The 57,671-nt window shown below is 35.7% G+C and carries 48 protein-coding genes and 1 tRNA gene (2 of these 49 cut by a window edge); 22 read left to right on the top strand and 27 right to left on the bottom strand.

What is annotated here, in order from left to right; genetic code table 11:
* Positions 1-282 carry the 5' portion of a rhomboid family intramembrane serine protease gene (locus ABEB23_RS00395; protein WP_348810411.1) on the bottom strand. The gene continues 486 nt to the left of window position 1, outside the view, so the window shows 282 of its 768 coding nt (coding positions 1-282); its start codon is at positions 280-282; its stop codon lies beyond the left edge, outside the window.
* A 249-nt stretch (positions 283-531) separates the two neighbouring features.
* Between ABEB23_RS00395 and ABEB23_RS00390 the strand changes: the two genes are divergently transcribed.
* Positions 532-1,809: a replication-associated recombination protein A gene (locus ABEB23_RS00390; RefSeq protein WP_348810410.1), complete on the top strand. Its 1,278-nt coding sequence runs from the start codon at positions 532-534 to the stop codon at positions 1,807-1,809.
* A gap of 89 nt (positions 1,810-1,898) precedes the next feature.
* On the opposite strand, the gene ABEB23_RS00385 is transcribed toward ABEB23_RS00390, so the two are convergent.
* The 5 genes from ABEB23_RS00385 to ABEB23_RS00365 are packed head-to-tail and all read right to left on the bottom strand — an operon-like array spanning position 1,899 to position 6,168.
* Entirely contained in the window at positions 1,899-2,669 is a 771-nt protein-coding gene (locus tag ABEB23_RS00385) for a hypothetical protein (protein WP_348810409.1), read from the bottom strand.
* A 3-nt stretch (positions 2,670-2,672) separates the two neighbouring features.
* On the bottom strand, positions 2,673-3,362 hold the full coding sequence (locus ABEB23_RS00380) for a YjjG family noncanonical pyrimidine nucleotidase (RefSeq protein ID WP_348810408.1): 690 nt from the start codon (positions 3,360-3,362) through the stop codon (positions 2,673-2,675).
* A gap of 7 nt (positions 3,363-3,369) precedes the next feature.
* The gene (gene radC, locus ABEB23_RS00375) at positions 3,370-4,062 is read right to left on the bottom strand and encodes a RadC family protein (protein ID WP_348810407.1); all 693 of its coding nucleotides are present in this window, start codon (positions 4,060-4,062) and stop codon (positions 3,370-3,372) included.
* 2 nt (positions 4,063-4,064) lie between these two features.
* Entirely contained in the window at positions 4,065-5,420 is a 1,356-nt protein-coding gene (locus ABEB23_RS00370) for a UDP-N-acetylmuramate--L-alanine ligase (protein ID WP_348810406.1), read from the bottom strand.
* A 40-nt stretch (positions 5,421-5,460) separates the two neighbouring features.
* A complete protein-coding gene (locus ABEB23_RS00365) occupies positions 5,461-6,168 on the bottom strand; it encodes a tetratricopeptide repeat protein (RefSeq protein ID WP_348810405.1) in 708 nt (235 codons plus the stop codon).
* A gap of 278 nt (positions 6,169-6,446) precedes the next feature.
* Here ABEB23_RS00365 and ABEB23_RS00360 point away from each other — a divergent pair, with 278 nt between their 5' ends.
* Positions 6,447-7,436 (top strand): glycosyltransferase family protein, encoded by a 990-nt coding sequence (locus ABEB23_RS00360; protein WP_348810404.1) that lies wholly within the window; start codon positions 6,447-6,449, stop codon positions 7,434-7,436.
* A gap of 105 nt (positions 7,437-7,541) precedes the next feature.
* On the opposite strand, the gene ABEB23_RS00355 is transcribed toward ABEB23_RS00360, so the two are convergent.
* The 5 genes from ABEB23_RS00355 to hpt form a co-directional block, all read right to left on the bottom strand.
* On the bottom strand, positions 7,542-9,704 hold the full coding sequence (locus ABEB23_RS00355; protein ID WP_348810403.1) for a S46 family peptidase: 2,163 nt from the start codon (positions 9,702-9,704) through the stop codon (positions 7,542-7,544).
* Positions 9,705-9,962: 258 nt separating this feature from the next.
* Positions 9,963-10,964, bottom strand: coding sequence for a GTPase ObgE (obgE, locus tag ABEB23_RS00350; RefSeq protein ID WP_348810402.1), 1,002 nt, complete (start codon positions 10,962-10,964; stop codon positions 9,963-9,965).
* Positions 10,965-11,037: 73 nt separating this feature from the next.
* Positions 11,038-12,312, bottom strand: a complete 1,275-nt coding sequence (locus tag ABEB23_RS00345; protein ID WP_348810401.1) for a hemolysin family protein — start codon at positions 12,310-12,312, stop codon at positions 11,038-11,040.
* A gap of 238 nt (positions 12,313-12,550) precedes the next feature.
* A complete protein-coding gene (locus ABEB23_RS00340; RefSeq protein WP_348810400.1) occupies positions 12,551-13,123 on the bottom strand; it encodes an adenylate kinase in 573 nt (190 codons plus the stop codon).
* A gap of 93 nt (positions 13,124-13,216) precedes the next feature.
* Positions 13,217-13,747, bottom strand: coding sequence for a hypoxanthine phosphoribosyltransferase (gene hpt / locus ABEB23_RS00335; RefSeq protein ID WP_348811115.1), 531 nt, complete (start codon positions 13,745-13,747; stop codon positions 13,217-13,219).
* A gap of 266 nt (positions 13,748-14,013) precedes the next feature.
* Here hpt and ABEB23_RS00330 point away from each other — a divergent pair, with 266 nt between their 5' ends.
* The 6 genes from ABEB23_RS00330 (at position 14,014) to ABEB23_RS00305 (ending at position 22,134) form a co-directional block, all read left to right on the top strand.
* Positions 14,014-15,666, top strand: coding sequence for a DUF1800 family protein (locus ABEB23_RS00330; RefSeq protein WP_348810399.1), 1,653 nt, complete (start codon positions 14,014-14,016; stop codon positions 15,664-15,666).
* Positions 15,667-15,703: 37 nt separating this feature from the next.
* On the top strand, positions 15,704-17,347 hold the full coding sequence (locus ABEB23_RS00325; protein WP_348810398.1) for a DUF1501 domain-containing protein: 1,644 nt from the start codon (positions 15,704-15,706) through the stop codon (positions 17,345-17,347).
* A 93-nt stretch (positions 17,348-17,440) separates the two neighbouring features.
* Complete coding sequence (locus ABEB23_RS00320; protein WP_348810397.1) at positions 17,441-17,986, top strand: HEAT-like fold family protein; 546 nt, start codon at positions 17,441-17,443, stop codon at positions 17,984-17,986.
* Positions 17,987-18,041: 55 nt separating this feature from the next.
* Positions 18,042-19,199 (top strand): 5-(carboxyamino)imidazole ribonucleotide synthase, encoded by a 1,158-nt coding sequence (locus ABEB23_RS00315; RefSeq protein ID WP_348810396.1) that lies wholly within the window; start codon positions 18,042-18,044, stop codon positions 19,197-19,199.
* A gap of 114 nt (positions 19,200-19,313) precedes the next feature.
* Positions 19,314-19,799: a 5-(carboxyamino)imidazole ribonucleotide mutase gene (gene purE, locus ABEB23_RS00310; protein WP_348810395.1), complete on the top strand. Its 486-nt coding sequence runs from the start codon at positions 19,314-19,316 to the stop codon at positions 19,797-19,799.
* Between the two features lie 307 nt (positions 19,800-20,106).
* Complete coding sequence (locus ABEB23_RS00305) at positions 20,107-22,134, top strand: M3 family metallopeptidase (protein ID WP_348810394.1); 2,028 nt, start codon at positions 20,107-20,109, stop codon at positions 22,132-22,134.
* A gap of 42 nt (positions 22,135-22,176) precedes the next feature.
* Here the strand turns inward: ABEB23_RS00305 and ABEB23_RS00300 are convergent, their stop codons facing one another.
* Positions 22,177-23,013, bottom strand: a complete 837-nt coding sequence (locus ABEB23_RS00300; RefSeq protein ID WP_348810393.1) for a UbiA prenyltransferase family protein — start codon at positions 23,011-23,013, stop codon at positions 22,177-22,179.
* 232 nt (positions 23,014-23,245) lie between these two features.
* Here ABEB23_RS00300 and gcvP point away from each other — a divergent pair, with 232 nt between their 5' ends.
* The 6 genes from gcvP to ABEB23_RS00270 all read left to right on the top strand — a co-directional run bounded on the left by gcvP (position 23,246) and on the right by ABEB23_RS00270 (position 30,692).
* The gene (gcvP, locus tag ABEB23_RS00295; protein WP_348810392.1) at positions 23,246-26,095 is read left to right on the top strand and encodes an aminomethyl-transferring glycine dehydrogenase; all 2,850 of its coding nucleotides are present in this window, start codon (positions 23,246-23,248) and stop codon (positions 26,093-26,095) included.
* A 289-nt stretch (positions 26,096-26,384) separates the two neighbouring features.
* On the top strand, positions 26,385-27,443 hold the full coding sequence (locus tag ABEB23_RS00290) for a 3-oxoacyl-ACP synthase III family protein (protein WP_348810391.1): 1,059 nt from the start codon (positions 26,385-26,387) through the stop codon (positions 27,441-27,443).
* A gap of 238 nt (positions 27,444-27,681) precedes the next feature.
* Positions 27,682-28,209 (top strand): class I SAM-dependent methyltransferase, encoded by a 528-nt coding sequence (locus tag ABEB23_RS00285; protein ID WP_348810390.1) that lies wholly within the window; start codon positions 27,682-27,684, stop codon positions 28,207-28,209.
* 42 nt (positions 28,210-28,251) lie between these two features.
* Positions 28,252-29,100: a glycosyltransferase family 2 protein gene (locus ABEB23_RS00280; protein ID WP_348810389.1), complete on the top strand. Its 849-nt coding sequence runs from the start codon at positions 28,252-28,254 to the stop codon at positions 29,098-29,100.
* Between the two features lie 81 nt (positions 29,101-29,181).
* Complete coding sequence (locus ABEB23_RS00275) at positions 29,182-29,928, top strand: MlaE family ABC transporter permease (RefSeq protein ID WP_348810388.1); 747 nt, start codon at positions 29,182-29,184, stop codon at positions 29,926-29,928.
* Entirely contained in the window at positions 29,925-30,692 is a 768-nt protein-coding gene (locus tag ABEB23_RS00270) for an ABC transporter ATP-binding protein (RefSeq protein ID WP_348810387.1), read from the top strand. Before ABEB23_RS00275 ends, ABEB23_RS00270 begins: the two co-directional genes overlap by 4 nt.
* Before the next feature lie 7 nt (positions 30,693-30,699).
* On the opposite strand, the gene ABEB23_RS00265 is transcribed toward ABEB23_RS00270, so the two are convergent.
* Positions 30,700-31,302 carry a SprT-like domain-containing protein gene (locus tag ABEB23_RS00265; protein ID WP_348810386.1) on the bottom strand — a complete coding sequence of 201 codons (603 nt, stop codon included), beginning with the start codon at positions 31,300-31,302 and terminating at the stop codon, positions 30,700-30,702.
* A gap of 10 nt (positions 31,303-31,312) precedes the next feature.
* Complete coding sequence (locus ABEB23_RS00260; protein WP_348810385.1) at positions 31,313-31,990, bottom strand: SDR family NAD(P)-dependent oxidoreductase; 678 nt, start codon at positions 31,988-31,990, stop codon at positions 31,313-31,315.
* A gap of 131 nt (positions 31,991-32,121) precedes the next feature.
* Here ABEB23_RS00260 and ABEB23_RS00255 point away from each other — a divergent pair, with 131 nt between their 5' ends.
* Positions 32,122-32,691 carry a GNAT family acetyltransferase gene (locus ABEB23_RS00255; RefSeq protein ID WP_348810384.1) on the top strand — a complete coding sequence of 190 codons (570 nt, stop codon included), beginning with the start codon at positions 32,122-32,124 and terminating at the stop codon, positions 32,689-32,691.
* Positions 32,692-32,694: 3 nt separating this feature from the next.
* Here ABEB23_RS00255 and ABEB23_RS00250 read toward each other — a convergent pair whose 3' ends face one another.
* The 5 genes from ABEB23_RS00250 to ABEB23_RS00230 all read right to left on the bottom strand — a co-directional run bounded on the left by ABEB23_RS00250 (position 32,695) and on the right by ABEB23_RS00230 (position 36,883).
* Positions 32,695-33,333 carry a hypothetical protein gene (locus tag ABEB23_RS00250; protein ID WP_348810383.1) on the bottom strand — a complete coding sequence of 213 codons (639 nt, stop codon included), beginning with the start codon at positions 33,331-33,333 and terminating at the stop codon, positions 32,695-32,697.
* Positions 33,334-34,383, bottom strand: a complete 1,050-nt coding sequence (locus ABEB23_RS00245; protein ID WP_348810382.1) for an ATP-grasp domain-containing protein — start codon at positions 34,381-34,383, stop codon at positions 33,334-33,336.
* 24 nt (positions 34,384-34,407) lie between these two features.
* Positions 34,408-35,118 (bottom strand): NRDE family protein, encoded by a 711-nt coding sequence (locus ABEB23_RS00240; protein ID WP_348810381.1) that lies wholly within the window; start codon positions 35,116-35,118, stop codon positions 34,408-34,410.
* Positions 35,106-35,594: a DinB family protein gene (locus tag ABEB23_RS00235; RefSeq protein WP_348810380.1), complete on the bottom strand. Its 489-nt coding sequence runs from the start codon at positions 35,592-35,594 to the stop codon at positions 35,106-35,108. The genes ABEB23_RS00240 and ABEB23_RS00235 overlap by 13 nt, the downstream gene beginning before the upstream one ends.
* Positions 35,595-35,743: 149 nt before the next feature.
* On the bottom strand, positions 35,744-36,883 hold the full coding sequence (locus ABEB23_RS00230) for an acyl-CoA dehydrogenase family protein (RefSeq protein ID WP_348810379.1): 1,140 nt from the start codon (positions 36,881-36,883) through the stop codon (positions 35,744-35,746).
* A 231-nt stretch (positions 36,884-37,114) separates the two neighbouring features.
* Here ABEB23_RS00230 and ABEB23_RS00225 point away from each other — a divergent pair, with 231 nt between their 5' ends.
* The 4 genes from ABEB23_RS00225 to ABEB23_RS00210 all read left to right on the top strand — a co-directional run bounded on the left by ABEB23_RS00225 (position 37,115) and on the right by ABEB23_RS00210 (position 41,400).
* Complete coding sequence (locus ABEB23_RS00225; RefSeq protein ID WP_348810378.1) at positions 37,115-38,182, top strand: anhydro-N-acetylmuramic acid kinase; 1,068 nt, start codon at positions 37,115-37,117, stop codon at positions 38,180-38,182.
* A gap of 173 nt (positions 38,183-38,355) precedes the next feature.
* On the top strand, positions 38,356-38,931 hold the full coding sequence (locus ABEB23_RS00220) for a chalcone isomerase family protein (RefSeq protein WP_348810377.1): 576 nt from the start codon (positions 38,356-38,358) through the stop codon (positions 38,929-38,931).
* Positions 38,932-39,070: 139 nt separating this feature from the next.
* On the top strand, positions 39,071-40,297 hold the full coding sequence (locus ABEB23_RS00215) for a Glu/Leu/Phe/Val dehydrogenase dimerization domain-containing protein (RefSeq protein WP_348810376.1): 1,227 nt from the start codon (positions 39,071-39,073) through the stop codon (positions 40,295-40,297).
* A 191-nt stretch (positions 40,298-40,488) separates the two neighbouring features.
* On the top strand, positions 40,489-41,400 hold the full coding sequence (locus tag ABEB23_RS00210; protein ID WP_348810375.1) for an energy transducer TonB: 912 nt from the start codon (positions 40,489-40,491) through the stop codon (positions 41,398-41,400).
* A 249-nt stretch (positions 41,401-41,649) separates the two neighbouring features.
* Here the strand turns inward: ABEB23_RS00210 and ABEB23_RS00205 are convergent, their stop codons facing one another.
* Together ABEB23_RS00205 and ABEB23_RS00200 are read right to left on the bottom strand one after the other, a co-directional pair.
* The gene (locus tag ABEB23_RS00205; protein ID WP_348810374.1) at positions 41,650-42,045 is read right to left on the bottom strand and encodes an ExbD/TolR family protein; all 396 of its coding nucleotides are present in this window, start codon (positions 42,043-42,045) and stop codon (positions 41,650-41,652) included.
* A gap of 2 nt (positions 42,046-42,047) precedes the next feature.
* Complete coding sequence (locus ABEB23_RS00200) at positions 42,048-42,743, bottom strand: MotA/TolQ/ExbB proton channel family protein (protein WP_348810373.1); 696 nt, start codon at positions 42,741-42,743, stop codon at positions 42,048-42,050.
* Between the two features lie 129 nt (positions 42,744-42,872).
* On the opposite strand from ABEB23_RS00200, the gene ABEB23_RS00195 reads away from it, so the two are divergent.
* The 3 genes from ABEB23_RS00195 (at position 42,873) to ABEB23_RS00185 (ending at position 45,302) form a co-directional block, all read left to right on the top strand.
* Positions 42,873-44,108, top strand: coding sequence for a bifunctional folylpolyglutamate synthase/dihydrofolate synthase (locus ABEB23_RS00195; protein ID WP_348810372.1), 1,236 nt, complete (start codon positions 42,873-42,875; stop codon positions 44,106-44,108).
* Positions 44,109-44,225: 117 nt separating this feature from the next.
* Complete coding sequence (locus ABEB23_RS00190) at positions 44,226-45,020, top strand: hypothetical protein (RefSeq protein WP_348810371.1); 795 nt, start codon at positions 44,226-44,228, stop codon at positions 45,018-45,020.
* Positions 45,021-45,227: 207 nt separating this feature from the next.
* Positions 45,228-45,302: transfer RNA gene (locus ABEB23_RS00185), tRNA-Val, on the top strand.
* Between the two features lie 236 nt (positions 45,303-45,538).
* Here the strand turns inward: ABEB23_RS00185 and ABEB23_RS00180 are convergent.
* From ABEB23_RS00180 to ABEB23_RS00155, 6 genes are all read right to left on the bottom strand, one after another.
* Positions 45,539-47,458, bottom strand: coding sequence for an amylosucrase (locus ABEB23_RS00180; RefSeq protein WP_348810370.1), 1,920 nt, complete (start codon positions 47,456-47,458; stop codon positions 45,539-45,541).
* 224 nt (positions 47,459-47,682) lie between these two features.
* Positions 47,683-50,346, bottom strand: a complete 2,664-nt coding sequence (locus ABEB23_RS00175) for an alpha-L-rhamnosidase-related protein (protein WP_348810369.1) — start codon at positions 50,344-50,346, stop codon at positions 47,683-47,685.
* A 352-nt stretch (positions 50,347-50,698) separates the two neighbouring features.
* Positions 50,699-52,459: an endo-dextranase gene (locus ABEB23_RS00170; RefSeq protein WP_348810368.1), complete on the bottom strand. Its 1,761-nt coding sequence runs from the start codon at positions 52,457-52,459 to the stop codon at positions 50,699-50,701.
* Between the two features lie 60 nt (positions 52,460-52,519).
* Entirely contained in the window at positions 52,520-53,995 is a 1,476-nt protein-coding gene (locus tag ABEB23_RS00165) for a SusE domain-containing protein (RefSeq protein ID WP_348810367.1), read from the bottom strand.
* Between the two features lie 11 nt (positions 53,996-54,006).
* On the bottom strand, positions 54,007-55,485 hold the full coding sequence (locus ABEB23_RS00160) for a RagB/SusD family nutrient uptake outer membrane protein (protein ID WP_348810366.1): 1,479 nt from the start codon (positions 55,483-55,485) through the stop codon (positions 54,007-54,009).
* 12 nt (positions 55,486-55,497) lie between these two features.
* Positions 55,498-57,671: the 3' portion of a SusC/RagA family TonB-linked outer membrane protein gene (locus ABEB23_RS00155; RefSeq protein ID WP_348810365.1), read on the bottom strand. It continues 850 nt past the right edge of the window; the window shows 2,174 of its 3,024 coding nt (coding positions 851-3,024); its start codon lies beyond the right edge, outside the window; the stop codon is at positions 55,498-55,500.

Genomic DNA, 57,671 nt, shown 5'->3' with positions numbered 1-57,671 from the left:
ACCATAACCGATTACCGCTATAGACTGTTTCCTGTAAAAAAATTGCAGAGCAGCCAACAAAACCAGTAATGGAATCGAATTATTATATAAATGTTCAATATTCGAATGAATGAACGGACTAAAAGCGATTCCTTGCAATCCAGAAAATGTTCTAGGTAAAATTCCATTTTCAAAAAAATCATAATCAAACCTGATTTGGACCCAAAAAACAAACCACAAAAGCAACACAAAAAAAAGCGGTAGGCCTACAACAGAATTAGTAAATTTGAATTGGTTATCCATTTTATCTTTTTGGTTTATAGCAACACTTTAGAGTATTCATTAACACTCAAAAATTTATCCAAAAGCAATACTATGCTATTTTGTCATCTTATAAATGTAAAGTTCCTAAAGAATTCCGACAACCACATAATAATTCCATTTTTTTTAGCCCAGATCAAAACGGCATCCTTTTTTTTGCTTTTTTCAAGCAACAAAAAGATATAGTGTAGAGCTGGAATAGCTTCAAATAAAAAATAGTAATTTTGTAACATGGAAGCACCACTGGCAGAACGCATACGACCTCAAAAACTAGAAGACTACATTAGTCAGTCCCATTTGGTTGGACCTAGCGGTTCATTAACACAACAGATTGCAAAAGGAATCATTCCTTCCCTCATCTTTTGGGGACCTCCAGGAACAGGAAAAACCACTTTGGCACAAATCATTGCACAAGAATCCAATCGTCCTTTTTACATATTAAGTGCCATCAATTCAGGTGTAAAAGACATTCGTGATGTAATTGATAAAGCAAAACAAAGCGGCGGACTTTTTACAGCCAAAAATCCAATCTTGTTTATAGATGAGATTCACCGTTTTAGTAAATCGCAGCAAGATTCACTTTTGGCAGCCGTCGAAAAAGGCTGGATTACTCTTATAGGAGCCACAACTGAAAACCCTAGTTTTGAAGTTATACCCGCCTTATTATCGAGATGCCAGGTCTATATTTTAAATGCCTTTACAAAACAGGATTTAGAATCTTTATTGGTTCGTGCCATGGACAAAGATGTCATTTTAAGAGAAAAAAAAATACTTTTAAAAGAAACAGAGGCTCTCTTGAGACTTTCCGGAGGCGATGGACGCAAACTATTAAATATTTTTGAACTTGTCGTAAACGCCTCTAATGAAGACGAAATTTTAATCACTAATGAACGCGTTTTTGAATTGGTACAACAAAATACGGTTTTGTACGACAAAAGTGGCGAACAACATTATGATATTGTTTCGGCTTTTATAAAATCAATTCGAGGTAGTGACCCAAATGGAGCTGTCTATTGGCTTGCCAGAATGATTGAAGGTGGTGAAGATGTAAAATTCATTGCGCGCCGCATGCTGATTCTCTCCAGCGAAGATATTGGGAATGCCAATCCGACAGCTTTCATTATGGCCAACAATACCTTTCAGGCTGTTACTACAATTGGTTATCCGGAAAGCAGAATCCTTCTGAGTCAATGTGCAATCTATTTAGCGACCTCCCCAAAAAGTAATGCTTCCTATATGGCCATTGGAACAGCCCAACAATTAGTCAAACAAACAGGCGATTTACCAGTCCCTATTCACTTGAGAAATGCCCCTACCAAATTAATGAAAGAATTGGGTTACGGTGAGGAATACAAATATGCACATGATTATGCCAATAATTTTACTGAACAGGAATTTTTACCTGATGCCCTTTCCAACACACCTATATATGTCCCCGGAAATAATTCAAGGGAAAATACCACCAGAGAATTTCTTAAAAACCGTTGGAAAAATAAATATGGTTATTAGATTAATAACTGATTCACAATTAACAAAAAACGTCCTGAATTCACAGGACGTTTTTTATTAAGAACAATTTTAGCATTTCTAACCGATTATTAAAACTTAACTGCTACTTTTTCTGAAACCAGCTTGTCATTTTGATAATATTCAAAATACCACTGATTGTCTTTTGAGATTAAAACCCCCTGAACACTTCCTTTTGCAGCAATATAACAAACCGGACTAGACGTTTTAAAAACCTTAAAAACCACTTTTGGCGTGCTATCCACTAGCTGAAATCCTGTTGCTGTTGGCTGAGCATACAATAAAACAGAATCTGTATTTTCAATAATCACAGTATTGCCTACATTATTTACTGAAGCTGCAACAGGAGCAGCAACCACAGGGATGGGCGCAGCATTAACTATAGCTTTCGCATCAGCCGGTGCATTAACCGAACTCTTTCCGTTATATTTATACTTTAGGGCATATATGGACACAAAAGCATTGTTTAATGCTTCACTGTACGCTACTTCATAATCTTTTTCTTTGCTCTTCCCTACTTCCGATTGAAAGATTATTTTACCATTACAGTCTTTGAGCGCAGCATATAATTTGGTCATTAAAAAAGTACTCTCTTTTACTACATCAATATACAATAATGAGCATCTGTCATTATATTCACTAGGAATTGACTCGTTATTGTAAAAAGCCTCAAAACCAGCTTTTTTAAGATTAGATTTAGTTAAAGTACTGAGACGGTATTGATTCTCTGTTTTTAGAAAATCATATTTTAAAGGAATAATTACCGCTTTGTAATCATTCACCGATTGAGAGAAGCTATAACTCACAATAAAAAGCAGCAATAATAAAAATCTTGTTTTCATAATCTATAAATATTTTTTTAGTTCTAATAAATGATTGACTTGCTTAATATTCTGAGAAACCTCGACATTGTTGACGTTAAAAAAAATAGCCTCTAAACCGGCATCTAAAGCCCCTTGCACATCTGCTTCCAAACAATCTCCAATCATAATACTGTTTTCTTTTTTGGCTTTGGCCAAGTCTAATGCGTGCTCAAAAATCAAAGGATTAGGTTTCTTTACCCCTGCCATTTCAGAATTGGTAATGGTTTGAAAATAAGAGCCAATATTGGAATTCTTAATCTTTTTGTATTGCACATCGGCAAAACCATTGGTAATAATATGCAGTTTATACTCCTGGCTTAAATACTCCAAAATTTCGAAAGTCCCATCAAAAAGATGATTATTTTCCGGTAACCCTTGAATGTATTCCTGAGCAATACTTTCTATCTGTTCATCAGAAATAGAATAATTTAAGGCATCGAAAGAATGCTTCAACCGATTGTACCGCAATTCTGCATGAGTAATCTTATCATACTGGTACAATTTCCAGCAGGCCTGATTTATTGGGACATATTTCTCAATAAATGCTGCAGTTTCAATCGTCGGATGATTTTTGTTGAAAATAGATTCAAATGTTAACTCCGAGTTCTTGTCAAAATCCCAAAGTGTATGATCTAAATCAAAAAAGACATCCTTTATATTCTTATTCTTCATTTTATTTTTAAAATATTCCTTCGTCTACAAAACTAAAATAATGATTTTCAGTCACAATCAAATGATCCAACACTTTTATTTCCAGACTTTCCCCAGCCATTTTCACTTTCCTTGTAATCTGCTTGTCGGCATCACTCGGCGTCAAGGCACCAGAAGGATGATTGTGACACAAAATTAAACTGGTTGCTCCCATTTCGAGTGCCGTTTTAAAAACCAGTCGAACATCAACCAAAGTACCTGTAATTCCACCTTTACTGAGCTGAGATTTCGAAATTACTTTATTGGAATTATTCAAATAAAGAATCCAAAATTCTTCATGTGATAATTCGCCAATAATGGGTTGCATGATTTCGAAAACGACTTTACTGGAAGTAATTTTTGTCAATTCTACAGCATCTTCCGCTCTTCTGCGCCTTCCTAATTCCATTGCAGCAATAATCGAAATAGCTTTGGCCTCTCCTATTCCCTTAAAATTCATTAACTGCGAAATAGATAATTTTCCTAAAGCATTTAAATTATTATCAACGCTTCCCAAAATTCGTTTACTTAAATCCACTGCCGATTCATTTCGATTTCCTGAACCAATCAAAATAGCAATCAATTCTGCATCACTCAAAGCACTTTTACCTTTCAGCATAAGCTTCTCGCGGGGCTTATCGTCTTCGGACCAATTCGTTATCGGGAAATTATTTTGTTCCAAATTTACCCAATTAATACCTTAACTTCATCAAAATTCAATCCGCCATAATTTCCAGAACTCATCAACAATAAGGCTGAATTTTCAAGATTTAAATTAAACAAATAGTCTTTAAAATCTTTTGGATTGGTATAAATAATCAAATCTTCCCGATTGAAAGCCTTTGCAATTTGCTCATAAGTCACCTCTTCCAGCTGTTTGATTTTTACTGCGTCCGGCGAATAAAAAACAACGGCAACATCAGCATATTCCAACGCCCCTTCATATTCCTTTAGGAACTCAGCATTCAAACTACTATAAGTATGCAATTCTAAACAAGCGACTAAAGTACGGTCAGGATATTGTTCTTTTACTGCTTTTGTGGTAGCGGCAACTTTACTTGGTGAATGTGCAAAATCTTTGTAAGCCACTTTAGTTTTGCTTTCGGCTATCTTTTCCAAACGTTTGGATGCCCCTTTAAAACTTGCAATTGCTTCATAGAAATCGGCTTCATCTACACCCATGTTTTGGCAAATCCATTTGGCCCCAGCCAAATTATTCAAATTATGCGCTCCAAAAACTTCTATCGGCATAGCTCCCTCCGGAGTTTCCAAAAGCGTTACTCCATTACTAACCGAATATTTTGGTGTGTGATAGGACAATTTACGAATTGGATTGCTTGCAGCTTCAGCCACGCGTTTTACTTCAGAATCATCTTCATTGTAAACCAAAATTCCTCCATTAGTTATTTTGTCAATAAAAATTTCGAACTGTTCAACATAATTTTCATAGGTTGGAAAAACATTGATATGATCCCAGGCAATTCCTGAAATCAAGGCAATATTAGGTTGGTACAAATGAAATTTTGGTCTTCTGTCAATAGGTGAAGATAAATACTCGTCTCCTTCCAACACCATAAAATCATTTTCCTCGGTAAGATGCACCATAGTGTCGAAACCTTCCAATTGTGCACCCACCATATAATCCACTTCAATATTATGATAATGCATGACATGAAGTATCATCGAAGTAATCGTTGTTTTTCCGTGTGAACCACCAATAACAACTCTAGTTTTATTCTTGGATTGTTCGTACAAAAACTCTGGATAGGAATAGATTTTCAACCCTAATTCCTGAGCTTTCAGTAATTCAGGATTATCAGCTTTAGCATGCATTCCCAAAATTACTGCCTCAATATCGGCTGTAATCTTTTCAGGAAACCATCCCAATTCTGCCGGTAAAATTCCCTTTTTGTCTAAACGTGATTTAGAAGGTTCAAAAATAGCATCGTCGCTCCCTGTTACCTGATATCCTTTATTGTGTAATGCCAATGCTAAGTTGTGCATTGCGCTTCCGCCAATGGCGATGAAATGTGTTTTCATTTTCGTTTATGCGTTTATTATGTTGAATCAATGAGTCGAATTAACGACTAACTGACAGTTCCTTTTTCCTGTATTCTTCCAAAACAGCTTTTGCTTTCTCGGGTTCATTCATTTTATTTTTATACAAATTAGCTAGCTTTTGATAACTTGTTTTCGAACCACTCACAGCTATCGCTTTTCTATATTGTTGCTCTGACGTTTTATATCTTTTAAAATATTCCTCAATGTGACCTCTTGACAAATAACCATCAATTGGAGATAATTTTAATAATTCATTTGAATATCTGATTGCCTTCGATTCGCTTCCGCCTACAATACCCGGCAGTTGTAAATTTAACTCTATCAAAGCCCATCGGGCATCAATATGTTTAGGATTTAAATCTATTGCTTTTTCAAAACTTTCCCTCACTTCACCAATCATTCCAAGCGCTTTGAATTTATTGACTTCTTTGGCTTTCATTCCTAATGCTCCACCATATTTATAATGAAAATCCGCTTCTGAAGGTTTCATCAGCTTTAATCTTTTATAATAAACAATCGCTTTATCCCAGGCTTTACTCCAGCCAGCTATGTCTCCTAAATATTCAATTGTTCTTAAATCTGATGGATTGGTTTTTAAAAAGGATTCAAAAATGGGTAGTGCCTCATTGTATTTTTCTTCTTTGAATAGTTTTTCTGCTTTATCGAAATTGGATTGGGACCAAATCAACAAAGGAAATAACAAAAGAAAATATACAAGTCGTTTCATTCTTCAAAAATAGGGAAATTTATATTTGTAATTCTGCAAGATTTCAAAAGGTTTAACATAAAAATTTTCGGCCTTTACTGACCATAAGTTTCTAAAAGAAATGACACTAAAAACACATTGACATAACATTGTGGAATTAATTTAGCAAAACAAATGATGAAAGAAAACTAAAAATTATTGGTAGGCGCAGCAACGAAAATCCATCCACCTCAAAATTTGATGGTCAGACATTATTTTTTTAGCACAAACTAATCCCGACTCAAACTAAAAACCCATAAATGAAAATATTTTATGCTATTCAAGCCACTGGTAATGGTCACATAAGCAGGGCAATTCAACTATACCCTTATCTAAAAAAATTTGGTTCTGTAGATTTTTTTTTGAGTGGAAACAATGCCAGTCTGGATGTAAAATTACCTATTAAATTTAGAAGTAAAGGTTGTAGTCTTCATTACAGTAAATGTGGTGGATTGGACTACTGGGATATCTTAAAAAACATCAAACCCCGTCAGATTTACAAAGATGCCGATTCCCTACCACTAAAAAATTATGATTTTGTTATAAATGATTTTGATTCCATTACTTCACTATCCTGTAAATTACAAAAAGTGCATTCAGTTCAATTTGGACATCAAGCTAGTTTCATATCTGAATCAACACCGAGACCTATAAAAAAGAGTCTTATGGGAGAGATGATTTTGAAACATTATGCTCCATCACCAAAAAATATTGGTTTGCATTTTGAAAAATATGATTCCTTTATTCTCCCTCCAATTATCAAAGATAAAATCATACAAGCAAACCCAAAAAACTTGGGGCACATAACGGTTTATCTTCCTTCTTTTCAAATAGATTGTTTAGAAAAAGCGTTCAATAAAATCCCAAATGTATCGTTTCATTGGTTTTTAGACAATGTAAAATTCGAGCATACTATAGGAAACATTACCTATTTTCCTGTAAATCAAAAATATTTCAACGCCAGTTTAATTTCATGTCAAGGGATAATCACTGGTGGCGGATTTGAAACACCTGCAGAAGCCTTGTATCTTAGAAAAAAAATACTGAGCATTCCAATACGCAATCATTACGAACAAGAATGCAATGCGGCTGCATTAAAAAAACTAGGGGTTCCAGTTGCTTATAAAGTTGGTGATGATTTTAATCTAATTATAGAAAATTGGCTCAATACCGATTTAAAATACCCAACTATTGAAGCCAATAATATTCCAGAAACCTTACAGTTTTTATTCGACACCTATAATGATTAACTATTAAATATGTAGAGACGCACTGCAGTGCGTCTCCACTAAAAAGAAACCCCGTCTCATTTAATAACGAGACGGGGTTTTGGTTTTTAATAATGATATGCTATTTTACTTTAAAGATTGAGGATCTTTTACAATTGTCATTTCGTCAACAATATGTTTTGCTCCAGCATATTTATCGATAATCCAAAGTACATAACGAATATCCAAGTTGATTGTTCTTTGTAATTTTTTATCAAAAATAACATCACCTGCCATAGCTTCAATGTTACCGTCAAATGCAACGCCAATTAACTCTCCTTTTCCATTAAGAACTGGAGAACCAGAATTTCCTCCTGTAATATCATTATCGGTTAAGAAATTTATTGGCATATATCCTGCTTTGTCAGCATATTGTCCAAAGTCTTTTGCATTGTTTAGTTCTAATAAACGCACCGGTAAATCAAATTCCTGATCTCCTGCTTTATACTTTTTAACCATTCCGGTCATAGTGGTATAATTATTAGTTTTAGCGTCATTACGTTTATCAGCAGGCAAAGCGCGTACTTTTCCGTATGTTAATCTTAAAGTTGAATTAGCATCAGGATACTGGATTGCATTCATTTTTGACTCACGCAAACCTTCCACCATAACACGGAACGATTTGGCAAAATCATTGTCTAATTGTAATTGTTCTTCTGATTTAGCTCTTAATTTTGTACTCAAATCATTTGAAATAACATACAAAGGATCATTCACAATGTTTTCTGCTTTTGGCTCTTTCATGAATGCCAATACACTTTCTTTAGTAGCAAAAATACTTTTGGTAACAGCCTCATTTACAAAAGTTGTAAAATCACCTTTATTGGCCTCTTTCAGTTTTGCAACTTCTGGCGCAAGACCATATTCCGAAGCTTTTGAAGCATATAAATTCAATTGTGCCGTAAAGACATCTTTCTCTAGAGGAGCGTAAAAATCTCCGTAAAGATTCTCAATCATGCCACTTATTTTAGGAAGCATTTCTGCTCTTTTTGCTTCATTTTCTTTGTAGTATCCAATAAGCGCATTTCCTAAGTTAGCAGCACCAGCACCATAAGCGGTGGTACGCATCAATTGGGCAAGGTAATTGTCGTGACGAGATTTTAAATTCGTTTTCGTATAATAATCATTAATAGTTGCAATTACATTACCGTATTTTTCTTTGTTTTCGGCTTTATTTGCCCACACATTGAATTTAGTTTCCTGATCGGTTTTTGTTTTTGCTGTTCCAGCTTTGGTCAAAGCATCAATCATACCTTGACGGTTTTTCCAATAATTGGCCGTAGAAGCATATTTTGAAGCATATTGCAAATTAACCGTCGCATCCTTGTCCATATAGACCTTCATTCTATCCATTCCCATTTTTGCTCCTTCAACCCATGCAGGATAAGCAAACTTTACATTTTGCTCGATTCCGCTTGCCGGCATCCAACGATTAGTTCTTCCTGGATATCCCAAAATCATAGCAAAATCATTCTCTTTAACCCCTTTCAAACTTATAGGCAAGTGGTGCTTTGGTTGCAAAGGCACATTTTCTTTTGAATATTCAGCAGGATTCCCGTCTTTGTCAGCATATACTCTGAACATAGAAAAATCTCCTGTATGGCGAGGCCATTCCCAGTTGTCTGTGTCCCCTCCGAATTTTCCAACACTTTCTGGTGGTGTCCCCACTAAACGAACGTCTTTATAATCTTGGTAAACAAAATAGTAATATTCATTTCCTTGAAAGAAAGGGCGAACAGAAACAGTATATTTTCCTCCTTCATTATTCTCTTTTTCAATCAAAGCTATTTCTTGTTGAATTATTTTATTTCTTTCTGTTTCATCCATTTTATCATTTACTTTAGATAAAATTCTTTTAGAAACATCATCCATACGAACGAAGAAACGAACGTACAAAGATTTTGGTTTCATTTCGGCGCTTCTGTCTTTGGCCCAAAAACCATTTTTTAAATAATTTTGTTCTTCTGTAGAAAGTTCCGCAATGGCATTATAACCACAATGGTGATTAGTCAATACTAATCCTTCTTTTGAAACAATTTCTGCTGTACAACCACCGTTAAATTGTACGATAGCATCCTTCAAACTGTGGTGATTGATACTGTAAATTTCTTCGGCTGTCAATTGCAAGCCCATTTTCTCCATATCTCTATGGTTCAATCTTTCGATAAACATTAAGAACCACATACCCTCATCTGCTTTCACTGGGAAAGCCATCAGACACATGGTCAAGAATAATACAATTTTTTTCATACCTATTTGTTTTTTGTTTTTAAATATAATCTTGTCCATACTCGTTATTCTTTACGAATTTGAGTCATACCAACATCATATTTGAATAAGTTTTAAGTGATGCGAATATAAAGTATTTTCGCAATTCAACACATGATATTCACACAAAATCAAAAATAAGTTATTGATTATTAACTTAATTTTAGGAATTATGCAACGCAGCCAAAAAAAAGGCGCTCTATTAGTAGAACGCCTTTTCCCGTTAAATTCGTAAATTTATTAGTCATTCAACATTTTCCACAATTTGTCTTTCAATTCTGTAATACCTTGTTGGGCAACAGAAGAAATAAACATATACGGAATGTCTTTGAATTCTTTATCTAATTGCACTTTTAATTCCGCTTTCAGTTCATCATCGAGCATATCGCATTTTGAAATCACTAACAAGCGCTCTTTATCCAGCATTTCCGGATTGTATTTTGTCAATTCGTTAACCAAAATGTCATATTCTGCTTTTATGTCCGGCGAGTCCACAGGAACCAAAAACAATAAGGTCGAATTTCGTTCGATATGACGCAAGAAATAGTGTCCAAGACCTTTCCCTTCCGCTGCTCCTTCGATGATTCCCGGAATATCCGCAATCACAAAAGATTGAAAATCTCTATAGGCTACAATCCCAAGATTTGGTTTTAATGTCGTAAACGGATAATCTGCAATTTTTGGTTTAGCAGATGTCAGTACAGACAACAGGGTTGATTTTCCTGCATTTGGAAAACCTACTAATCCTACGTCGGCCAATACTTTCAATTCAAGAATCACATCCATCTCCACTCCTGGTAATCCCGGCTGAGAGTATCTTGGTGTTTGATTTGTTGAACTTCTAAAATGCCAGTTTCCTAAGCCACCTTTTCCACCGCGAGAAAGTATACGTTTCTCACCGTCCTCCGTTATTTCGAATAAAACTTCGCCAGTTTCCTTGTCTTTTACAACTGTTCCTAGTGGCACTTCAATGAATTTATCTTCTCCGTCAGCTCCTGTGCTTCTGTCTCCACCACCATCACCACCGTGACCTGCTTTGATATGACGAGCAAATTTCAAATGAAATAATGTCCAAAGTCCTTTGTTTCCTACTAGATAAACATGTCCTCCACGACCTCCATCACCACCATCTGGCCCACCTTTTTCAATAAATTTCTCTCTATGCAAATGCGTAGATCCTTTTCCTCCTTTTCCGGAAGAAACATAAATTTTTACATAATCTACAAAATTCCCCTCTGTCATTTTTCTAAGTATTCAGTTGCAGTCTCAGTTTTCAGTGCAAACTGCGACTGAAAACTGTGACTAAAAACTATTTTTATTTTTGCAATGATTTCACCATTACTTTATCAATCTTCACTCCGTCCATATCAATGACTTCCAGTTCAAACTTTTGCCAAATCAATTTTTCTCCTTGCTTAGGGATATGTGAAAGCTCTGTCATTATTAATCCACTTACTGTGGTTACTTCATAATCATTTATCAATTCGTCTAATTCGAAATAGGTCAAGAAGTCATGTAACGAATAATGTCCGTCTACTAACCAAGTACCGTCTTCTCTTTCAATTAATTGAAAATCATCTTTATAAAAGTCGGATGCATTACCAACCAGAGCTTCCAAAATATCGTTTAAGGTAATCACACCTTGGAAAACCCCATATTCATCTGAAACAAAGGCATAATGTATACCCGTTTTTTTAAACTCTTCTAACGCTTTATAGGCAGTAGTCTGCTCCATCATAAATGGGGCTTCGGTCATTATATCTGCCAAATTAAAGTTACCTTTTTCGAAATGGGCAAAAATATTTTTCAAATTAACAACCCCTACAATATCGTCATAATTTTTGCCAAACACAGGATAAATAGAATGCAATTCTTTGAGCATAAACTCCTTTACCTGTTCTTTATTGGAATGTACCGGTAAAAAAACAACTGATTTTCTATGGGTCATCAGCGAGTTAATTTTTCTGTCACCGATGTGAAAAACTCGTTCAACGATATCTTGTTCTATTTCCTGAACTTCCCCTACTTCTGTTCCTTCTTTGATAATTGCTTTTATTTCCTCTTCTGTTACTTTACCATCGGCAGTTGGCTTTATTTGCATAATATTTAATAAAAACTCTGTCGAAGTAGTCAGCAACCAAATAAAAGGAGCTGTTATAATTGACACAATTTTCATAGGTATCGCAACCGATTTGGCAATGGATTCGGGATGATTCAATCCAATTCTTTTCGGAAGTAATTCTCCTAAAACTAAAGAGAAGAAAGTTAAAATCACTACTACTATTCCAACTGCAATAGTTGCGGCATAAGGCCTTAATACAGCAAAACCGCTTATAAACAGTTCAACATCCGAAGTTATTTTGTCCCCGCTATAGATACCGGTAAGAATTCCGATAAGTGTAATTCCAATTTGAACAGTGGATAAAAACTTATTAGGTGAATTAGCCAAATCTAATGCAGCTTGAGCATTCTTATTCCCCTTTTTGGCAGCGGTTTCCAATCTATTTTTCCTTGCAGAAATCAATGCGATTTCTGACATTGAGAAAACCCCATTTAAGAGTATTAGAAAAAATATAATTGCTATTTCCAATTTTTAGTTTATTCGTTTGTATTATACGGTTAATCTTTTAACCGTTGATTCGCGGAATCGATTTGTTATTAAAGTTCAATCTTTTAGCCCAGATGGAAGTGGAAAGCCCCGAGTTAAAAAAACTAATTTTCCCTGACAGAAAAGAGCGACCGCCGGAAGCTCCTTTTATGGCTTGGGAAAATAGTTTTTTTAACGTCCCGATAGTTATCGGGATGCAACGCACAGCTGGAGATTGCTCCTACAAATTATCAATTACGTTGCTTACTCTTTCTGTAATTTCTGCGATAGAACCAATTCCGTTCACCGCATAAAATTTTCCTTGCCCTTTATAATAATCCATTAACGGAGCTGTTTTTTCATTATATTCCTGGTAACGATTTCTGATTTTATCTTCGTCTTGATCGTCGATTCTTCCGCTGGTTTTTCCTCTTTCCAATAATCTTGCAATCAAGATTTCATCATCAGCTTCTAGTGCAATTGTTCCGGCAACTTTTGAACCTATTGAAGCTAAAAAAGCGTCTAATGCTTCTGCTTGTGAAATGGTTCTTGGGTATCCGTCAAATAGAATCCCATTGGTATCCGGGTGTTTATTCACCTCATCAATAAGCATTTTCGTAGTCAATTCGTCTGGCACTAAATCCCCAGCATCCATGAAAACTCTGGCTTGCTTGCCTAAGTCGGTATCGTTTTTCAAATTATAACGAAAAACGTCTCCCGTTGAAATGTGTGTTAATTTGTATTTTTCTTTTAAAAACTCAGCTTGAGTTCCTTTTCCTGCCCCTGGTTTCCCAAATAAAACAATGTTAGTCATTTTTTTTAATTTAAAGATTCAAAGATTTAAAGCTGAATTGACTTTCTGTTTTTAAATCTCTAATTCCAATTTTGAATATATTAATTGCTGTTTTTATTCTTTTAACTGATATACTTCCGGAAGATTTCGCCCTAATCCATCATAGTCTAAACCATAGCCTACAATAAATTTATTTGGAATTCTGATTCCAACATAATCTATCTTTAGGTCTTTTTTATACGCTTCAGGTTTAAAAAACAAGGTAGCTATTTTGAAATGTTTTACATTTTGCTTTTTGAACAAATCTTTTAGTTCTGCCAAAGTGTTTCCTGTATCAACAATGTCCTCAATAACGATAACGGTACGCCCTGTTAAGTCCTGATTTAATCCTATTAATTGTTTCACTTCGTCTGTACTGGAAGTTCCCTCGTAGGATGCCATTTTTATAAAACTTAGTTCGCAAGGTTTTTTATATTGTTTCATGAAATCTGAAACAACCATGAAGGAACCATTCAAAACCCCCACAAATACTGGTGTTTCATCAGCAAAATCAGCTTCTATCTGACTCACCATTTTCGCAACGGCAAAATCAATTTCTTTAGCAGAAATAAATGGAACAAATTGTTTATCGTGAAGTTGTATCATCATTTTCCTGTTTAAAATACTGTGCAAAGATACAGAATTCGAATTTGACAATTGATAATTGAAAGTGAATTTGTAGGTAACAAATCAAACGAACTGATTATTCCAATCAAATTTAAAACAATTCCAGCATAGCAGAATTTAAATGTTTATACAATTTATCTAAAAACAAGTAGTTAAACGACTATTAAAATCCGTTTGTCGAAAAAAAATCGGGAAGAATTTATTTATTCCTAATTTTAAGAATAGGATATTGAAAATCGTAAACTATGGCTTCATTAAATCCAAATACCACAGTTTTAGGCACAAAAAATGCCAAACATTTGTTGCGACGAGCAACTTTTGTTTATAATAAAGCCTTGATCGCTCAATACGCTACACTAACTGCTAACCAAGCTTTGAATTTATTACTAGCCGATAATCCCCTTACTTTAAATTTACCATATGATCCATTACCAACCACTTCACCCGATGGTTTCTGGACTGAATCCACTAATCTAGCGACTTCATTTTTGGATCAAAATAGAAAAGCTTCCAATGTAGCCGGCTGGTGGTGGTATAATGCCATAAACAGTTCGACATTAAAATTCAAACTTTCCCATTTTCTTTCTACTCGTTTTACAGTTATTAGAGATACAGATGTATCAGGATCTGCTACTGAGTTTTACGATTACGTAAGGCTGCTTTTATTTTATTCTTATGGCAATTATAAAACCTTAGCCAAAAAGATGACTCTCAATAATTCTATGTTGTGTTTTTTAAATAACAGCTCTAACGTAAAAAATTCTCCGAACGAAAATTATGCCCGTGAGTTTTTAGAATTATTTACGATTGGTAAAGGACCACAAATTGCGGCGGGGAATTATACCAATTATACCGAATCAGATATTGTTCAAACAGCCAGAGTTTTGACAGGTTTTAAAAGAAAATATGAAAGATCAATAATTGATGCTGAAACCGGAATCCCAAAAGGATACAATCAATTTTCAGATCATAATACCAGTCCTAAAACATTCAGTAGTGCTTTCAACAATCAAATAATCACTTCTGCCTCTGATGCCGCTTCTATGGATACCGAATTAGACAATTTCATTGAAATGGTTTTTAACCAACAGGCAACGGCTAAAAATATTTGCAGAAAAATATATACCTATTTTGTAAAAAGCACTATTTCGACAGAAGTAGAAAATGACATCATAACTCCTCTAGCACAAGACCTTCACAATAACAACTATGAAATTGTTCCTATAATTAGAAAATTACTGGAAAGCCAACATTTTTATGATTTAGATGACAGTGATTCAGGCGATGAAACTATAGGAGGAATAATCAAATCACCTATTCAACAATTATCCGAAATATGCACTTTTTTGCAGGCAGCGATCCCAGATCCAAACTCTGACCCATTGAATTTTTACAATGTTTTCTGGTGGAACTTTGTCAACAACATTTTTTGCAGACTTTCAAATATGGTTTTATTTAATCCGGAAAATGTTGCCGGACACGCTGCCTATTATCAGGCACCTGATTTTGATAAAGCCTGGATTTCTTCCTCCACCTTGATTGCAAAATACCGACTAGGAGAATCCTTGCTTGATGGCGTAAACAGAATTTACGGCAATACTAACATTGCTGCTAAAATATCCATTTCAGAAGTATTAAAAAACAGTACCATTGTATCGAATCCTTCAGACCCATTTATATTAACTTCAGAATTATGTAATGCTTTATTCGCCCAGGAAACAGACAATGAGCGCATTAATTATTTCATGAATTCTTTTCTTTTACAAGACTTTACCAGTCCCTATTGGACAGACGCCTGGAATAGCTACATCAGAACCAACACTAACACGGTTGTTGAGTCCCGGTTAAAACTATTAATAACCAAAATATTAAGAGCCCCCGAATCCCAAATGTTTTAGTATTATTTCGAAAATTAATAACTAAACAATAAAAATCATGAGAAGAAGAAATTTTATCAAATTGACTTCTACAGCTAGTGCACTTTCATTATTGCCTACAGAGGTTTTTGCTCTTTTCAAATCGGTAGGTATGATAACCTGTCCAGATTCCAGTACAAAAAAAATAGTTTTGATTCAATTGGCTGGAGCGAATGATGGAATAAACACCATTGTACCCATCAATCAATACGATACTTATGCCAAATTACGGCCCAATATAAAACTCAGTAATGTCGGAATCTCAAATGGTATTATTAATTTGGATTCAACTTTGCCCTTAAACGATCAGGTAGGACTGCATCCTTCTCTGGTAAAATTCAAAAACCTATATGAAAATGGCTTCATGAGGATTATTCAGGGAGTTGGTTACCCTTCGCCAGATAAATCTCATTTTAAATCAACCGACTTATGGCTAACAGGCGGAGATGGAACCATAGCCAATAATAATTTTGACAGTGGATGGATAGGACGCTTTCTTGAGAATTATTATGCCAATTTTTTAAACGCTACCTTTCCATTGGGTATCCAACTGGGAAGTAGCGACAATTCACTAGGTTTTCATGGAGAAGTTGAACACGGTATGTCTTTAAATATAAATGGCCAAGATTTATCGGGATTTTATTCTGTTGTAAACGGTTTGGGAGGCGCGCCTCCAACAAACATTCCAAATTCAGAATATGGTTCTTTAATTCAATACATTATAAATAATGACACTTCGACAAATACCTATGCGCAAACCATATCGAATTCGTTTAATTCCGGTTCTAATAGTTTAACGTATCCAAACACCAGCTTATCCAATCAGTTGAAAACCGTTGCGCGCTTTATTTCAGGGGGACTTCAAACCAAAGTATATCTGGTTAAACTAAATGGATTTGACACTCATGATAAGCAAGTAGCAGCAAATGACACTACCCATTTAGGCAACCACGCTTCCCTATTAACTCAAATATCAGAAGCCATAAGCACCTTCATAACAGATTTGAATAATCAAAATATTGGGAATGACGTTATGGCAATAACCTTTTCAGAATTTGGAAGAAAAGCAGGAGAAAACGCGAATTTAGGTACTGATCATGGTGAAATCGCACCAATGTTCGTATTTGGGAACGCTATAAATCCAGGAATCTCTGGAACAAATGTTAATTTATCGGAAGCTGTTTCGACAAATAACTATCAGATCAAAACGGTTCAGCATGATTACAGGAGAGTTTTTAGTACCATACTTCAAGATTGGCTTGGAACCGGTAACGAGACATTAGACATGACTTTTTACAATAACAACACAAATACCGGATTTTCAAACAACAAAATAGCCAATTTAATAAAGCCTCAGAATGTGGTTAATTCTAGCTGTTACACTAACAAAATATTATCCATTGACGAGTTCCAAACCTCTTATGAAGTTGTAGTGTATCCAAATCCAACTTCTGAGATCATCTCTATTAATTCACCAAACAATAATGACATCTATACCGTTTCTATTTACTCAATGGACGGAAAATTTGTTGGCAAATATCGAAATCCTTTAACCAGTAATCAGTTTAGTATCAATGTTGAAAACCTGTCAACAGGATTTTATAATTTGAAAATTGAAACAACCAACGGTAATTTTTCTAAAAAAATAATTGTACGAAGATAAGGTTTGAATTGATCATTGACTAAAGCAGGAGGCTTTTACTTTTTTCTGTTGCAATCCCCCTATTATTTGTATTTTTAAATCAAAATTGAAAAAATGCTTTCTGAATTACACAATAAACTTGAATATGTAAGCGCTCACAGAGAAAATAGGCAAAAAATGACCAACGAAATCCTTTCCAGCCCCAATTTGCTCCCTGAATTAATCCAAATTTGTTTTCAAATCATAGATAAAGCATCCCCTAAGGCCTGTTGGATTCTAGAATTCGTATCCTATGAAAGACTAGAATGGCTGCAGCCTCATTTAGATTTCTTCTGTTCTAATATTGAAAAACTGAAACACGAGAGCGCCATTCGACCAATGGCTAAAGTGTGTCAGCTCCTTGTTACTTCACATCTAAAGAAAACCGAAATTCAACTAAATGATTTTCATATTCAAAAAATTACAGAAACCTGCTTCGACTGGTTAATTACTGACACCAAAGTCGCTTCAAAATGTTATTCAATCAGAACTTTATACCTTTTAGGACAACAAACTGATTGGATACATTCTGAATTGAAAATTATTTTAGAAAAAGACTACCCAACCCATTCCGCTGCCTATAAAGCCGTAGCAAGGGAAATTTTGAAGAAAATAAAATAGCATTTTCCTATTCGACCATTATAAAGTATCTTTGCGGGTAACAAACATCATCATAATGAATTATTTTTCTTCCGATTTTAAATTAGGAATTCTCGGCGGTGGACAGTTGGGCAAAATGCTCTTGTTTGACACGCGAAAATTTGACATTCAAACTTATGTTCTTGATCCAAGTGACGAGGCACCTTGTAAAATTGCCTGCAACCAATTCTTCAAAGGCGATTTGATGGATTTCGATACCGTTTATAATTTTGGAAAACAAGTAGACGTTTTGACTTTCGAAATTGAACTGGTTAATCTGGAAGCTTTGGTAAAACTGGAAGAAGAGGGATTAAAAGTATATCCTTCGCCAAAAACATTGAAACTGATTCAAAACAAAGGAATTCAGAAAGATTTCTACAGTAAAAATAATATTCCGACTGCCGATTTTAAGAGATTTGCCTCTTTAAAAGATTTAGTAATTGCCTTAGTCGATTCTAAACTACAATTGCCTTTCGTTTGGAAATGTACGGAGTTTGGATACGATGGAAATGGCGTAAAGGTCATTCGCCAGGTCTCTGATTTAGATAATCTTCCAAATGTGGAATGTATTGCCGAGACCATGATACCCTTTAAAAACGAACTGGCAGTTATCGTTTGTCGTACTCCATCAGGTGAAATAAAAACCTATCCTGTGGTAGAGATGGAATTTCATCCTGAAGCGAATCAGGTGGAATATGTAATTTGTCCGGCTCGAATTGATGACCATGTCGCTGAAAAAGCAAGAGCAATCGCCTTGGATGTTTCTGAAAAATTTAATCATGTGGGACTTTTGGCCGTCGAAATGTTTCAAACCGAAGAGGATGAAATAATCGTTAACGAAGTCGCTCCTCGCCCGCACAATTCCGGACATTATTCTATTGAAGCCAGTTATACTTCTCAATTTGAAAACCATTTACGTGCCATTCTTGATTTACCGTTGGGTAATACAGATAGTAAAGTAGCGGGAATTATGGTAAACTTAGTGGGATCAGAAGGTTTTTCGGGAGATGTAGTTTATGAAAATATCGAAAAAATATTAGGCTGGAACGGCGTAACTCCACATATTTACGGAAAGAGACAAACAAGACCTTTCAGAAAAATGGGACATGTCACTATTGTAAATGAAGACATCAAAGAAGCCAGAAGAATTGCTGAGGATGTAAAGAATACGATTAGAGTAATTTCAAATAATTAAAAAATTTAATGATTTAAAGATTGAAAGATTCTGTAATAAATTTTTTCAATCTTTAAATTTTTCACCCTAGCCTAAAAGGCGAACGGACGAAGTAATCTTTAAATACACAAATTAATGAGCAAAGTAGCCATAATAATGGGAAGCATATCTGACATGCCCGTAATGCAAGATGCGATAGACATCCTAAAAGGATTTGATATAGAAGTGGAAGTTGATATTGTATCAGCGCACAGAACACCTGAAAAACTTTTTGATTTTAGTAAAAATGCACACCATCGTGGTATTTCGGTTATTATAGCCGGAGCGGGAGGTGCAGCACATTTACCGGGAATGGTCGCTTCTATGTCACCATTACCTATAATTGGAGTTCCGGTTAAATCAAGCAATTCTATTGATGGCTGGGACAGTGTTTTATCCATTTTACAAATGCCTGGCGGTGTTCCTGTAGCCACAGTAGCTTTAAACGGAGCCAAAAATGCAGGAATTCTTGCCGCACAAATCATAGGAAGTCATGATAAATGTGTTTTAGATAAAATCATCTTATACAAAGAAGGCCTTAAAGAAGCTGTCAATGCCTCTTCAGAAAATTTGAAGAAATAAAAAAAGCTCCAAATTGGAGCTTTTCTAATAATAGGTTTCTAATTCCAGATTTTTTTCAAACTAGAATTCGGAGCATTTATGAACATAAATTGTTTTTGATTTGGGACAAAAAGGGCTGATTAAAAGCGTACTAATTTAATGTAATCATATATTTCTTCGACAAAAGTATATTAAAAATCGACAAAATACCGTTTTATAAAATTTATTGCGCTTTTTGTTAAAAAAAACATCGTGTTTGTAATTAAAAACTGATTATTTAACTCTTTAACCTAAAAACACTTAAGAGAAACCTTTAAAAAAATATCAAATGAGTATCTTAACACATCATTTCAATACAAAACACAATACCGCACCTTTCTCGAAAATCAGAAACGAAGATTTCCTTCCTGCTTTTAAGAAAGGGATCGAATTGGCAAAAGGCGAAATTGACGCTATCGTAAGAAATCCTATAAAACCGACGTTTGAAAATACCATTGAAGCATTGGCTTTTAGCGGAGACGTTTTAGACAGGATATCAAGTATCTTTTTTAATCTGAATTCAGCCGAAACCAATGATGAGATTCAAAAAATAGCTCAGGAAGTTTCTCCTTTATTATCAGAATTTGGAAATGACGTACGTCTTAACCCTGATTTATTCGCTCGTGTAAAAACGGTATACGAACAAAGAGAAAAGCTGAACCTAAATGCGGAGCAAACCACACTTTTAGATAAAAAATACAAAAGTTTTTCCAGAAACGGAGCTAATTTGCCGGAAGACAAAAAGAATCAGTTAAGAGAAATCGACAAAGAATTATCTAAATTGAGCTTGCAATTTGGCGAAAATGTTTTGGCAGAGACACATGCTTTCCAGTTACACCTAACGAATGAAAGTGATCTCGCCGGATTACCGGAAGGCACTGTTGAGGCCGCTCATTCATTGGCTAAAAGCCAGGAAAAAGAAGGTTGGATTTTCACTTTAGACTATCCTAGTTATGTTCCTTTTGTGACCTATGCCGACAATCGTGAATTACGCAAGAAAATGGCAATCGCTTTTGGTGCCAAAGGTTTTCAAAACAACGAATTTGACAATCAAGAAATTGTTCTTAAAATTGCCAAATTACGCTTTGACAGAGCACAAATTTTAGGGTATGCCACGCACGCACATTTTGTTCTTGAAGAAAGAATGGCCGAAAGTCCGGAGAAAGTAAAAACATTCTCTATGGATTTATTAGAAAAAGCCAAACCTGCCGCTTTAAAAGAATTTGCTCAATTAACCGCTTTCGCAAAAGAATTGCACGGACTTGAACAATTAGAAAAATGGGACGGCGCCTATTATTCTGAAAAACTCAAACAACAATTATTCAGTTTGGATGATGAGATTTTAAAACCGTATTTTCAATTAGAGAAAGTCTTGGACGGTGCTTTTGCTGTAGCGCAAAAATTATACGGAATCACTTTCGAAGAAACTTTTGAAGTGGACAAATACCATGAAGAAGTAAAAACATACGAAGTAAAAGATGAAGACGACCAATTAGTTGCTGTTTTTTATGCTGATTTCTTTCCGAGAAAAGGAAAACGTAACGGTGCCTGGATGACCTCTTTTAAATCACAATATGTAAAAAAAGGAATCAATGAAAGACCACATATTTCTATTGTGTGCAATTTCACCAAACCGACCGAAACAAAACCGTCATTACTGACTTTTAACGAAGTGACGACTTTATTTCATGAATTTGGCCATGCATTACACGGAATGTTAGCAGATACCACCTATCCAAGTTTATCAGGAACTTCTGTATACTGGGATTTTGTAGAACTTCCTAGCCAGATTCTAGAAAACTGGTGCTACGAACCGGAAGCTTTAGCATTGTTTGCATATCATTATCAAACAGGCGAAATGATTCCGATGGAATTGGTCCATAAAATAAAAGAAAGTGCTAGTTTCCAGGAAGGAATGGCTACGATGCGTCAATTGAGTTTTGGACTCCTAGATATGGGTTGGCACGCACAGGACCCATCCAATATCAAAGACATTAAAGCTTTTGAAACCGAACAATTTGCATCCACACAATTATATCCTGACGTAAAAGAGAATGCCATGAGCACTTCCTTTTCCCATATTTTCCAAGGTGGATACTCTTCTGGTTATTACAGTTATAAATGGGCCGAAGTTCTAGATGCCGATGCTTTTGAATATTTTCAGGAAAAAGGAATCTTTAATAAAGAAGTGGCAACCAAATTTAAGGAAAATGTTCTTTCTAAAGGAGGAACAGAACATCCGATGATTTTATACAAACGCTTCAGAGGACAAGAACCAAAACCGGATGCGCTTTTGAAAAGAGCAGGATTATTATAAATTTAGATAATTATAAACCGAAGTGAGAGCTTCGGTTTTTTTTTAAAAGCAAACTAAAAGCAACCACCAAACTATCGGAATACTTTCTGCCCAAAACGAAGTATAATATTTAGACCGTTTTTCATTGGCAAAAAGCAAAACCAAAGCGATTATAACGGCAATGACAAAAATCAGTAGTAATTGCACTTGCACCGATTGAAAATTGATATTGCCATTGATATTGCTGTTAAAAAATTCCAATCCGCAAAAAATCAGCAATAAAATATACCCCAACTGTTTCGTACGCTTCACTCCTATTTGTTGCGGTACGGTCTGTAAATGTGGATCATCATTTTTTAAATCAATAATTTCAAAAATAAGCACTAACACAAATATCAGTATAAATCGTTGGATGCATTTCAGATAAAAATCAGAGGTAATGGCTACTTCAGCATTCAAAACCGGAAGAACCACTGTTACGCCAACCCAACATAAAGCCACAATATAAATTTTAACGCCCGCCCAATTTCGAGCATTCTTCTTATTTGGAAAAAAAGGCAATGTATACAATAAAGTAATACTCAAAAAAGCAACTGAAACTGTTTGTGTTATTTTTTGCAGTTGGAAAAAATAATACCCTACCAGCAGAAGTGCACAAAAACTAAAGGCAATAATCACCTTCAATTCGGCGCGCATTTGCAGTTTTTTGGCTCTGGCCAAAGCATCGTATTTGACAAAATTATAACCGACAATCGTTCCAAAAAAAGCGAAGTTAGCTACCGACTCGTCAAAAGGAATATGAAACATATGTTGTGTCATTCGCACCAGAGCATAACAAGACAATCCCACGTGAATACTACCGTTAATATAAAAATTCAATATTTGTTTGAAAATTCTCATTAGACAAAATTAATCAATTACGAACAAATCAATCGTTTAGTTGAAAAATTGATAAAAAATGAACCATAAAATACCAATTAAATTATTAATAATACTTATTTTTGCACCACAAAAAACAACACTATTTATTTCTATATGAAATAGCCCCGTTTGACTAATACTCAAATGTAAACGAAAATTTTACAAAACCGGCCTATTCCATTTGACGTACAAAAAAACATATCAGTTACAAATGAAAACAGATGCTTTTGCTTTAAGACACATTGGGCCAAGAGAGAATGACCTTCAACACATGTTGAAAACTATTGGAGTTGAATCTATTGAACAACTCGTATATGAAACACTTCCGGATGATATTCGTTTAAAAGCGCCTCTAAATTTAGATCCTGCAATGACCGAATATGAATTTGCGAATCATATTCAGCAATTAGGAAATAAAAATAAAGTTTTTCAATCGTATATAGGTTTAGGATACAATCAAGCGATTGTTCCTGCGGTAATTCAAAGAAATGTTTTTGAAAACCCGGGATGGTATACCGCTTACACACCTTATCAGGCTGAAATTGCACAAGGTAGACTAGAAGCGATTTTGAATTTCCAAACCATGGTTATCGAATTGACCGGAATGGAAATCGCTAATGCTTCTTTACTGGATGAAGGAACTGCAGCTGCAGAAGCAATGGCCCTATTATTCGACGTAAGATCACGTGATCAAAAGAAAAACAATATTAATAAATTCTTCGTTTCTGAAGAAATACTACCTCAAACTTTATCGGTTTTACAAACACGTTCTACTCCGATAGGTGTTGAATTAGTAGTTGGCAATCACGAAACTTTCGATTTTTCAAATGAATTTTTTGGAGCTATGCTTCAATATCCAGGAAAATTTGGTCAGGTTCATGATTATGCAAGCTTTATTGCTGCCGCTGCTGCAAAAGAAATCAAAGTAGCTGTTGCTGCTGATATTTTGAGTTTGGCAAAACTGACTCCTCCGGGAGAAATGGGTGCCGATGTAGTAGTTGGAACAACACAACGTTTCGGAATTCCGTTAGGTTATGGAGGTCCACACGCAGCTTATTTTGCTACTAAAGACGAGTACAAAAGAAGCATGCCGGGAAGAATCATCGGTGTTACTGTAGACACTAATGGAAACCGCGCATTACGTATGGCTTTACAAACACGTGAGCAACATATCAAACGTGATAAAGCGACTTCAAATATTTGTACCGCACAAGTTTTGTTATCTGTTATGGCAGGAATGTACGCGGTATATCATGGTCCAAAAGGATTACAATATATTGCTGATAAAGTACATGCTTCGGCTGCAACTTTAGCAAACGCATTGAATACATTAGGTTTCGAACAAACGAACACTGCTTTCTTTGATACTATCGTTGTAAAAGCAGATGCTAAAAAAGTAAAAGAAATCTCAGAACAAAACGAAATTAACTTTTACTATATCGACGAAAATACGGTTTCAATTTCTTTAAACGAAACAACAAGTATTGCCGATTTAAATAAAATTATTGGTGTTTTCGCTTCCGCAAAAGGGACTCAGGCAACAACAATTGAAGCGTTAACGGAAACCAATCATTTCCCTGAAAATCTTAACAGAACATCGTCATTCTTAACACATGATGTTTTCAACAAATACCATTCGGAATCAGCAATGATGCGTTACATCAAAATGTTGGAACGCAAAGATTTGTCTTTGAATCACTCTATGATTTCATTAGGTTCTTGTACAATGAAATTAAATGCAGCATCTGAAATGCTACCTTTAAGTAATCCGCAATGGAATAACATTCACCCGTTCGCTCCATTGGATCAAGCACAAGGATACCAAGAAATGTTGTCTAAATTAGAACAACAATTAAATGTTATCACTGGTTTCGCCGGAACAACTTTACAACCTAACTCAGGTGCTCAAGGAGAATACGCCGGATTAATGGTTATTCGCGCTTACCACCAATCAAGAGGCGATCACCACAGAAATATCGCTTTAATTCCATCATCTGCTCACGGAACAAATCCAGCATCAGCAGCTATGGCCGGAATGAAAGTAATCGTTACCAAAACTTTGGAAAACGGAAATATTGACGTAGAAGATTTACGTGAAAAAGCAATTCTTCACAAGGACAATCTTTCTTGTTTAATGGTAACCTACCCATCAACTCACGGTGTTTTCGAAAGTGCTATTAAAGAAATCACACAATTGATTCACGATAACGGTGGTCAGGTATATATGGATGGCGCCAACATGAATGCACAAGTAGGATTAACCAATCCTGCCACTATTGGTGCTGACGTTTGTCACTTAAACTTACACAAAACTTTTGCTATCCCTCACGGTGGTGGTGGACCAGGTGTTGGACCAATTTGTGTAGCACCTCAATTAGTTCCGTTTTTACCATCAAACCCGGTAATTCCAACTGGAGGAGAAAATGCTATTACGGCTATTTCTGCTGCACCATGGGGTTCCGCTTTGGTTTGTTTGATTTCTTACGGATACATCTCCATGTTAGGGGCTGAAGGTTTACAATCAGCTACCGAACATGCTATTTTGAATGCCAACTACATCAAAGAAAAATTAAGCGGTCATTACGATACTTTATATTCTGGAGAAATGGGTCGTGCTGCTCACGAAATGATTTTGGAATGTCGTCCTTTCAAACAAAAAGGAATCGAAGTAACCGATATCGCAAAACGTTTAATGGATTACGGCTTCCACGCACCAACAGTTTCTTTCCCGGTTGCAGGAACTTTAATGATTGAGCCGACCGAGAGTGAAAACTTAGAAGAATTAGACCGTTTTTGTGACGCGATGATTTCCATCAGAAAAGAAATCGAAGCTTCAACTATCGAGGACAAAAACAATGTTTTGAAAAATTCTCCTCATACTTTAGCTATGCTAACTGCTGACACTTGGGATTTCCCATACACCAGAGAAGAAGCAGCTTTCCCATTGGAGTATATTGCTGAAAATAAATTCTGGCCTACCGTTCGTAGAGCAGATGATGCTTATGGTGACAGAAATTTAGTTTGTTCTTGCGCTCCTATCGAAGCGTATATGGAAAACTAATAACACACGCCAATAATTATAAAATGCCTCGAGAAATCGGGGCATTTTTTTTAACTGATTCCAACGCAAATAAACGGTCAGACACCAAAAACACAAGCGTTAAAAAATTTGCTCACATTAACAATCCAGAAATAAAAAAAGAGGCAATTATTGTCATTTATTGAAAAATAATCATTTTTTTTAATCAAAACTTATTATTTCGCAATAGTATGCACGCATAGTAAATTTTATGACTATAATTATTTTTTAATGCTTAAATTAGCCTGAATTTTTTGGAAAAACAGCCCTAATGAAAATAAAAATAACTGGAATAGGAAGTTATATTCCTGAGAACAAAGTAAGCAATACAGACTTCGACAAACACATCTTTTTAAACGAAGATGGTACTCCTTTTGCATACCCAAATGAAGTAGTAATTAACAAATTCAAAGGCATCACCGGAATCGAAAACAGGCGATATGCCGAAGACCAACACACTTCATCCGATTTAGCCTATTTTGCATCAAAAAAAGCAATTGAAGATGCGGGGATCGATCCTGAAACTATTGATTACATCATTTTTGCACACAACTTCGGTGATGTAAAATGCGGAACAATCCAATCCGATATTCTTCCAAGTTTAGCTACCCGTGTCAAAAACAAATTGCAGATAAAAAACCCTAAATGTGTAGCATACGATATCCTTTTTGGATGTCCAGGCTGGATTGAAGGTGTTATGCAAGCCAATGCATTTATCAAATCAGGAATGGCTAAACGTTGCCTCGTTATTGGTGCCGAAACACTCTCCAGAGTAGTCGATGCCCACGACAGGGATTCCATGATTTATTCAGACGGAGCAGGAGCTTCAATCATAGAAGCTTCAGATGACGAAACCGGTATGCTATCCTACGAAAGCGCTACCTATGCCGATGACGAAGCTGGTTATTTATTTTTTGGAAAATCATACAATCCTGATTTAGATCCGGACACCCGTTACATCAAAATGTTCGGTCGTAAAATTTACGAATTTGCCTTAAGCAAAGTTCCTGCCGCTATGAAAAGCTGTCTGGATCAAAGCGGAGTTTCGATAGATGACGTTAAAAAAATACTGATCCATCAGGCAAACGAAAAAATGGATGAAGCCATAATCCAACGTTTTTATAAATTATACGGAAAAACAGCTCCTAAAGATATCATGCCAATGAGTATACACGATCTGGGCAACAGCAGTGTGGCTACCGTTCCAACTCTTTTTGACCTATTAACAAAAGGACAAATAGAAAATCATGAATTACATAAAGGTGATGTTGTCATCTTTGCTTCCGTAGGCGCTGGTATGAATATCAACGCATTTGTTTACAGATATTAATCATTTCGAGGAAAATAGCTATCAGGAGCTAATCCGGCTGTACACTACAATTCCTCACTACAATATGTGTTTTTCTATGGCGCAAAAAAGCTTCTTCTAGTCGCTTTTTTGCTCCGTGAAAAACTACATTTTGATGCTTCGGGATTTTCGTTCCCATCCGGGCTAAAAAACAATGGCCAAAAACACTTTTATTACTATATTTGTGCCTTCGTGCCCTAGCGGCAAAACCCAAATAAACATGTACGAAAAAACGTTTCCAAACAAAAGATTTAAACATACTTTAGATTTTCTAAAAAAACACATCTCACCCTCTGAAACAATTCTGGATTTAGGAGTAGACAACCCCTTTTCTAAAATCATGAAATCAGAAGGTTATTCAGTTAAGAACACCACTGGCGAAGATCTGGACAAGGATCAATCAGTCTTTTCGTCTGACCAACAAGATGTTGTTACTGCTTTCGAAATCTTCGAACATTTACTGAATCCTTATACCATATTAAACGAAATAAAATCAGACAAACTTCTTATTTCTATTCCTCTGCGTTTATGGTTCTCCTCTGCCTACAGAAGTAAAACAGACATGTGGGACAGACATTACCACGAATTTGAAGATTGGCAATTGGACTGGCTTTTAGAAAAAACAGGTTGGAAAATTATCGACCGAGAGAAATTTACCCATCCGGTAAAGAAAATCGGCTTCCGTCCCTTATTAAGATATTTCACTCCGAGATACTACATTGTTTATGCAGAGAAAATTAAGATTTAAACGCTAACATCTCAGCATCTTAAAAACTTAGTCCTCCATAAAATGAACTACTATATTATCATACCCGCATACAATGAAGAAGCATTTATTGCTTTAACATTACAATCCTTGGTTTCTCAAACCGTATTACCCAAAAAAGTGGTAGTCGTAAATGACAATTCAACCGATAAAACGGCTGAAATTGTATTGGATTTTGCCAAAGACAATCCGTTTATTACTTTGGTCAATAAAACTTCCAGTGCTGTTCATTTACCGGGAAGCAAGGTAATACAGGCGTTCCATAAAGGTTTTGAAACCATAGACGATCAGTACGATATTATTGTAAAACTCGACGGCGATTTAATTTTGCCAAACAATTATTTTGAAACGATACTCAATATTTTCAAAAAAGATCCTAAAGTTGGAATGGCCGGCGGATTCGCCTATATTGAAAAAGACGGTAAATGGATTTTAGAAAATCTAACCGACAAAGATCATATCAGAGGTGCTTTTAAAGCTTACCGAAAAGAATGCTTTTTACAAATTGGGAATTTAAAACCAGCTATGGGTTGGGATACTGTAGATGAATTATTATCTAAATTCTACGGATGGAAAGTGGTTACCGATGCTTCACTAATTGTGAAACATTTGAAACCAACTGGCGCCAATTACAACAAAGCAGCCCGCTACAAACAGGGAGAATCCTTTTACACCTTGGGTTACGGTTTTTTAATCACCACTATTTCCTCAGCCAAACTGGCCATGATGAAAAAGAAACCTTTTCTTTTCTTTGATTACATTAAAGGATTCTGGAAAGCTAAATCAAACAAAACACCTTTACTCGTTAGTCCAGAACAAGCAAAATTTATCAGAAACTATCGTCTGCAAAAAATGAAGGAAAAGATTTTTTAATTTTTCCGCTCGAAAAAAACTGCAAACGGTAAAGGGTAAACTGCAAACTAATCATTAATTTAGCCCATATTTGAAAAAACTATGATGCTTATTCGCTATATCTCTCAAATTGGAAAGTATTTCTTAATGCTTAAGGAAATTTTCAACAAGCAAACCAAATGGTCTGTAATGAGAAAACTTATCTTCAAGGAAATTGATGATTTAATTATTGACTCGCTTGGTATTGTTTGTTTCATTTCTTTCTTTGTTGGAGGAGTTGTAGCCATACAAACCGCATTAAATCTAAACAACCCCTTAATTCCACATTATATTATTGGTTTTGCCACACGTCAATCCGTAATATTAGAGTTCGCCCCTACTTTTGTATCGGTAATTATGGCCGGAAAAATGGGGTCCTTTATCACTTCAAGTATCGGAACAATGCGCGTTACAGAACAAATTGACGCATTAGAGGTAATGGGAGTTAACTCATTAAATTATTTGGTTTTCCCAAAAATAATTGCGTTGCTATTATATCCTTTTCTAATTGGGATCAGTATGTTTTTAGGTGTTTTTGGAGGCTGGTTAGCTTCTGTTTACGGAGGATTTACCGCAAGTTCTGATTTTATTGACGGTGTTCAAATAGATTTTGATCCGTTTCACATAACATATGCTTTTATAAAGACCTTTATATTTGGTCTTTTATTAGCTACAATTCCTTCTTTTCATGGCTATTACATGAAAGGTGGTGCTCTTGAAGTAGGAAAAGCCAGTACGATTTCCTTTGTTTGGACCTCTGTTTCCATAATCCTTTTCAACTATATACTAACACAAGTGTTACTGTCATGATAGAAGTTAAAAACGTAGAGAAATCATTCGGCGAAAGCAAAGTACTTAAAGGCATTTCTGCTGTTTTTGAGGCTGGCAAGACCAATTTGATTATAGGACAAAGTGGCTCGGGAAAAACGGTATTGCTAAAAAGTCTTTTAGGAATACATGCACCTGACTCAGGAACTATTTCATTTGACGGAAGAATTTATTCTGATCTTGGAGCAGATGAAAAACGAGCATTACGAACAGAAATCGGAATGGTTTTTCAGGGTAGTGCCTTATTTGACTCCATGACCGTTGAGGAGAATGTTGGTTTTCCCTTACAGATGTTTACCAATGACAGTAAAGAAAAAATTCAGGAACGTGTCGATTTTGTTCTGAAAAGAGTTAATCTGATCAATGCGCATAAAAAACTGCCTTCTGAAATATCGGGAGGAATGCAAAAACGTGTTGCTATAGCACGTGCAATCGTAAACAATCCTAAATACTTATTTTGTGACGAACCTAATTCTGGTTTAGATCCAAATACAGCCATTTTGATTGATAATCTTATCCAGGAAATCACAGAAGAATACAACATTACCACCGTGATCAACACACACGATATGAACTCGGTAATGGAAATTGGTGATAAAATTTTATTTCTTAAAAATGGTGTAAAAGCCTGGGAAGGAACCAAAGAAGAAATTTTCAGAACAGACAACGAAGCAGTTGTGGACTTTGTTTACTCTTCTGAATTGTTCAAAAAAGTAAGAGAGGCATATCTGAAGGAAGAAAATTAACTTAAAATTAATTTGTTTTCAGCAATTCAACCTCTGCATTGGGATTAAACAGATACGTCTTACCGGAACTTATTTCAAGACATTCAAAACGTTTGGTTCTTACGGCAATCTTCTTGAAAATTTTACCATTTTGAATTCTGAAAATACTGCCGTAGGGAATTTCGAAAATATAGTTTTTATCATTTTGTCGATCAAACTGCTTTAACGCCAATGATAAAGTAGCATCAGTATCACTGCTTGCTGTCGGATTTTTAAAATGCCGCGCCACTAATGGTAAAATATGATTCGGGAAAATTTCCGGACGTATAAAAGGAATCATCAACCGTTGAAAAGAATATTTCCATTCATTTCCGTGCGGTTTGATATTTCGTCCGAATTTTTCAAATGCGACCAAATGTGAAATTTCATGAATCAATGTAATCAAAAACTTGTATTTATTCAGATTGGAATTGACCGTGATTTCGTGTTTTCCATTCGGCCCTCTGCGGTAATCTCCATGACGGGTTACACGCTCGTTCACAATCTTAAGATGCACTTGGTTTACCACAATCAGTTCGAAAACTGGTTTTACGGCGTGCTCTGGTAAATATCTGGCTAAAGTTTCGCTCAAAACAAAAAATTTAAGGATTCGTAGAGGAAACTGGCAATACTTTCCCGTTAAAATATTTATTCCCTGTCAAAGTAAAATTAAAAATATATTCCGCCATTTCATTAGCCGAAATAGGCGCCTGATACCCTGGAAATGCTTCTGCCAACATCTCTGTTTGAACCGCCCCCAGTGCCAAAACATTAAAAGAAATCCCTTGTTCCTTGTACTCTTCTGCTAATAACTCAGACAAAGTAATTACTGCACCTTTACTGGAACTGTATGCAGCCAATCCGGCAAACTTCAGACTTCCCTGAACACCTCCCATAGAACTTATCGTAACCACATGACTCCCCTTTTGCAAATAAGGTATGCAAATTCGTGTCAAATTGGCCACTCCAAATACATTGACCTTATAAACACTTTCAAAATCTTCTTGACTGGTTTCTACGAATGGCTTCAGCAACAAACTTCCGGCATTATGCACAACGGCATCGATATGTTTCCATGAAGAGGAAAGAAAATCCCCTACTTTTTGTAATTCCGACTCATTTGATAAATCAACCGAAAGGCAGCTAATATTTTCGTTACCCAATAAAGCTTGCGGAATTTTTCTGGACAGTGCCAATACCTGATGTCCGGCTTTAGCAAATTGCAATGCCAATTCCAAACCTATACCTCTACTCGTTCCTGTGACAATAATATTTTTCATTTAGCAAAAATAAACAAAAGCCCTAAAAAAACAGCATCGAAAACACAGGATTGTTTGCTTTTTAAAATATCACAATCGTATAAATTAGATTATTTTTGTCTGAAATAAATCAGCCCCATAATCTGGAAAAAATGATCAAAAACATACAATTGGAAATAGCAAAACTTAATGATATTAAAGGCATCCTTGCTTTACAGGAATTATATCTTGTTTCCAATTTATCAGAAGAAGAAAAAGAGTCCGGATTTGTTACTACCCCTTTTTCTATCGCACAACTGACCGAAATTATTAATCAGGAAGGTTTATTTGTCGCCAAAGATAATCATGAAATAATTGCTTATATATTTGCCGGAAGCTGGGATTTCTTCAGTCAGTGGCCTATCTTCAATCACATGATGGCCCTGTTTCCTGATCTTCGTTTTCTAGATTTTGAAATTACCACAACCAATAGTTTCCAATATGGTCCCATTTGCATTGACAAAAAATACAGAGGAAAAGGGTTAATAACTGTGTTCTTTGAATTCATGAGAATTCATATGCTGAAAAAATACCCGTTGAGCTTAACTTTTATCAACAAGACCAACATGCCTTCTCAAAAAGCACATACCAAAAAACTGCAATGGACAATTATTGCCGATTTCCAATTCAACAATAACAACTATTTCATTTTGGCCTATGACATGAATCAATCGGCATTGTAGATCCTACCTAATATATTTTTTATAGACTTTTAAGGCTTGGAAGATAGCTAAGCCCACAAAAAAAAGAGGGATAAATACAGGCATAATGTATTTTGAAAAAGAAAGTGTGAACTTGGATAAAGAAGCAAACATAACAATTGCTGCTAACATTCCCCAAAAAGTTCCAAGCAAAGTTCCAAAAATATAATGAAACCTCAGTTTACGACCTAATGATATGTGATTGGCATTCACTAAATACAAATTCCAACCTACCCAAAATGGTATCTGAAGAAAATTCAGCCCACATAATACCAGACCTATTAAAAAAGGAGAATATTGAACATATTCCTCCAAATAATTATGTTCATCTGGTGTTTGATTAGAATGGGCATAAAACAAATAAGCCAACAATAAAAGAAAAAAAACAGCAAAGAAATCAATGCTTTTCATTAATTTCTTGTTATTCACCAGTTGGTTTGCAAAAATCACTGTAAAATAGATCACTACTGCTTCAATGGAAATCACACCGAACAAATAGAAAACTAAGGAATTCATGCCAAATTTAGAAAAAACCTCAACCCCAATAATATTCAAATACCCAAGCGGAAGTGATCCCACAAAGCTTACAATAAATCCAACTGCTATATTTTTAAAAGGTTTCATTTACTGAAAATTTACAATTTTTTTGCTTTGCTTCTGATGCAATCGGTATTCTTTCATTCCCACTTTATGCGGCAAATACGGAGCCCCATTTTTATGATTCAGCACGCTAATTTCATACATATAGGTAATGTGTCGGGCGAGTTCATTCCAGGCAAACCATAACGAATGCTTGGGATCATAAATATGCGTAGGTTCACTTGCAGCTCCATTCAATTCAACAATTGAAAAGTTTATTCCATCTTCTAGTTCCTCAAACGAGCGGTACATCACATCGAGTCTTCCAAAATAAAAGCCTGGTATCTGCAAGCACATTTCGTTGATGGTTTCATTCAATTTTGGTGTTATCCAATGGCTTCCGTCTATGAACTTCGCACCTCTGGCATGATTCCCATAAGGGACTAAATTTAATTTTTGCCCTTTCGGCAAAATATCCAATAATTTTTGCCCGTATTCCTTTTGCAAGGCTGTCAACTGTAATTCGTATCGCGGATTTTGTTTGATTAATTCTTCAACCGTGGCGATTCCGTCACCTGTAATAATCAGAAATTCTTTGGAAACAATTCCGGTCACCCTACCCTTTTTTTCATTTGGATAACGAACATAAAAAATACCGACTTCATTTTCGTACGGAATTAAATCCTGAACAATATAATCAAAATCTGCTTTGCCAACATATTTTTTTAAGTCATCCAAAGTTTCTATTTTTTTTACTCCCGAGCCACGTAAACCAATGTCCGGTTTTGCAATAAAAGGATATTGTATACCCAAGACTTCTATTTTTTGAAGAACCGATTCAACAGATGTCCTTTCTTTTATAAGACCTGTTTTCGGGTAATAGTGTTGCGGAATTAAATCGTAAATTTCTTTTTTTGATTCCATCATAAAACCGCCATTCTTAATGGACGGATTCGAGGCATTAAAGAAAAAAATAGATTTTGCTTTCAACGAATAAAATGCCCAAAGGAAATAAATAGGAATATAGACAATCTGAAAAGGCCAATATTCCCAATGCGTAATCTTATGAAAAAGTAGTTTGCTGCGTCTGTTCATTGCACCCGGGGTCAAAATTCGTTTTTAGATAGTGATAAATGAGGTGGTAAAATCCTGCTCTGTCATTAAATCACAATGCAATATAGTTACTTTACGACTTTCGATCACTGACTGGGTAATACTCAAGGTTTTCATTTCCTCGTTTCTATTAATCACCAATCCATTTTCTTGATTTTTTTCTTCAGTATAGCGATGAAAATGGAGCATTTCGGTTTCTGAAATTTCTGGATTTACATCCAAAAAAGTATAAAACCAATCGGAACGTTTCGCTCTAATTTCCTTTGGATATAAAGTTGATGAAGACCAGATGTGATTTTTATGGGTATCCAAAGAAACGGTCGTTTTCTGATTTCCGTTCCAGCGCAATTGAAAAAGCTGGCCTTCCTGAAATAAAACAAGTGTAAATGGCTCGATGTTATCCAAATCGAGTTCGTCCCAAAAAAGCTTTGGTGAAACACTGGAGATAATATCCAAAACAATCAATCCACGACTTTTTCTGTAAGGAAGTTGCACTTTATGTTTTTCATCGGCACCATTCAACAACACCAAAACCGTTCCATCCGTATCTACCGCAAACCAAGTCCCTCCTGCTTTGGGATCCTTTGGAAACAAAACTTGCTTTCCGTTTATCGTGTAACTTTTAGGAGGTGTGGCACTTGGCCTGATTACTTTTTCGTCCCGATTTGAAGTAATAATAATTTTATCATTGGAACAAACAAAACTTACTGTACACATTGCTTTCTATATTCGATTGTGGAACGGGCAACGCCAAAATTTTCATTAACTACAACATTCTCACATTTTAAAACGGCTACTTTAATCAACGCCTGATGATGAATACAATGTTCTAAATTATACAACAATTCTCTATTGTAATTACTTTGAATCCTAATTTCCTCTCCATCAATAATTTGTTGGAGTTCGATACTTTTATTCTCTTTTTCTAGATTATCCTTGATCAATACTATTTGTTCAACAGCATAATTGATATCCGTTTGAATTTGGATATTTCGGTCTCTTTCATCATAATTTATAACACCGGATTCGTATTGCCGTTCAAGACATTGAAACATTTCAATAATATGCCTTGTATGTTCTCCAATACTTGCATTACTCAATTCAGAACAAGATTTTGAATACTCCTGATTTGATAATTGACCAAGCAAATGGATTAATTCGTCCAAATTATTATTTATGGAAGGTATAAGCATACTACATTTTTAATTTTAACAAATTTGGTATTTTATTTCTGTTTAAAAAAATTAAAATCGCACAACATAAGGAGGGCAATTAGTTCCAAAATTAAAAGCCCAATCTCAAAATGATGAGATTGGGCTTTCTCCATACTATTACTCTTTAATTATGAGATCAAAGTTCTTGAAATTACAATACGTTGAATCTCTGATGTTCCTTCGTAAATCTGGGTAATCTTGGCATCACGCATCATACGTTCCACATGATACTCTGCTACATAACCATTTCCTCCATGAATTTGAACCGCTTCAATTGTAGTATCCATTGCAGTTTGTGAAGCAAATAATTTTGCCATAGCACCTGATTGAGAAATATCTTTTCCTTCGTCTTTTTCTGAAGCAGCTTTTAAACATAACATTTTAGCCGCCATAATTTGAGTGGCCATATCTGCTAACTTAAAAGCAATTGCTTGGTGTTTAAAAATTTCTTTCCCGAAAGCTTTACGCTCTTGAGAATATTTTAATGCTAATTCATAAGCACCTGTTGCAATTCCTAAAGCTTGGGAAGCAATTCCGATTCTACCGCCGTTTAACACTGCCATAGCAAAATTAAACCCAAAACCGTCAGCTCCTATTCGGTTTTCTTTTGGAACTTTTACATCGCTAAACATCAAAGAATGCGTATCAGATCCGCGGATACCCATTTTCTTTTCTTTTGGTCCAATATCAAAACCAGCCCAGCCTTTTTCAACAATAAAAGCATTGATTCCTTTGTGTCCTTTTTCGATATCAGTTTGTGCAATCACGATATAGGTTGAGGCAGAAGCTCCATTGGTAATCCAGTTTTTGGTACCATTTAACAAATAATGATCCCCTTTATCAATCGCGGTTGTTTTTTGCGATGTAGCATCAGATCCGGCTTCCGGTTCCGATAAACAAAAGGCACCTATCACATCTCCTTTTGCCAAAGGTGTCAAATATTTTATTTTTTGTTCTTCATTGCAATATTTTTCCAATCCGGCACAAACCAAAGAATTGTTTACTGACATAATTACGGCAGCAGAAGCATCTACTTTAGCAATTTCCGTAATTGCCAAAACGTAAGACACACTATCCAAACCGGAACCACCATATTTTGGATCAACCATCATACCCAAAAAACCAAGCTCAGCCATCTTTTTCACTTGCTCTGTTGGAAATTTTGAGTGTTCATCTCTTTCGATTACACCTGGCAACAATTCGGTTTGAGCAAAATCTCTAGCGGCTTGTTGAATCATTAACTGTTCTTCGGTTAGATTAAAATCCATAATTGTATGTGTTTTTTTTATTTAAATTTCAACTCTACAAATAAAAGTAAAATTCCTCAATTACAATCCTTAAATTTACAGCTTAAGAAAGTATTTTGTTTTTTTTGCTTTTTGTTTTAAAATTGATGATTGTTTTATGTTGTCCGTATTAAATTCCTTTTTGTGTAAAAAAATCAGCCAAAGATACTTTATTATTGTGAAATTATCAATATCGATTTAGAAATTTAAAGAATGAAATCAGATTACTATAACGTTATCGGCGTAATGTCAGGAACTTCGCTTGATGGAGTCGATTTGGCGCATATTCAATTTAAAATAATTGATCAAAAATGGGCTTTCGAAATACTTGAAAGCGAAACTATTCCTTACAGTTCTGATTGGATTAACAAACTAAAACAGGCTGTGGATTATTCCCAAAAGGAACTGAAAATATTAAACCAAGACTACACCCAACTTTTAGCCTCCATTATTTCCAGTTTCATCAAAAAACATACGATTTCAAATCTTGATGCCGTCTGTTCTCATGGACACACAATTTTGCATCAACCACAAAACGGATTTACATTACAAATCGGCAATTTACCCGAAATAGCCTCTTTAATCCATCAAACAGTAGTTTGTGATTTCAGGGTTCAGGATGTGCAAATGGGCGGTCAGGGCGCACCTTTGGTTCCTATTGGTGACAAAATATTATTTTCTGAATACGACTATTGCATGAATTTAGGAGGTTTCTCAAATGTATCTTTCGAAGAAAACAATAAAAGGATTGCTTTTGATATTTCGCCTGTAAACACGGTTTTAAATTTCTATGCCAACCAATTGAAATTAGACTACGACAATAAAGGACTGATTTCCCGAACTGGAAACACAAACGAGCTTTTATTAAACCGATTAAACGCTTTGGATTTTTATAAAAAGACACATCCCAAATCCTTAGGGTTTGAATTTGTTAAAGAAACCGTTTTACCAATAATTGAAAAATTTGAAATCTCGATTGAAGATAAATTAAGGACTTTCACAGAGCATGTGGCTTTGCAAATCGCTTTGGCTTTGCCAAATAAAAAAGGAAGCTTATTTATAACTGGAGGTGGCGCCTATAATGACTTCCTGATTGAGCGTGTACAATCTTATTTACCGGAAATGAAAATCATTATCCCAGAAGCGAAAATATTGGAATTTAAAGAAGCCTTAATTTTTGCTTTGCTTGGCGTTTTAAAACTAAGAGGAGAAATCAATGTTTTAAGTAGTGTGACAGGTGCTAAAAAAGATCATGGTTCAGGAGAGATTTTCTATAATTAAGGAAAAGTATTTCATTTTCGAAAATTAAGTCAACATTTCTCACAAACACTTAATTTTTAAACAAATACAATCCATAAAACTTACATTATTCACATAATAACCCCATAAAACGTAGCTGAAATTTAGAAATTAGCATTAAATTTGCGCCCTCATATTATAAATTACAATAAACAATGAAAAAGTTTTTTCTAACCATCATGCTAGTTGTTTCAGCATTATTCTCGGATGCAAAAGCGCAACAACAAATAGTTTTTGAAGGTGTAACAATCCCAAGGACAATTAAGTTTCAGAATTCAACTTTAACCCTAAATGGAGCAGGATCACGGTCAAAAATGTGGGTCGAAGTGTATATTCAAGCTTTGTATTTATCGCAATTGTCACAAGATGCTAAAGAAATTATCGAAGGAAACTCTGAAATGGCCATTAGAATAGAAATTACATCTGCTTTGGTTTCTTCAGGAAAATTGACCCGCGCAATGAACAGCGGATTTGAAAAATCAGCCGGAGATCATTTAAAAACATTACAACCTAAAATTGAATTATTCAAAACCTATTTAGCGGAAGAAATTAAAAATGGTGATGTTTTTGAATTAACTTATTCTCCAAATGACAATTCTGTATTTGTGTTCAAAAATAAAATACTGAAAGGAAAAGTGGAAGGATTTGAATTCAAAAGAGCATTATTTGGAATTTGGCTTTCGGACAATCCAATAGATGAAGAATTGAAAAAAAGTTTGCTAGGCCTTTAACAGGCCTTTTTTTATGACCAAAAATCAAGGAAACCCTGCTATCTAAAGGGAATTATTTAAACTTCAAAATAAAATTAAAAATACATATTTCGCATTATTCAATTTTTTATATTTGTCAAAATTAAACATATCGCAATAAATGAAAGATTTATTAAAGAAATTCGAAAATAAGGCTCCTGAAATAGTTTTTAATTGGAAAGATGCCGAAACCGAAGCTGAAGGCTGGACAGTAATCAATTCCCTTCGCGGTGGAGCTGCCGGCGGAGGAACCCGAATGAGAAAAGGGTTGGATATGAATGAAGTTTTGTCTTTGGCAAAAACCATGGAAGTAAAATTTTCGGTTTCCGGTCCTGCGATTGGCGGCGCCAAATCCGGTATCAATTTTGACCCGAATGATCCTCGAAAAAAAGGAGTTTTACAACGTTGGTACAAAGCCGTTTCACCATTATTAAAAAGTTATTATGGAACCGGAGGCGATTTGAACGTTGATGAAATACACGAAGTAATTCCGATGACCGAAGAATGTGGTGTTTGGCATCCGCAAGAAGGTGTTTTCAATGGTCACTTCAAACCAACCGAAGCCGATAAAATCAATAGAATTGGTCAATTACGTCAAGGTGTTGTTAAAGTAATTGAAAATCCTAAATTTTCTCCTGACGTTAACAGAAAATACACGGTAGCCGATATGATTACCGGTTTTGGTGTTGCAGAAGCAGTTCGTCATTATTATACTATTTATGGGGGCGACATAAAAGGGAAAAAAGCCATTGTACAAGGATTTGGAAATGTTGGTTCTGCAGCTGCTTTTTACTTGGCAGATATGGGAGCAAAAATTATCGGTATCATTGACAGAGACGGTGGTTTGATTAACGAAGAAGGTTTTACTTTTGAAGAAATAAAAGCTCTATTTTTAGCCAAAGACGGTAACAAACTAGTTGCTGAAAACATGATTCCTTTTGCTGAAATCAATGAAAAAATATGGACTATTGGTGCTGAAATATTTACGCCTTGCGCAGCATCCAGACTAGTGGCCCAATCCCAAATTGACAGTTTGATCGCCAATGGTCTTGAAGTCATTTCATGTGGAGCTAATGTACCTTTTGCCGACAAAGAAATCTTCTTTGGTTCCATTATGGAACATGTGGATCATAAGGTAAGTTTGATTCCTGATTTTATTTCAAACTGTGGAATGGCAAGAGTTTTTGCTTATTTCATGGAAAAGAAAGTTCAAATGACGGATGAAGCTATCTTTCATGACACTTCGGAAACAATCAAAAAAGCCATTGAAAAAGCGCATGATTTGAATCCATCAAAAACGAATATTAGTGCTACCGCATTTGAGATTGCATTAAAACAATTGACTTAAAATAAAAAGCATTCTTACCGTTTATCAAAAGGGATTAAAGGGATTTTAAAAAATCTGTTTAATCCCTTTTCTCTTTTTTTTTAACGAAAAGCAATTTTACTTATATTCTGTTTACGACTTTTTACTCTTAACAATTTTTAGTACTTTTCAACGTTTTTTCAATAGTATACTTTTTTAAATTTAAAACACAAATGAGTTCCACCATTTCAACAGATCAAAAGAAATCAATAGCGCTTTCTATTCTTTTGTATGCGATAATGTTGTTAGTTTTATTCTTCATCCGATTTTGGCCACCGTATAATCCGGAAAACAACGTAGCACTTGCTGATGGCGGAGGTGGTGGCGGAGGTGTTACCGTAAATTTTGGAGACAGTGACTTGGGTTCAGGAGCTAATTATAAAAGTGAAGTTTTAGAAGTAAAAAACCAAACTAAGCAAATTCCAACAAAATCGATCCCTGACGAAGCTATTTTATCACAAGAAAATAATACTGAAGAAAGTGTTGTCATTCCGCAAAAGGAAAAGACCAAAAAAACTACTGTTACCGTAAAAGAAGAGACGAAACCTGCAGTTGTAAAACCCAAGGTTTCCAACAATACAAACGATGCCTTATCCAGCATCCTGAAAGGTTCTAACAAAGGAGGAGATGGTGATGATAAACAAGCCGGTAATAAAGGAAAATCTAACGGAAGTTTGAGCTCTAACGGTTATTATGGAACTGGAGGTTCCGGCGGAGGAACAGGTGGAGGAAATGGTACCGGTAACGGAATAGGAACCGGAAGCGGTTATGGAGCCGGTAGTGGCGGTGGATCAGGTGGAGGATCGGGCGGTGGTAGCGGCTATTCACTTGGAAACAGAAAAGCACTTTCTAAACCAGCACCAAAATACACCTGCAATGAAGAAGGAAAAGTGGTTGTTGAAGTTTCTGTAGACCGAAACGGACGAACGATAAATGCCGTGGCTGGAATAAAAGGAACAACAAACACCGCAAAATGCCTGTTAGATCAAGCCCGAATTGCAGCAATGAATACCAAATGGGACGCCAGTGGTGATGCTCCTGAAAAACAAGTCGGAAAGATTGTCTATAACTTCAGCTTGAATTAAAATAGCAGACCGATAGAAAATAAATAAACAGAAAATGCCTCAAATTATAGAGGCATTTTCTGTTTCATACTGCTTGGTTTCCCCTATTGATTTTGTGTTTTAGGGGTGTGCGTGAGGGATAGCAGCAAGTACCGAAGTACTGCGAATAGCCCGACCGCAATAGAAAAAGGGGCAAAATCAGTAGTATGCTGATCAGCCCCTTTTTCTATTGTGGTCACGCCCAAATGAACCGGTAAATTAAATACACTATTATTTTGGGCTGGTGGCAATCACAAACTTCAAATTATTCTTAACTCCAATCTGGAGCACATCCACCAAATCCTGAACTTGCAGATTAAACGGAATTCTCACGATAACTGTTTGGTCTTTTTCGGTACTTATTTTCGACATCAAAGTCGCTTCGAGTTCCTCAAAAGCAACCGGCTGTTTGTCGATGTAGAATTTTTTATCTTCAGTTACCGATAAGCTAATGTATTGTTTATTGGTTTTCTCATTTGATTTTGCTTTTGGCAGCGTCATTTTGATCACATTAGGATTCGCCAAAGTTGATATAATCAAGAAAAACAATAACAAGAAAAACATGATGTCACTCAATGATGAAGTTGCCACTTCGGCATGAAATCTTCTTTTACGTTTTATAGACATAACTACGATCTTTGAATAATATTCACAAACTCTAATATTTGTTTCTGAATTTTTAAAGCAAAATTATCAATCTTACCGTTTAACAAGTGATACGCGCTATATGCTATGATACCCACTATTAATCCAGAACCACTACTAATCATTTTTTCATACAAACCTCCTGAAATATTTCCGATACTGATGTTTTCTGTTACCGAAATACTATAGAATATTTTAATTACTCCAGAAATAGTTCCAATAAATCCTAAAGTTGGTGCAATACCGGCAATTAGACCTAATTGTCCCAAATGCTTTTCCATTTCACCAATTTCGATATCAGCCGCACGGTCCATGTTGGATTCAATTTCTGCAATCGGTCTTCCAATAACCAGAATTCCTTCTTTCAGGATATTACCAGTAGCCGTATTACTTCTTTCCACTATGGTTCTTGCCAAATCCAGATTGCCGGAATTTAAATTATCCCTTACATCAATCATCAAATGACTGTCTATTTTCGAAGCTTTATTGATATATAAATAACGCTCAATAATTAAATAAAAAGTATAAAATAAGAGTATGGAAATTGGGATTAAAAAGAATCCTCCTTTAAAAATAAATTCCAAAACAGAGATTTCGGTATTAGGGGCAATTTTTTCGATAACTGCGCTTGAAGCAGCGTTGGTAATAGTGTCGGCCTGTAATTGTATAAAACTAAACATATAATATTATTGATTTTTACTCATTAATTCTAAAAAATATTTCAATTTTGCAATAAAGATACTTTTCGATCCAATATTAAACTAAAAAAAACGAAAAATATTTTAAACAATCCCTTTTATATTAAAGAAATGAACTATCAAGAAACGATCAACTGGTTATTTAATCAACTCCCGATGTACCAGCTTCAGGGTGCTTCGGCTTATAAAAAAGATTTGACCAACACCCATTTACTGATCGATCATCTTGATAATCCACAAAAAAAACTCAAGTGTATTCATGTTGCCGGAACAAACGGCAAAGGTTCCACCTCACATATGTTGGCCTCCATACAGCAGGAAGCGGGATACAAAGTAGGCTTATACACTTCCCCCCATTTAAAAGACTTTAGGGAACGCATCAAGATCAATGGTTTTGAAATTTCTGAAAATTTTGTCTGTGATTTTGTCAATAAACACAAAGCCTTTTTTGAAGCCAATGACATGAGTTTTTTCGAAATGACTGTTGGATTGGCTTTTGATTATTTTGCCAAAGAAAAGGTTGATATCGCCATTATTGAGGTAGGCATGGGCGGGAGATTGGACGCTACCAACATCATTACACCATTAGTTTCCGTAATTACAAATATCGGATTAGATCACACACAATTTCTTGGAAATACATTAGAAGCTATCGCTTTTGAAAAAGCCGGAATTATAAAACCTGGTGTCCCTGTCGTTATTGGAGAATACACTCCCGAAACAAAAGCTGCTTTTTTGGCCAAAGCCAACGAATGCCATTCAGACATCTATTTTGCTTCCGATTTGATTACAGAAACATATTTTTCTGACCTGATTGGTGATTACCAATTGCACAACAAAAAAACAGTCCTGCAAACTATTGCTGTTTTAAATGCCCAAAAAGAATTTAAGATTTTTCACGAAGACATCAAGTCCGGCTTATTACAGGTCGTAAAAAATACAGGTCTTCAAGGCAGATGGCAACAATTAGGAGAATTGCCAAAAATTGTTTGCGATACGGCACACAATAAAAATGGGCTTGAAATTGTCATGAATCAAATTAAAAAAGAAAAATTTGAAAAACTACACATCGTTTTAGGCGTAGTAAATGACAAAGACCTGGACGAGGTTTTACCCTTGTTCCCCACCAATGCTATTTATTATTTCTGCAAACCGAATATTCCTCGCGGTTTAGATGCAAAAACCTTACAAGAAGAAGCTCAAAAACATGGCTTAAACGGATACGTATATAATTCTGTATCAGAAGCTTACGACTCATCTAAGAATAATGCCACAAAAGATGATTTCATTTTTATTGGTGGAAGCACTTTTGTTGTGGCTGAATTGCCTTTAAATAAAGGAAAGTAACACAAAACCTCTTTTTTTCTTTTAAAAATATATTTAATTATTTTAACATGTTGATTTTAAATGAGTTAAATTTATTACTCATTTTTATTAATCAACCCACCAAATTCTTAAGTTATTATGAAAAAGAAACACAATTCAGTACTCGTAATGTTAATTTTAACATTATTACTAAGCATTAATGCAAATGCTCAAGAAGACCCAAAACCTGTATTTATTACAGTTACCACTTTGCATCGAAATTTAGATTCTGATGGAAAAGATTGGAGAAAAACCGAACAGGAATATTTTGACAAGGTCACGAGCAAGAATGATTTGATTTTGGGCTCTGAAATTCTCCACCATTATTATACCGCCAACAGTTCTGAAATATTGCATGTTTCTGCTTTTAAAACCTGGGAAGACATCGATAAAGCAAATGCTCTAACTGAAGAATTGATTAAAAAAGCCTGGCCAGACGAAAAAGAAAGAACTGCTTTTTTGGCGAAATACAATAGTTATTATACCCACATGCATTCTGACGAAATCTATACTTCTGTTTTAACCACCAAAGAAGTTAAACCAACTACCAAAGAGCCTATGATTGTATATGTACGCAAATCACAAATGGCGATGAACGGCCAAGGCAAGGGACTGAAAGAATTTAACGAAAAAGTAACTATGAAAAATCCTTATGTAAAAGGATATTATCCTCATCGTCACACTTGGGGATCTGACAGCAGGGATTTTCTGGAAGCGTATTACTTTGACTCTTTATCCGATTTAGAAAAATCGAATGACAAAGACGATGAATTAATCAAAGCCGCCTGGCCAAAAGAGGACGAAAGAAAAGCTTTTTTTGATGAAATGAACAAAATTTTCACGGGTATTCATGGTGATTATATCTATCGAAACGAGCCTACCCTATCCAAGTAGACTTTGAATTATCAAATAAATCCAGAGTTCCAATCATAATTCTGGATTTATTTGACAATCCATTCAAATGCTAATAAATTAAAGTCCAAAGAGATATCAATACCGGTAAAAAAAATATTGATTTTTTTATCAAAATATTTTGCATAAGCGAAAAACTAGCCTATATTTGCACTCGCAATCACAAAATGATAGCAACCTAATAAAATAGGGCGATTAGCTCAGCTGGTTCAGAGCACCTCGTTTACACCGAGGGGGTCGGGGGTTCGAACCCCTCATCGCCCACAAAACTTCTCAAGAAATTGAGAAGTTTTTTTTGCACTTTTGTGAAATCTTTCATGTTCAAAAACTAAGGATTTCCAAAAAATCGTTCTGAAAACGAGATTGCATGAGGGATGGAAATGGCATCCTTTTCTTTTCCTTCTTTAGGAAAAGAAAAGATATAATGTACAGCCCGACCCCTGTGGTCATGCCCAAATGGAGAATACATAAAGGGTTAATTACTGATTTTTACAAATTCATTACTTTCTGAGCCACAATACATCGTAAGCACTGATGAAGTTTTTTTTATGAATTTCGATATCGCTTTCCGTTATCAGATTAAACAATTTATCATCGTATAAATCAACAAACAAACTTCTTTCAAAAATAGTATCAAACTCAGAGAAGTTCGCAATTACATAAATAGTCTCCCCATCATTAGCTGTTTTTGAATACACTAACAAATGGGTGTTTTCACAATCAATGAATTGTAAATCATTATTATCTGCGAAAGCCGGAGTATGTTTACGAATTTTTATTAAAGCCTTTAATTGCCTGTAGACCTGAGCCTGCGCCAATGAAGATGTATTAATTTTCTCGACCAGACTCCAGTCCATTTTGGAACGATGCAGCCAACGGTTATCATACTTTTTGCTTTCGTCATTTAAATACTCATAATTGTTTGGCAGTGCCACCTCATCACCACTATAAATCATCGGTAAACCACCCAAAGATAAAATAATGGCATGTTGTAAATTAATTCGTTTTATAGCCAGTTTAATTTCTCTTCCATTGTTCTCTTTCAATGCTCTTTCCATTCCGCATAATGCCCCCATCGATCCCGAAAGACGGGCATTCCCGGTTTCATGCTCAATCATAAACCGTTGTCCAAGGGCAAAACTACCGTTGAAACCATCACAATAATATTTTAAAACATACAAACGATGTTGCAAACTGTCCAGTCCGAGTTCCCCCACTAATCGGTCATCAAATCCCAATCCGATATCATCATGACAACGGGCATAATTTATCCAGGTAGTATTTCTTGGTTTCGTTGGTACCGCTTGCATTGATTTTTTTAGCAAACTGGTACTGCGTGTCGCCAACGCTTCCCAACTCAAAGCCATAAAATTAGCATTGTACGCAATGTCACATTCATCTCCTTGAGACAATCCTTCACCAAAATATCTTATGATTTCAGCAGGTGCAACGATCGCTTCTGCAATATATGCCACACCCGGCGCTACGATCTGTCCACACAATTTAAACAATTGCAATAAGGTATGTACTTCCGGCAGATTTTGATTAAACTTCCCAATTTCCTTCCACATAAAAGCCACAGCATCCAAACGGAAAATATCGATTCCTTTATTAGACCAAAACAACATCGCGTCTATCATTTCGACTAAAACCAATGGATTCTTATAATTCAGATCCCATTGATAACCATAAAACAAAGTCATTACCCATTGTGAACTTTCGGGCAAATAAGTAAAGTTTCCAGGAGAAGTATCCGGAAAAATTTCAACCATTGTTTTTTCGTATTCATTAGGCAAAGTCCTATCTGGAAAAAAGTAGAAAAAATCTTTGTATTTAGGATGTCCTTTGCTTCCCTCAACAGCCCATTCATGCTGATCTGCACAGTGATTGAGAACAAAATCCATAATTAGATTCATGTCGTTTTTTTGAAACTCTTTTACCAAAGCTTCAAAATCCTTCATCGTACCGAACTTAGCGTTCACCTCCCTGTAATTTCGAACCGCATACCCTCCATCATTTTCAAATTCAGGCACATCCAAAAAAGGCATCAAATGAACGGTATTAATCCCCAAATCTTTGAAGTATGGAATCTTTTCTTTCAATCCCTTAAAATCCAGATTAAACAAATCCACATACAACATCATCCCAACGATTTTCTCGCTGGAATACCAATTGGGACTAGACACTCGTGACAGATCCCGCTTTTTTTGCAAAGCAGAACGTTCTTCAAAATTCTTGACCAGCGATTGCATCAATGCCTCAAAAGCCTCTGTTTTATAGGGACTGTCAGCATATAATTGATGAAACAAATCAGTTACAATAGAATAATTTGCTCCCAATCGTAAATGGAAATCCTTGTCATTGACTTTTACATCTTCCAAGAAATTTTTCAGTTTTGATAACTTTTCGGCTTGTTGCATATTTTTACAAATATTTACTTATTTATCACTAATTATCTTAAAATCCTACAGACACATCTTTCAAAGATAAAAGATATTGAAATATAATAAAAAAATGAATGCCTGAAAATTCGATTCAAAACATAATCTTCAAAAAAGCACAAAAAAATATTTTAGCACCATAAACAACAAAGGCTGCCCTTACGTACAGCCTACTGCTTTAATTCATTTAAAATTCTCAATTTTTACTGTACTTTATACAACCGAATAAAATCAATCATGGCACGATTGACATCCACATTCATGTTATTGTTCCAATCTTCGAAAACCAACTCTAATTCGTTTTTACCTTTTATCAATTTGATTTTATGAGAATTAGACAATCCCCAATCAGACCATTCGTTGGTACCTCTCTGTGGCAACACCATCACACCAGCATAATCTTTATTGACATACAACGAACGAATCGCACACTTGTTATCGGTATTCCAAGGACCGCTTCCGTTTGAATATTTAATGTCTATAAAGTATTCTCCGCTTTCCTCAACTACAATTGGAAGGTTTATTTTTGTGTTCTTGTCTGCCGCAACCTCAACAAAACCTTTACCTGAATAATTGACAAAATTCAAATCAGATTGGGTTACAAAATCTTCCGCTTCAATAACCAATGGCTGCGATTTGCTGTACACTAATGGCTCGCTCAGAAAAGACTCCTGCCCTGCCCCATCAACAGCAGTTATAGCATATTCGGCATAATTATTATCTGAAATTTGATAGGTTGCAACAGTAGTATTTTCTATTAGTTTTCCATTTTTATAGACATTATACTCTCTTGCATTAGCATCTGTATTCCAACTGATTTTATCCCCGTTAAGAGAGGCAATAGGATTCGCCAAAGTGAATTTGTTTTTAACCAAATTAATCGCATCCCCAGAAAAATCATTGTTTTTCATTTTAATATTTACGGTATGTTTTCCTGTAAATGATGCCGGAATAATTGCTTTATCTGCACTTTTTCCATCAATGACCACGGACGCAATCTGATTACCAAATCCTTCTACCGTGATATCCAAATTTGCATTTCGGTACTTAAAGTTATTCAGACTTCTGGTTCCTCCATAATTTTTTGGAATTACAGGTGCAAAAACCAATTGATCTTCTTCAAAATGCATTCCCATGAAAACGCGGTAGACCATCGACAAATTCCCAGCCATACTCCATAGCATGCGGTGCGAATTGATTTCGGTTCCTTGAAAATCACCGTTATCAGCCACCATATTTTCATAGTTTGTTAAAAACAAACCTGCAGCTCTGTATATCGCTGCCAAACCTTGATTCAACGCTTTTTCGTTTCCAACTTTGGCTGCAGCCAAATTCCAATAAGACTGAACAAAAGGCCAAATAGCATTGTTATGGTACGGAGGAATTCCGGGAATTTGTGGATAAATACATGTTGCTCCATACTCGGTTAACGGGCTTTGGGACACAATCATTTTGCTTTGTTTGGCATCTGCAACGTCAAATAAAACAGCCAAAGCTTCTCCCAAAGCTTCATATCGTTTGGATGGTACATAGAAATTTTTTCCGTACAAATATTGCGCATAATAACCTTTGTCTTCCATCCACAACTGTTCGTTTATCGCTTTCTTAATTTGCGAAGCGATCACATCATAGGTTTCATGAGGTTCTCCTAACAACCTTGCCATCTTGGATAAAATTTGATGTGTTTGGTAATGCACGACATTGGTTCCTAGATTTTGCGATACATAAATATCCATATTGGACATCCATTTTGGATAGGTTTGCTCTCTCCAATCTAAGAAAGAAGATTCTCCAGAATACAATTGGGTCTGTGCATTGCGAATGGTTTTATAATCATCGGCTGCCGAATTCTTGATAATCGTATAGGCTTTTTGCAACCATTCTTTGTCGCCGGTTGTTTTGTAAACTTCCCATGCGGCCAACGCCCAAGTGGTTCGGTCTGAAGAAACTGGCCAAGCTCCACCGGAACCCGTATCCTGAATAATACGGTCTCTTTTTACTTTTTTCAGCAAACTGATTTTGGCCACTTCCGGTTCTAAATAAGCAAATGACAACAGAATACTGTAACTGATATCTCTGGTCCAAACACCCGCCCATTTTGCCCCGGTTCTAAATGTACTGTCCGGTTCGATGGCTAATTTTGCTTCTTCCAACGAAAGATTATACAAGGCATCTACAATTGGCTGTTGCGAGGTATACGTCGCTTTACCGGAAATATCCTGAGTAAGATTCCATGTTTTATCCTCGGTTGGAATTAATGGATTGAGTCTTACCGTAATTTCAAAAATACCGTCATTATCAACATCAGTCATTTTCAGTCCCCGTTCTTCCAGATTGACGAAATCCCAGGTAAGCGGCAAGGCACCTCCGGCTATATAGACTCCTTTGAAATCGGATTGAGCGATTTTGGATCCATCCTGACATTGATAAAATCCTTTTTCTTTGAATTGTTGAAAAACGGCTCGCATATCCAATTTAAAAGTAAAATCGGTATCGGCCGGTAAAATCCCTTTAGGGGAATCTGTTTGATCCGATTGAGGTTGTCCAAAAACATACACCTCGGACTCTTTTTGATTGGTAACCAGAACATGACGGTTTACTCCTTGTCCTAAATCATTATCTTTTTCGTTGATACTAAATTTGAATGTGATTACATTCGAATAAGTCTCATTTTCGGTACTCTTATAATTTGATTTAATCGATGTGGGCGAAAGTACTTCGGCGACATTTTTACCTTGAATCACTTTATCAGTATGTACACTAAAGTTTTTGGAGTCATATAAAACTGATAATTCATTTTTACATGAAGTAGCAATTGCGGCAGCAGCTATTACAGATATTACTAGAAAATTAATCTTTATTTTCATGATGAGTTATTGAGAATATTAATTTTAATCGTTTATGAAAGAGGCAACTATTTTGTATTAAAACATGTGTTAACAAAGATAAATCTAAAAACAAATCATCCGCCAATTTATAACCCAGATTCAGCAATAAAAATCTATTACTGATCTGGGTTTGATAAAAATAACTGCCAATCTCCTTTTTTCCGGGTATCGAAAAAGATGATTTCCAGAAAGCACATACTAATTCATACTTACAAATTTGTTCAAACAAATTACTAACCAATTAAACTTTTAATATGGGGAAGTTTATGCTAAAAAGAATTCTATTCCTCTAACCGAAGAAGACAGGCAGTAAAAGAACAAAGAATTACTATTATTGATACTCAACTACTATCATTCCCCAATATTGCAGCGATGGGACTTTGAATACCAGATAACTACCCACTTGACTAAAACTAAGTTCTTTTGAAGCGCCACCGTCTAAATCAGGAGAAGCATACCATACTTTAGAAACGGTTTGACTATTTTGCAGATTCATCGTCAGATTCTTTTTTATTGCCGGAACTGCTTGCTCACCATTCGTATCTCTCCAATTTAAACTGTTTGCATTAGAAAAGTTAATCAGGTGAACAATTTGTTTGTTACCCACTTTTTTCCCTACGACAGAAACACTTGAAGAAACGGGAGGCCAACTGTTCAGATTCACTTTTCCGTCTCCTGAGATTAAGACCGGATTGTTGAAAGTTCCGCCATCACGCAATAAATTCTGATATCCAACCAAGAAATCGTAATATTTAGGAAGAGTTTTTAGCAACTCCCCATCCATTTGTAAATTGTTATTAGGAAAATATTCTTTAGCCAGCATGTGTTCTCCTAATTCCAAATGAGAACCTCCAAAAGCAAAGATTACCGCATCTGCCAATAATACACCCGGAGTATTAAAAAAACCTGTGCCATTTGCTTTGTCATAATCCATATAGGCAGCCAAAACCGTATTCAGTTTATTCTCTGAAAGAGTATTGTTTTCCTGAATGATTTCTGCCAAATCCTTGAAACCGTCTCTTGGTCCCCAAACTTCGGTGTACGCCACATCAACTGGTGCTTTTAAAATATTGGATTGGCCGTATTGCGCCACTGCATTGAGCATGTTTTTCTTGTTTGGAAATTTTGCTTTTAGGTTTTGCAAAAAAGGAGTAAACGTTTCATTTACTGATACTGAATTTCCGTTGTAATCATAAACACTTCCTCTGTCTCCGAGCTGATCCAAATGCCAACCGTCAAAATTCAGATGCTGGTATATTACATTTGTTTTTTCGAAAATATAATTTTGCCAATCCGTATTTTCAGGGTTAGTTACCAATATGTCACTTTGCCATGAATCCGGTAAATCATGTTTATTGATGTTAGCATGATTCTTATCATTAAACAAAAACCATTGGCTCGACACACCGTCAGCATTGTAATCGTCCCAGGCTCCATAAAGCAAATTATAACTCATGGATGCCATATTGATCGTGTGTGCTTTATCAATATAATTTTTAACCGTACTAAAAGTCATTTGTCTGCCTGCAATGTCAAGCCAGTTAGTCGCTGGACTGGTTCCGTTCATTTTTAAAGGTGAATGATGTTTGTGTCCCCAATCGTAATATTGCAGTGCATTAATATGATAATTTTTAAGGTTATCAATTGTTGCTGCCATTTGGCTTTCGCTCATGGCTCCAAATTCAGATAAGAAACCATATCTGGGAAATTTGGTCCAATCAGAAGACACATCGACGGCAACTGTGCCCACAATAATCTCAACTCCATCAACGGTTTTATACAACTCTACCAAGTATCCTTTATAATCATCGGATGGTGGAGTCCAAGTCCAATTCTTACTTGTCAAAGGCTGCTCTGAAAGAACACTATTTAAGTACTTGTATCTGATTATACTGTTGTCAGACAGCTTGTCAATACTAAATGCGATTGCATCACCGGGCGCATATTTTGCCTTATCGGTTTTGATTACAACTTGTGTTGTGGTAGTAATTTCTTCGGGAGTATAATCAAAACTCTTATCATTATTATCGCAATTGATAAAGAGCAAAGCCAACAACAGTGACTTTAATATACTTGCATTTTTTTGTTTCATCTTTAGTTTTATTTTAAAATAGACCGGGTTATTCCTCCAATAACCCGGTCTGAAATTGTTTTATTGACGTGTAATAGTCATCGATTGCGTATCTAGATTGATAGACATCTGATACGAACCGGCATCACCTGTCTGTAATTTCCATTTATTATCAGGGCCATTGCAACCATGAGTAACAATATAATTCCCATTCGATAAAGATTGATTTGCTGTAGCTGCATTGATCCAATCTCCATCACACCAATCACCATAGAATTTTGAAATTTTAAACTCCCCTGTAGCGTTACTGTCTCCTAAAGGTCCGTTATATACAAAATTACCGTTACTATACCCCATCGCTGCGGGGCTACCGATATTCCATCCGTTTGGACCACCATCTCCTACGATGTATAAATTTACTTTTTGAATACTGATCGTGTTCGCTTGTGTATCTAAGGTTATTTTATACCTGCCAACATCAGATGCTGAAATTTTCCATTTATTATCGGTATCACAACCTGAATTCTGGACCACACTAGTTGATGATAAAGCCTGCCCATTTGTCAACGGTCTGAACCATTCGCCACACCAATTCCCTAAAGGGCCTGCAAAAATTTTGAATTCTCCTTGCACGAAGTTCGTCTCATAGGTAAACACAAATGGGTTATCCTGGCTTTGTGTAAATGCCTGCGGAGAATCTACGGTCCATCCACTTGGAGAAGCATCTCCAACCATCCAGATTTGTGTAAATGAAGGGCCTGTTATTGCTTCAATAGTAATTGATAAACTCAGTAAATCAGCGGTTATTTTATACTGACCTCCTTGAGTAATTTGCCATTGCAAATCGTCGCCGCTTCCGCCAATATTATGAACCATCATATTGTCGGCTGATGCACTTTTGGTATAGAAATCCTGACACCAGCATGCGTCTCTGCTAACAGGTAATTTAAACGATCCCGGACTTAGGATTCCTTGAAAGATGAATTTTCCGGGCGATGAAGTTGAAGGAGTTAACGCTATCGCACTAGACACATCCCAACTCACTGAAGTTGCGCTACCCACGATATACAACTCTTTTGAAACAGGTAAATAAGGTCTAATTGAAAAAGCGGCTAGTGCTACTTGGGGCGCAGCAGTTGACTTTGCAACCGTGGCGATTACTCTTGCTTCAAAATTTTGAGTCTCGCCCGGCTGAACGCCAAATGTATTCAACATGATAAAGTTTAGAGTCGCCGAATTGATGGAAAATGAAAAATTATTAGTTCCCATCTCGTATTCTAAAGGGCTTGCGAAATTGTTCCCTTCTTTATCAATTTGCAATATATAACTGATGGAAGCGCTGGTTCCGTAATTGGTTCCTGTTGTCCAATTAAAAGTCAGGTTGTCATTTGGGCTGCGCTCATCTAAAACCAGTTCTGAACTGGAAACAGTCAATGCCAATTCATCATTGTTATTCAGAACTGGGTCACTCATTAAATCTTCACAGGATGTGTTCATCAATGCTAAAAACAAAGCACCGAGAATCGACAGTGTTCTTATTAAATTATTTCTGTTCATAATACTATTTTTTAGTACCCAGGATTTTGGGTTAATTTTGGATTTCTATCAATTTCTATTTGGGGAATTGGAAACAATAAATGTTTTTGAGTGGCATTTGTTTTTCCAATGGAATGAAGAAAATCAAGTCCGTATTGGCCTTTATTCACACGTATAAGATCAAACCATCTTTGTCCTTCAAAGGCAAATTCCATTCTTCGTTCACGCAAAACAGCTTCTCTAAAATCAGCTTGACTTAAACCCTTTGCCACATCCGCTAAACCAGCTCTTTTTCGTACTCGGTTTAATGGAGCTTCAGCTTGCGCGGTCTGTCCCAGCTCATTCAATGCCTCAGCTTTCATTAACAGAATATCAGAAAATCGTATTACTGGAAAATTCAAAGGGCTGTTATCATAAGAAGGAGAAACACTTAATGGAATTAAAAATTTTCTAACATTATAGCCCGTTAATGAATAAGAAGCGCTGTATGTTTTTCCATCAAACAAAGGGGCACCTTCATACAATACTGTTACATTTTTTCTATTATCATTCACCTCATATGCATCAATAAACTCCTGAGTAGGTTGATTCCAGCCGTAAGCACCGCCTACGAAATTACTCCCTCTTGGCCCCATAAAAGTACTGGTCCAAGATGCTTGATTTTCATCACTCCAAAAACTATAACCCCCATCACTTTCATATTGGACTTCAAAAAGGGATTCACGGGAATTTTCAGTAACCGGATTAAAATTATCCGCATAATTAAGATTTAAATTAAAACCTAAACCTTCAACTTGCGTGGTTAAATCGACCACTTTTTGCCAGTTCCCTAAAGTTAAATGAACTTCTGCCAATTCGCCCAAAGCAGCTCCTTTATTGGCTCTTCCGATATCACTTCCTGTATACTCGCTTTTGTTTGGCAGTAAATCCGCAGCTTTTTCTAAATCGGAAATAATTTGTTGGTAGATTAAATCTTTGGAAACTCGCACCGGAAATAAATCATCATCCGAACTTTGAGGAGTTGTGATTAAAGGCAGGTCACCAAAATAACGCACCAATAAAAAATAGTAATGCGCTCTCAAAAAATGAGCCTCCCCTATGCTACGGTTTTTTATATTTTGATCTATCGCTAAATCTGGAGCTACTTTCAAAACGATATTAGACATCAATATTCCTGGCCACGGCCCTCTCCAAATATCCAGTACTCCCGCATTATCAGTAGTGGTCACAAAGTTAGACATGTCCTGGGTTTCAATTCCGTCTGATCCTCCTCCGGCACCAACGATACTGTTTCCCGCCATTATATCTGAGGTCCACATTCTCATATTGTATAATTTCGGCCTTTGCATCGGCTGATACGCTCCGTTCATCAATGTGACTAATTCTTCGGCATTGGTTGGATAATTTGAAGTGTTTATGGTATCCAAAGGTGCTTTATCCAAAAAATCATTGGAACACTGTGTACAAGTAAAAACTACTAATACAAAAACTATTTTATTTATAAATTTCATGTTTTCTATTTATTAAAATCCAACATTTAAACCAAGAGAAATTGTTCTTGTCAATGGATATACATTGTTATCGATTCCGTTGGTGGAAATCTCTGGATCAAAACCGGTATAATCAGTGAATGTGAACAAATTCTGTCCCGATAGATATACTTTTATATAATCAAAAACTTTCTTCCCTTGCAAATCAATTGGTATATTATAAGAAAGCGTCACATTTTTAATTCTCAAATAAGAACCGTCTTCGATGTATCTTGATGAAGCCCTATTGTTATTATTTGGATCTCCATATACGGCTCTTGGCATACTGTTGCTGGTTCCAGCTGCCGTCCATCGGTCTAAAACTGCAGTAGATTGGTTGGTTGTAATGGACATTGCCTCAGTATACAATCTATTGGCATTGAATATTTCGTTTCCATACACCCCTTGCAAATAAATACCTAAACTAAGATCACCATAGGTAAAAGTATTATTCAATGAACCAGAAAAATCGGGATTAGGATCCCCTATAAAAGTCCTGTCAACATCCGTTATTAGACCGTCGTTATTTAAATCTTTGAATCGAACATCTCCCGGAGAAGTACTGTTACTGGATGAAGTTCCTTGTACCTGAACCGCGTGATTATCAATTTCGGTTTGTGTTTGAAAAATCCCATCCTGAACAAAACCATAAAATACATTAACGGGATATCCTTCCTGAATTCTGGATACATTATAATTTAATCCAAGGCCTCCGGTAATCAAAGGAACATCACCGTTCAAATCAATTACTTCATTCTTATTCGCTGAAAACACAAAATCGGTAGTCCATGAAAACTTTTCTTTCTGTATGTTTTTGGTATTAATAACCACCTCAACCCCCTTATTTTGGATTTTCCCCGCATTGATGTAAGGAACATAAATATCAGAATAACCAGAAGTAACCGGAACGGATTGAGGTACTAACATGTCGTTGGTGTTTTTTATATAGGCGTCTAAAATCAGGTTGACTCTATTGTCAAAAAGACTGGCATCAATACCCAAATTAAATTGTTCCTGAGCTTCCCACTTCACATTCGAATTCGGCAAAACGGTTGGAATAGCTGCACTGACATAAGATCCGTTAAAATTATACAGATAGGTATTGTAGTTGGAAGAAAAAGAATAATTCCCGATCTCTTGGTTTCCTGTCACTCCATATCCCAATCTTAATTTTAAATCATTAACAGCTTTCGATTTAAAAAACCCTTCGTTAGAAATTCTCCAGGCTAATGATCCTGACGGAAATGTTCCATATTTATTTCCTTCACCAAATCTCGAAGAACCATCTCTTCTTACTGTTGCTGTTACATAATACTTGCTTTTATAATCAAAATTGCCTCTGGCGAAATAAGAGAATATCGCCCATTCTGAACCACTTCCGTGCAATGTTGTTTGGTCGATACCGTTATTTAAGGTCTGTGTGTTTTCGCTTGGGAAATTTTGAATGGAACCATTGATGTATTCAAATTTATTTTCTTGGGCACTTGTCCCAATTACTCCCGTTACATTAATTCCGCTATCAAATTTTTTATGATACGTCAAGGTATTATCCCATAGCAAAGTAATGGATTGATTCGATGATTCATACAAATAGGCATTTTCACTTCCTTTACTATCCCATTGATAAGATGGCGCCCAAGTTCTGTTTTTCCAAAAATTAGCTTCTGCTCCCAAAAGGGTTTTAAATTTCAAATCTTTTAAAAAGGTCAGTTCGCCAAATAAATTTCCTTGAACATTATATCCTTTGGTGTCGTTATCCACTATTGTGGCTTTCCCAATTGGATTTTCAATATCCCCAGAATAAATAGGTTGCCCTATCGGTCCTGAAAAATCTCCGTCTTCTCTATAGATTGGCTGTGTAGGAAGGGAAAGTAATGCATTTTGAATATTAAAATCCCCTTGATTTTTGACATCGTGATTTAATTTAATGCTGTTTCCAAATTTTAAATTATCCGAGATTTTTGTATCACTATTAAACTGTAAAATGTATCTTTTATAGCCTGTATTTAGAATCACCCCTTTCTGGTCGAAAACATTTAAAGAGGTATACACTTTGGATTGTTCATTTCCTGACATGTAGGATAATGTATAATTATTTTGAAATCCTGCATTAAAAAAGGCATCTACCCAATCCGTTCCCTCTCCTAAAGAAGCAGGGTTTTGAAAAT

The organism is Flavobacterium maritimum, from assembly GCF_040049085.1.
In the GTDB taxonomy this organism is placed as follows: Bacteria; Bacteroidota; Bacteroidia; order Flavobacteriales; family Flavobacteriaceae; genus Flavobacterium; species Flavobacterium maritimum.
The sequence above is the reverse complement of the archived record's forward strand: the minus strand, read 5'-3'. Positions and strand labels throughout refer to the sequence as shown.

Coding starts and splice junctions, on each gene's coding strand:
- ABEB23_RS00390 (WP_348810410.1), top strand. CDS start 532: ATGGAAGCACCACTGGCAGAACGCATACGACCTCAAAAACTAGAAGAC.
- ABEB23_RS00225 (WP_348810378.1), top strand. CDS start 37,115: ATGAAATCAGATTACTATAACGTTATCGGCGTAATGTCAGGAACTTCG.
- ABEB23_RS00160 (WP_348810366.1), bottom strand. CDS start 55,485: ATGAAATTTATAAATAAAATAGTTTTTGTATTAGTAGTTTTTACTTGT.
- ABEB23_RS00245 (WP_348810382.1), bottom strand. CDS start 34,383: ATGAACAGACGCAGCAAACTACTTTTTCATAAGATTACGCATTGGGAA.
- ABEB23_RS00380 (WP_348810408.1), bottom strand. CDS start 3,362: ATGAAGAATAAGAATATAAAGGATGTCTTTTTTGATTTAGATCATACA.
- ABEB23_RS00195 (WP_348810372.1), top strand. CDS start 42,873: ATGAACTATCAAGAAACGATCAACTGGTTATTTAATCAACTCCCGATG.
- purE (WP_348810395.1), top strand. CDS start 19,314: ATGAGCAAAGTAGCCATAATAATGGGAAGCATATCTGACATGCCCGTA.
- ABEB23_RS00250 (WP_348810383.1), bottom strand. CDS start 33,333: ATGAAACCTTTTAAAAATATAGCAGTTGGATTTATTGTAAGCTTTGTG.
- ABEB23_RS00190 (WP_348810371.1), top strand. CDS start 44,226: ATGAAAAAGAAACACAATTCAGTACTCGTAATGTTAATTTTAACATTA.
- ABEB23_RS00365 (WP_348810405.1), bottom strand. CDS start 6,168: ATGAAACGACTTGTATATTTTCTTTTGTTATTTCCTTTGTTGATTTGG.
- ABEB23_RS00330 (WP_348810399.1), top strand. CDS start 14,014: ATGGCTTCATTAAATCCAAATACCACAGTTTTAGGCACAAAAAATGCC.
- ABEB23_RS00315 (WP_348810396.1), top strand. CDS start 18,042: ATGAATTATTTTTCTTCCGATTTTAAATTAGGAATTCTCGGCGGTGGA.
- obgE (WP_348810402.1), bottom strand. CDS start 10,964: ATGACAGAGGGGAATTTTGTAGATTATGTAAAAATTTATGTTTCTTCC.
- ABEB23_RS00175 (WP_348810369.1), bottom strand. CDS start 50,346: ATGAAAATAAAGATTAATTTTCTAGTAATATCTGTAATAGCTGCTGCC.
- ABEB23_RS00210 (WP_348810375.1), top strand. CDS start 40,489: ATGAGTTCCACCATTTCAACAGATCAAAAGAAATCAATAGCGCTTTCT.
- ABEB23_RS00205 (WP_348810374.1), bottom strand. CDS start 42,045: ATGTCTATAAAACGTAAAAGAAGATTTCATGCCGAAGTGGCAACTTCA.
- ABEB23_RS00170 (WP_348810368.1), bottom strand. CDS start 52,459: ATGAAACAAAAAAATGCAAGTATATTAAAGTCACTGTTGTTGGCTTTG.
- ABEB23_RS00270 (WP_348810387.1), top strand. CDS start 29,925: ATGATAGAAGTTAAAAACGTAGAGAAATCATTCGGCGAAAGCAAAGTA.
- ABEB23_RS00235 (WP_348810380.1), bottom strand. CDS start 35,594: ATGCTTATACCTTCCATAAATAATAATTTGGACGAATTAATCCATTTG.
- ABEB23_RS00220 (WP_348810377.1), top strand. CDS start 38,356: ATGAAAAAGTTTTTTCTAACCATCATGCTAGTTGTTTCAGCATTATTC.
- ABEB23_RS00300 (WP_348810393.1), bottom strand. CDS start 23,013: ATGAGAATTTTCAAACAAATATTGAATTTTTATATTAACGGTAGTATT.
- hpt (WP_348811115.1), bottom strand. CDS start 13,747: ATGATACAACTTCACGATAAACAATTTGTTCCATTTATTTCTGCTAAA.
- ABEB23_RS00165 (WP_348810367.1), bottom strand. CDS start 53,995: ATGAACAGAAATAATTTAATAAGAACACTGTCGATTCTCGGTGCTTTG.
- ABEB23_RS00230 (WP_348810379.1), bottom strand. CDS start 36,883: ATGGATTTTAATCTAACCGAAGAACAGTTAATGATTCAACAAGCCGCT.
- ABEB23_RS00320 (WP_348810397.1), top strand. CDS start 17,441: ATGCTTTCTGAATTACACAATAAACTTGAATATGTAAGCGCTCACAGA.
- ABEB23_RS00255 (WP_348810384.1), top strand. CDS start 32,122: ATGATCAAAAACATACAATTGGAAATAGCAAAACTTAATGATATTAAA.
- ABEB23_RS00180 (WP_348810370.1), bottom strand. CDS start 47,458: ATGCAACAAGCCGAAAAGTTATCAAAACTGAAAAATTTCTTGGAAGAT.
- ABEB23_RS00355 (WP_348810403.1), bottom strand. CDS start 9,704: ATGAAAAAAATTGTATTATTCTTGACCATGTGTCTGATGGCTTTCCCA.
- ABEB23_RS00325 (WP_348810398.1), top strand. CDS start 15,704: ATGAGAAGAAGAAATTTTATCAAATTGACTTCTACAGCTAGTGCACTT.
- ABEB23_RS00240 (WP_348810381.1), bottom strand. CDS start 35,118: ATGTGTACAGTAAGTTTTGTTTGTTCCAATGATAAAATTATTATTACT.
- ABEB23_RS00360 (WP_348810404.1), top strand. CDS start 6,447: ATGAAAATATTTTATGCTATTCAAGCCACTGGTAATGGTCACATAAGC.
- ABEB23_RS00280 (WP_348810389.1), top strand. CDS start 28,252: ATGAACTACTATATTATCATACCCGCATACAATGAAGAAGCATTTATT.
- ABEB23_RS00305 (WP_348810394.1), top strand. CDS start 20,107: ATGAGTATCTTAACACATCATTTCAATACAAAACACAATACCGCACCT.
- ABEB23_RS00275 (WP_348810388.1), top strand. CDS start 29,182: ATGATGCTTATTCGCTATATCTCTCAAATTGGAAAGTATTTCTTAATG.
- ABEB23_RS00385 (WP_348810409.1), bottom strand. CDS start 2,669: ATGAAAACAAGATTTTTATTATTGCTGCTTTTTATTGTGAGTTATAGC.
- ABEB23_RS00290 (WP_348810391.1), top strand. CDS start 26,385: ATGAAAATAAAAATAACTGGAATAGGAAGTTATATTCCTGAGAACAAA.
- ABEB23_RS00370 (WP_348810406.1), bottom strand. CDS start 5,420: ATGAAAACACATTTCATCGCCATTGGCGGAAGCGCAATGCACAACTTA.
- ABEB23_RS00285 (WP_348810390.1), top strand. CDS start 27,682: ATGTACGAAAAAACGTTTCCAAACAAAAGATTTAAACATACTTTAGAT.
- gcvP (WP_348810392.1), top strand. CDS start 23,246: ATGAAAACAGATGCTTTTGCTTTAAGACACATTGGGCCAAGAGAGAAT.
- ABEB23_RS00215 (WP_348810376.1), top strand. CDS start 39,071: ATGAAAGATTTATTAAAGAAATTCGAAAATAAGGCTCCTGAAATAGTT.
- ABEB23_RS00340 (WP_348810400.1), bottom strand. CDS start 13,123: ATGACTAACATTGTTTTATTTGGGAAACCAGGGGCAGGAAAAGGAACT.
- ABEB23_RS00200 (WP_348810373.1), bottom strand. CDS start 42,743: ATGTTTAGTTTTATACAATTACAGGCCGACACTATTACCAACGCTGCT.
- ABEB23_RS00260 (WP_348810385.1), bottom strand. CDS start 31,990: ATGAAAAATATTATTGTCACAGGAACGAGTAGAGGTATAGGTTTGGAA.